The sequence below is a fragment of the [Erwinia] mediterraneensis genome (genome assembly GCF_900604315.1).
In the GTDB taxonomy this organism is placed as follows: domain Bacteria; phylum Pseudomonadota; class Gammaproteobacteria; order Enterobacterales; family Enterobacteriaceae; genus Pantoea; species Pantoea mediterraneensis_A.
The window spans coordinates 114484-164022 of sequence record NZ_LR026979.1; the positions used below are offsets into that span (position 1 = coordinate 114484).

General features: G+C 53.5%; 48 protein-coding genes (1 of these 48 only partly in view). 16 read left to right on the forward strand and 32 right to left on the reverse strand.

Features of this window, described 5'->3' with window-relative positions; genetic code table 11:
- Positions 1–53 carry the 5' end (the start) of a hypothetical protein gene (locus E0E17_RS20280; protein ID WP_165446266.1) on the reverse strand. It extends 85 nt beyond the left edge of the window, so the window shows 53 of its 138 coding nt (coding positions 1–53); the start codon lies at positions 51–53; the stop codon falls past the left edge of the window.
- 223 nt (positions 54–276) lie between these two features.
- Between E0E17_RS20280 and E0E17_RS18795 the strand changes: the two genes are divergently transcribed.
- Complete coding sequence (locus E0E17_RS18795; protein WP_130835694.1) at positions 277–1167, forward strand: F-box protein; 891 nt, start codon at positions 277–279, stop codon at positions 1165–1167.
- A 199-nt stretch (positions 1168–1366) separates the two neighbouring features.
- On the opposite strand, the gene E0E17_RS18800 is transcribed toward E0E17_RS18795, so the two are convergent.
- The 8 genes from E0E17_RS18800 to E0E17_RS18835 form a co-directional block, all read right to left on the reverse strand.
- Entirely contained in the window at positions 1367–1684 is a 318-nt protein-coding gene (locus tag E0E17_RS18800) for an EthD family reductase (protein WP_130835695.1), read from the reverse strand.
- 110 nt (positions 1685–1794) lie between these two features.
- Complete coding sequence (locus E0E17_RS18805; protein WP_130835696.1) at positions 1795–3252, reverse strand: MFS transporter; 1458 nt, start codon at positions 3250–3252, stop codon at positions 1795–1797.
- A gap of 51 nt (positions 3253–3303) precedes the next feature.
- The gene (locus tag E0E17_RS18810; protein WP_130835697.1) at positions 3304–3900 is read right to left on the reverse strand and encodes a TetR/AcrR family transcriptional regulator; all 597 of its coding nucleotides are present in this window, start codon (positions 3898–3900) and stop codon (positions 3304–3306) included.
- A 134-nt stretch (positions 3901–4034) separates the two neighbouring features.
- Positions 4035–4847, reverse strand: a complete 813-nt coding sequence (locus E0E17_RS18815; RefSeq protein ID WP_130835698.1) for an SDR family oxidoreductase — start codon at positions 4845–4847, stop codon at positions 4035–4037.
- A 484-nt stretch (positions 4848–5331) separates the two neighbouring features.
- The gene (locus tag E0E17_RS18820) at positions 5332–5619 is read right to left on the reverse strand and encodes a type II toxin-antitoxin system RelE family toxin (RefSeq protein ID WP_130835699.1); all 288 of its coding nucleotides are present in this window, start codon (positions 5617–5619) and stop codon (positions 5332–5334) included.
- Positions 5616–5867 (reverse strand): type II toxin-antitoxin system Phd/YefM family antitoxin, encoded by a 252-nt coding sequence (locus E0E17_RS18825; RefSeq protein WP_130835700.1) that lies wholly within the window; start codon positions 5865–5867, stop codon positions 5616–5618. Before E0E17_RS18825 ends, E0E17_RS18820 begins: the two co-directional genes overlap by 4 nt.
- 188 nt (positions 5868–6055) lie before the next feature.
- On the reverse strand, positions 6056–6766 hold the full coding sequence (gene bdcA, locus E0E17_RS18830) for an SDR family oxidoreductase (protein ID WP_130835701.1): 711 nt from the start codon (positions 6764–6766) through the stop codon (positions 6056–6058).
- Positions 6767–7240: 474 nt separating this feature from the next.
- A complete protein-coding gene (locus E0E17_RS18835; RefSeq protein WP_130835702.1) occupies positions 7241–8263 on the reverse strand; it encodes a LacI family DNA-binding transcriptional regulator in 1023 nt (340 codons plus the stop codon).
- Positions 8264–8563: 300 nt separating this feature from the next.
- Between E0E17_RS18835 and E0E17_RS18840 the strand changes: the two genes are divergently transcribed.
- The 6 genes from E0E17_RS18840 (at position 8564) to E0E17_RS18865 (ending at position 13998) form a co-directional block, all read left to right on the forward strand.
- Positions 8564–8884: a PTS sugar transporter subunit IIB gene (locus E0E17_RS18840; protein WP_130835703.1), complete on the forward strand. Its 321-nt coding sequence runs from the start codon at positions 8564–8566 to the stop codon at positions 8882–8884.
- Positions 8884–10203 carry a PTS sugar transporter subunit IIC gene (locus E0E17_RS18845; protein WP_130835704.1) on the forward strand — a complete coding sequence of 440 codons (1320 nt, stop codon included), beginning with the start codon at positions 8884–8886 and terminating at the stop codon, positions 10201–10203. The genes E0E17_RS18840 and E0E17_RS18845 overlap by 1 nt, the downstream gene beginning before the upstream one ends.
- Positions 10203–10544: a PTS lactose/cellobiose transporter subunit IIA gene (locus E0E17_RS18850; RefSeq protein WP_237680843.1), complete on the forward strand. Its 342-nt coding sequence runs from the start codon at positions 10203–10205 to the stop codon at positions 10542–10544. The genes E0E17_RS18845 and E0E17_RS18850 overlap by 1 nt, the downstream gene beginning before the upstream one ends.
- A 38-nt stretch (positions 10545–10582) precedes the next feature.
- The gene (locus E0E17_RS18855; RefSeq protein ID WP_130835705.1) at positions 10583–12022 is read left to right on the forward strand and encodes a 6-phospho-beta-glucosidase; all 1440 of its coding nucleotides are present in this window, start codon (positions 10583–10585) and stop codon (positions 12020–12022) included.
- A gap of 157 nt (positions 12023–12179) precedes the next feature.
- Entirely contained in the window at positions 12180–13055 is an 876-nt protein-coding gene (locus tag E0E17_RS18860) for an ROK family protein (protein WP_130835706.1), read from the forward strand.
- Between the two features lie 199 nt (positions 13056–13254).
- Positions 13255–13998: a GntR family transcriptional regulator gene (locus E0E17_RS18865; protein WP_130835707.1), complete on the forward strand. Its 744-nt coding sequence runs from the start codon at positions 13255–13257 to the stop codon at positions 13996–13998.
- Here the strand turns inward: E0E17_RS18865 and E0E17_RS18870 are convergent.
- The 4 genes from E0E17_RS18870 to E0E17_RS18885 all read right to left on the reverse strand — a co-directional run bounded on the left by E0E17_RS18870 (position 13985) and on the right by E0E17_RS18885 (position 17841).
- Positions 13985–14968 (reverse strand): PfkB family carbohydrate kinase, encoded by a 984-nt coding sequence (locus E0E17_RS18870; RefSeq protein WP_130835708.1) that lies wholly within the window; start codon positions 14966–14968, stop codon positions 13985–13987. The two genes, E0E17_RS18865 and E0E17_RS18870, sit on opposite strands and share 14 nt — an antisense overlap.
- Positions 14955–15983 carry an ADP-ribosylglycohydrolase family protein gene (locus E0E17_RS18875; RefSeq protein WP_130835709.1) on the reverse strand — a complete coding sequence of 343 codons (1029 nt, stop codon included), beginning with the start codon at positions 15981–15983 and terminating at the stop codon, positions 14955–14957. The genes E0E17_RS18870 and E0E17_RS18875 overlap by 14 nt, the downstream gene beginning before the upstream one ends.
- 11 nt (positions 15984–15994) lie before the next feature.
- On the reverse strand, positions 15995–17269 hold the full coding sequence (locus E0E17_RS18880; protein ID WP_130835710.1) for a nucleoside permease: 1275 nt from the start codon (positions 17267–17269) through the stop codon (positions 15995–15997).
- A gap of 233 nt (positions 17270–17502) precedes the next feature.
- Entirely contained in the window at positions 17503–17841 is a 339-nt protein-coding gene (locus tag E0E17_RS18885) for a hypothetical protein (protein WP_130835711.1), read from the reverse strand.
- Between the two features lie 278 nt (positions 17842–18119).
- Between E0E17_RS18885 and cybB the strand changes: the two genes are divergently transcribed.
- The gene (cybB, locus tag E0E17_RS18890) at positions 18120–18656 is read left to right on the forward strand and encodes a cytochrome b561 (protein WP_130835712.1); all 537 of its coding nucleotides are present in this window, start codon (positions 18120–18122) and stop codon (positions 18654–18656) included.
- 218 nt (positions 18657–18874) lie between these two features.
- Here the strand turns inward: cybB and E0E17_RS18895 are convergent, their stop codons facing one another.
- Complete coding sequence (locus tag E0E17_RS18895) at positions 18875–19462, reverse strand: hypothetical protein (RefSeq protein WP_130835713.1); 588 nt, start codon at positions 19460–19462, stop codon at positions 18875–18877.
- A 1595-nt stretch (positions 19463–21057) separates the two neighbouring features.
- Here E0E17_RS18895 and E0E17_RS18900 point away from each other — a divergent pair.
- The 3 genes from E0E17_RS18900 to E0E17_RS18910 all read left to right on the forward strand — a co-directional run bounded on the left by E0E17_RS18900 (position 21058) and on the right by E0E17_RS18910 (position 23260).
- Positions 21058–22260, forward strand: coding sequence for an MFS transporter (locus E0E17_RS18900; protein ID WP_130835714.1), 1203 nt, complete (start codon positions 21058–21060; stop codon positions 22258–22260).
- 340 nt (positions 22261–22600) lie between these two features.
- A complete protein-coding gene (locus tag E0E17_RS18905) occupies positions 22601–22936 on the forward strand; it encodes a DMT family transporter (RefSeq protein WP_165446267.1) in 336 nt (111 codons plus the stop codon).
- A gap of 3 nt (positions 22937–22939) precedes the next feature.
- Positions 22940–23260, forward strand: a complete 321-nt coding sequence (locus tag E0E17_RS18910; protein WP_130835716.1) for a DMT family transporter — start codon at positions 22940–22942, stop codon at positions 23258–23260.
- A 68-nt stretch (positions 23261–23328) separates the two neighbouring features.
- Here E0E17_RS18910 and E0E17_RS18915 read toward each other — a convergent pair whose 3' ends face one another.
- The 11 genes from E0E17_RS18915 to E0E17_RS18965 all read right to left on the reverse strand — a co-directional run bounded on the left by E0E17_RS18915 (position 23329) and on the right by E0E17_RS18965 (position 37201).
- Complete coding sequence (locus E0E17_RS18915; RefSeq protein ID WP_130835717.1) at positions 23329–23871, reverse strand: DUF924 family protein; 543 nt, start codon at positions 23869–23871, stop codon at positions 23329–23331.
- Between the two features lie 114 nt (positions 23872–23985).
- Positions 23986–25029 (reverse strand): acyltransferase family protein, encoded by a 1044-nt coding sequence (locus E0E17_RS18920; RefSeq protein ID WP_130835718.1) that lies wholly within the window; start codon positions 25027–25029, stop codon positions 23986–23988.
- 936 nt (positions 25030–25965) lie between these two features.
- Positions 25966–27123, reverse strand: a complete 1158-nt coding sequence (locus tag E0E17_RS18925; protein ID WP_130835719.1) for a CdaR family transcriptional regulator — start codon at positions 27121–27123, stop codon at positions 25966–25968.
- Entirely contained in the window at positions 27098–28294 is a 1197-nt protein-coding gene (locus E0E17_RS18930; RefSeq protein ID WP_130835720.1) for a glycerate kinase, read from the reverse strand. Before E0E17_RS18930 ends, E0E17_RS18925 begins: the two co-directional genes overlap by 26 nt.
- Before the next feature lie 11 nt (positions 28295–28305).
- Positions 28306–29643, reverse strand: coding sequence for an MFS transporter (locus E0E17_RS18935; RefSeq protein WP_130835721.1), 1338 nt, complete (start codon positions 29641–29643; stop codon positions 28306–28308).
- Positions 29644–29750: 107 nt separating this feature from the next.
- Positions 29751–30629 carry an SMP-30/gluconolactonase/LRE family protein gene (locus E0E17_RS18940; protein WP_130835722.1) on the reverse strand — a complete coding sequence of 293 codons (879 nt, stop codon included), beginning with the start codon at positions 30627–30629 and terminating at the stop codon, positions 29751–29753.
- A gap of 13 nt (positions 30630–30642) precedes the next feature.
- Complete coding sequence (locus tag E0E17_RS18945; protein ID WP_130835723.1) at positions 30643–31977, reverse strand: MFS transporter; 1335 nt, start codon at positions 31975–31977, stop codon at positions 30643–30645.
- A gap of 134 nt (positions 31978–32111) precedes the next feature.
- Entirely contained in the window at positions 32112–33302 is a 1191-nt protein-coding gene (locus tag E0E17_RS18950) for a thiolase family protein (protein ID WP_130835724.1), read from the reverse strand.
- A gap of 9 nt (positions 33303–33311) precedes the next feature.
- A complete protein-coding gene (gene fabG, locus E0E17_RS18955; RefSeq protein ID WP_130835725.1) occupies positions 33312–34046 on the reverse strand; it encodes a 3-oxoacyl-ACP reductase FabG in 735 nt (244 codons plus the stop codon).
- Positions 34047–34070: 24 nt separating this feature from the next.
- A complete protein-coding gene (locus E0E17_RS18960) occupies positions 34071–35648 on the reverse strand; it encodes an acyl CoA:acetate/3-ketoacid CoA transferase (protein ID WP_130835726.1) in 1578 nt (525 codons plus the stop codon).
- A complete protein-coding gene (locus tag E0E17_RS18965; protein ID WP_130835727.1) occupies positions 35645–37201 on the reverse strand; it encodes a class I adenylate-forming enzyme family protein in 1557 nt (518 codons plus the stop codon). Before E0E17_RS18965 ends, E0E17_RS18960 begins: the two co-directional genes overlap by 4 nt.
- Before the next feature lie 330 nt (positions 37202–37531).
- Here E0E17_RS18965 and E0E17_RS18970 point away from each other — a divergent pair, with 330 nt between their 5' ends.
- From E0E17_RS18970 to E0E17_RS20285, 3 genes are all read left to right on the forward strand, one after another.
- Complete coding sequence (locus E0E17_RS18970; RefSeq protein ID WP_130835728.1) at positions 37532–38563, forward strand: tyrosine-type recombinase/integrase; 1032 nt, start codon at positions 37532–37534, stop codon at positions 38561–38563.
- Positions 38564–39474: 911 nt separating this feature from the next.
- Positions 39475–39858 (forward strand): hypothetical protein, encoded by a 384-nt coding sequence (locus E0E17_RS18975; protein WP_130835729.1) that lies wholly within the window; start codon positions 39475–39477, stop codon positions 39856–39858.
- A gap of 135 nt (positions 39859–39993) precedes the next feature.
- A complete protein-coding gene (locus tag E0E17_RS20285; protein WP_165446268.1) occupies positions 39994–40164 on the forward strand; it encodes a hypothetical protein in 171 nt (56 codons plus the stop codon).
- 515 nt (positions 40165–40679) lie between these two features.
- Here E0E17_RS20285 and E0E17_RS20355 read toward each other — a convergent pair.
- The 7 genes from E0E17_RS20355 to E0E17_RS19005 all read right to left on the reverse strand — a co-directional run bounded on the left by E0E17_RS20355 (position 40680) and on the right by E0E17_RS19005 (position 47618).
- Complete coding sequence (locus E0E17_RS20355; RefSeq protein WP_272940803.1) at positions 40680–40895, reverse strand: excisionase family DNA-binding protein; 216 nt, start codon at positions 40893–40895, stop codon at positions 40680–40682.
- Positions 40896–41126: a hypothetical protein gene (locus E0E17_RS20360; protein WP_207302104.1), complete on the reverse strand. Its 231-nt coding sequence runs from the start codon at positions 41124–41126 to the stop codon at positions 40896–40898.
- Between the two features lie 125 nt (positions 41127–41251).
- On the reverse strand, positions 41252–42556 hold the full coding sequence (locus E0E17_RS18985) for an MFS transporter (protein WP_130835730.1): 1305 nt from the start codon (positions 42554–42556) through the stop codon (positions 41252–41254).
- 53 nt (positions 42557–42609) lie between these two features.
- The gene (gene tcuB / locus E0E17_RS18990; protein ID WP_130835731.1) at positions 42610–43749 is read right to left on the reverse strand and encodes a tricarballylate utilization 4Fe-4S protein TcuB; all 1140 of its coding nucleotides are present in this window, start codon (positions 43747–43749) and stop codon (positions 42610–42612) included.
- Positions 43736–45139: an FAD-dependent tricarballylate dehydrogenase TcuA gene (tcuA, locus tag E0E17_RS18995; protein ID WP_130835732.1), complete on the reverse strand. Its 1404-nt coding sequence runs from the start codon at positions 45137–45139 to the stop codon at positions 43736–43738. Before tcuA ends, tcuB begins: the two co-directional genes overlap by 14 nt.
- 87 nt (positions 45140–45226) lie before the next feature.
- Complete coding sequence (locus E0E17_RS19000) at positions 45227–46153, reverse strand: LysR family transcriptional regulator (protein ID WP_130835733.1); 927 nt, start codon at positions 46151–46153, stop codon at positions 45227–45229.
- Positions 46154–46238: 85 nt separating this feature from the next.
- On the reverse strand, positions 46239–47618 hold the full coding sequence (locus tag E0E17_RS19005) for an NAD-dependent succinate-semialdehyde dehydrogenase (RefSeq protein WP_130835734.1): 1380 nt from the start codon (positions 47616–47618) through the stop codon (positions 46239–46241).
- Between the two features lie 147 nt (positions 47619–47765).
- Between E0E17_RS19005 and E0E17_RS19010 the strand changes: the two genes are divergently transcribed.
- Both E0E17_RS19010 and E0E17_RS19015 read left to right on the forward strand, forming a co-directional pair.
- Positions 47766–48674, forward strand: coding sequence for a LysR substrate-binding domain-containing protein (locus tag E0E17_RS19010; RefSeq protein WP_237680844.1), 909 nt, complete (start codon positions 47766–47768; stop codon positions 48672–48674).
- Positions 48675–48784: 110 nt separating this feature from the next.
- Positions 48785–49366, forward strand: a complete 582-nt coding sequence (locus tag E0E17_RS19015; RefSeq protein WP_130835736.1) for a TetR/AcrR family transcriptional regulator — start codon at positions 48785–48787, stop codon at positions 49364–49366.
- Positions 49367–49539: the final 173 nt, after the last annotated feature.

Sequence of the window (49539 nt, forward strand, 5' to 3'; positions counted from 1 at the left end):
TGTCCAAAACCAATCAATAATATTGATTGAACAAGGGTTTTTACACTCAACATAAACGATCTCCGAAAAGAAAGCGCATATTAAGCGTTACAGATTTTCCGGGAATCCTCAGGAGCGTGATACGACCTACCAACGGGATGGATAGGTGAAGGAAGCGGTAATTAATTATTTCGCATAAAATTATAATTGAATATTTTTCGCTGCCTGGTGATTATTTGAAATTATTTTACTGTAATACAGAATAACCTGATTAATTTTATTGCAAAGGAGGATATTATGCAGGTTGTTTCTGAAGGATCATCTTTAGCATCTCAGAAAGCAAGTCATCTTACGGAATTGCCTGACGGTGAGTCTGGTGTCAACAGCAACATGGGCTGTCATGTCACAGGAATACAAAATCTCCCTCCGGAGATACTGGAATATATCGCTCTCCATCTTCCTCCCAAGGATTATGGCAAATTTCGACTGACACATCCCTCTATTGCTTCTTCTGTAAGAAGCGTCCAGGAAATTAAAAGCGATTTTTACAATGATACAATCACGGGTAAAATGAAATGTTATCGTAAAAGAGTGTTATTCAGGGCTGTCACAGCTAAAGCATCCGCGCTGACACGAAAAGCTTTATTCAGACGGGAATCGGGATGGCTTGATCATCAACTACCTCGCCTGGTATTAAGTTGTTACTACCATGCCGATTTTACTAAAAATATTCCTGTGCGGGATATTTTTAATGCCATGTCACCTGAACTTAGTGCTGCACACCGGTCGCGTTATCTGCAGGGAGAGCAGCGTTCATCATTAATATTCGATAAATCACAATGGAATCAAAAAGCTGTTGAAGCTATATTCTGTAAAGCCAATATTCTTTTTAAGCGAAATAAATTTGACAGCGGCTTGGTACTGGCCGCGTTAATGAGTGCGTTGCTTGACTATCTTTCAGAAATGAAATCTAAAGAAGGATGCCATATATTCACGCAGGAGTTAATTGAAAAGTATCGGAATACCTGGAGTGACATGTTCTTAGCAGGAGACGTCATTAATCAATTTTCCCCGACTGTAACGAAAAAGTTTACTTCTGACGACATTTATGGAAGAGTTGCGCTGCTCGCAGGCAGTATTAGAAACAGGCAGGAAAGAGAGGTTTTTTATTTAATTTTTGCTGAGTGATGCCAGAAGGAAAATCATATTAACTGCCTGCGTCGTTAAAAAATGATTTAATTTCACGCGTCTAAAGCATCGTATAAATATAAATTATTGTCACTCGACCTTCCTGCTGGCGAGGTGGTTATAACCCTGACTCCTGGGCCAGGCTTGTACGGCGCCAGCCAGCCCGGCGGATGCCGGGCCGGATTAAATCATTGCTGCGTTAAAGTGCGACGGCGCGAACGCGTTGTGGCGTGGCATCGGTATAAAGGGGAACATCCGCCATCACTTTTGGCACTTCCGGAGAATTGAATGAGGCCTCGACAGCGGCTTCATCCCGGAAAACACATTCACAAATGGCGATGGTACCCTCCTGTTGCAGTGCAGGGAAAAACGCGGTGACACTCAGCAGGCCATACTGCTGCCAGGATTCCATACACAGGGGCAGGTGACGCGTGACGAAAAAGTCCCGGTCAAAACGGGTTTCCGCTGTGCCCTGGTAATAGACGAAAACGGTGACCTGAGAATTGTTGGCTTTCATTTCTGATGTAACTCCTGATGTGGCCTGTACAGGCGTGGTTAAAACGATACAGCCTGAAGCTGACGCTGTATCACGCTGGAATAGCGTGACGTAACGGCTCTCCGCCACGTTCATGCGCCGGCGACCCGGCGCTGGCTGGCAGGAACCGCATCGGTGCGACGGGCAAGGGTCATGCCCAGGATTACGCCGACAGCGAGGCAAAATGCAATGCACAGGATCGCGACGATAAAGGCCTGCGTAAGTGTTGCCGGATCTGCGAACACGCCCGCCAGGCTGTAGAAAACCCCGCCGATTACCGCCACGCTGAGCGCCGTACTGACCTGCAGGGTTGAGCTGGCAATACCGGCGATCATGCCCGCATAAGCAGGCGCAACGCGGCCCGTGATCATCCGCATCAGCACCGGCATCGCGAACCCCTGTCCAAAACCAATCACAAAAAGGATGACGGCAAGCGGGGCTGATGCGGGCGTTACGCCGATCGGGGTTGTCGTGATCAACCCGGCCAGACCAGGCAGGCCGATCGCCTCCAGTGCCATACCGACTGGCGTAATCCAGGTGCCGAGGAGACGTTTACAGAGTGGCGTCGCCAGCGGCCCGAGCAAATAACCCGCCCCAAACGGCAGAAACACCAGGCCCGCGTTCAGGGCGTTCACCTGCAGCGCATTCTGCAGATAGATCGAGAACAGCAGAAAGAAGGCCCCGAGGGTATAGAACAACAGGGCGATTAACAGGGCGCGGCCCAGTCCCGGTGCGCGCAGGGCTGCGGGCTCGAGCAGCGGAGCGCCCCCGGTGCGGGCAAGATGACTTTCATAGCGCCAGAAAACCACTGCCATTGCAGGCGCTGCGGCGAGCGACAGCCACGACCACAGCGGCCAACCCACTTCGCGTCCTTCGATCAGCGGCACGACCAGCAACGCCAGGGCCAGCATCGATAATCCCATACCGCCCGGATCCAGTTTGCCTGTCCGTTGTCCGTGTGTTTTCTTCAGGAGGGGAATACCGAACACTATGACCAGTATCGCCACCGGCAGATTGATGAGGAAAACCGTCCGCCATCCCATGCCGAGCGGATCCAGCGAAATCAGAACGCCACCCAATGCCTGGCCGATCACCGCAGCCAGGCCAAACACCGCGCCATAGAGGCTGAGTGCCAGCGGCTTCTCCTTTTCGGGGAAGATCACCTGCACCGAAGCCAGCGCCTGAGGCGCCATGATTGCCGCCGACACCCCCTGCAAGGCGCGTCCGGCGATAAGTGCCCAGGGCGACCATGCGAGGCCGCACAATAGCGAGGCGGCGATAAATCCGAACAAGCCCAGGAAAAACATCCGCCCGCGACCATACAGATCACCCAACCGCCCGCCGGTAATCAGCGTCACGGCATACAGCGCGGCGTAACAGGAAATAATCAGTTGCTCGGCCGAAGACGAGGCGCCCAGCTCTCCTCTGATCGAAGGAAGCGTAACGTTAACAATGAAAAAATCGAGCGGCGGCAAAAAGGATCCCACCAACAGAACGCTAAACATCGCCCAGCGGCGAGGCTCGGGTATAGCCAGATTATTTTGGGACATAACGCCTCACTATGGAACCGATTGGTTCCAAATAAGGTGTAAAAATAAGGATCAGTCGAGAATACGCAGGGTGTGATCCACTATCCTGACCATATCCGCCTCAGATACACCAGTTTTTCCCAGCACACGCATTCCCTGCATCAGGCAGACCAGGGTGCGGGCCATCGCCTGCTCATCGCGATCGGGAATTTCGCCACTTGCCTGGGCACGAACGATAGCCCCGGCAAAAAGTTGCTGCAGACGCCGGAACATGCGTCCTGTTCGCTCTGCAATCTCTGCATCCTGCGCAGCCATTTCCGTTGCCATGGCCACTACGAAGCAGCCGCGCCGCCCCTCCTGATTGGAGGAGAGGGCAGCATAGCGCAGCAGCGACTCACGAATTGCCGTCCGGGCAGAGCCCGGCTGCGACAGGATATCGGCAGTCGCTTTCAGGCCTGCGCTGATGTATTGATCCAGTGCCGCCAGCAGCAGTCCGCGCTTGTCGCCAAAGGCTTTGTAGAGGCTGCCGCGCGACAGCCCGGTGCCTGCGATCAGATCGGGCAGAGAGGCCCCTTCATAACCATGGTCCCAAAAGACGTTCATGGCGTCGCGTGCAGCATCGTTGAGGTCGAATTCGCGCGGACGTCCAGGGCCAGTCTGATTTGCCATCGGTCATCCCGGTTAAAGTAAGGTGATATGTGAACTGATTGGTTCCTATTTTAGTGCTGGTCAGAAGAAGACGCAAGCGCCATGCCGCGGGCAATGAAAACAGCCTGCCGCTGGCAGGCTGATGGGAAGAGAATTCAGAGTGGGGAAGCTGGCAGGGGGGCCTGATCGTAACCCCCCCAGACAGTCTGATCGAAATTAATCACAGAGCCTGTCATCAGGCCGGACTCTTCACTGGCGAGAAACGCCACGGCGCGGGCGACTTCTTCAGGTTGTATCAGGCGGCCAAAAGGTTGTTCAGCAGCGGCCTTTTGCAGCCAGTTATCTTCCGCGCCATGATACTGTTTCATGATGCGGTCTTCGCCTTCAGACGCCATCCAGCCGATATTCAGGCCATTTACACGGATACGGTTGCGTAATAACGCATAGGCGGTATTACGGGTTAAGGTGGCCAGTGCGCCTTTGGATGAGCAGTAAGCCGCAATAAACGACTGCCCGGCCAGCGCTGACATTGAGCAGATGTTCACAATGCTTCCCTGAATGTTTTCACGGCGCATTATCTTGATCGCTTCCTGCATCAGGAAAAACGGGCCGCGAACATTGGTTGCAAAAATCTGATCGAAAAGTTCAGGGTCTGTATCCAGAATGGTGCCGCGATCGGTCATGGCGGCCGCATTAACCAGGATATCCAGCCGACCATATAATTCATCTGTTCTGGCGATTAACTGCCGGCATTCTGCAACGGATGTTAAATCCGTGCGGACAAAATCCACGCGGGTTTCACCTTCGGCGTTCAGTCTTGCCGCAAGGGCTTCACCTTTTTCCTGATTCCTGCCGCATATCACCACACCGGCAGCACCCTGACGGATAAAATGAGAGGCGATCGCGGCACCCAATCCCTGTGTTCCGCCGGTGACCACGGCGACTTTTCCTGCTAACAACATTGTCATCAGATTACTCCCTGAACGAGTGTGTATCCTGCCGCGCTTAGCGCAGGGGTGTCACAGCCAATACGGGTATACTGAAGGGCAAGGTATTTGGTTGGCCTGAACAGCCTCGACAACGAACCAGCCCCGGTAGCCTGCTTCAGCCAGCTTCTTGATATTATTTGAAAATCGACACAGCTTACGCCTGGTATGCGATAAACCCCTTTCAGTCCAGCATCGGGGCGAGGCGTCTTTAAGTGAAAGGCAAGAGGCGCTCTGCGGTTTGTGCAGAATGCCGTAAAGCAGGATAACGATTAAGCCCGGATTTACCAACCCGCCGCTTCGTACGGATACTGAAAGCGTGAGCTCACCGGAATTTTATGGCAGGGCGCTGTTGCATCTGTCAGCTGAAGCGTTAAATGACGTAACCCGCCACTAGTGCGCATAATATTGATTATGTTAAATACACATTCACATCACGCTTTCTGATTACGGTTAAACCCAGTCCCTACCGCATTCTCTCGCTGGCAAGGTTATAAACATTACTGCGCTCACGTTTACCAACAGCCACTACGGCAACGATCAGTTGATCATCTATTACCTGGTAAACCAGTCGAAAACCGGACGCCCGCAGTTTGATTTTGTAGCAGTCCTTGATCCCACGGAGTTTGGCAGATGGAATATGCGGATTCTCACAACACTTCTTCAGCTTTTTAGCAAATTGCTGCTGGAGAGTTTTGTCCAGCTTCTGCCACTCCTTGAAAGCTTCTTCCCTGAATTTGACCGTATAAGTCACAAGAAGGCGTCCAGATTGACATCCAGTAACTGCTGGTTGCTACGCTCATTCACTAATTTAACGAGATCCTGATCGTCCAGCGCATCAAGTATCTGTTCATAAAGTTCAGCAGGAACGCAATAGAATGCGGGCTGGTTGCGGTTGAGAATGGCTACCGGGTAACCATCTCCTGCATTAACAGTGGCCATCGGATTTTTCTTCAGTTCGCTGACGCTGGCACTGGTATCGCTTAAAATAATGTGTGGCATAGGCACTCCATGACTGGTTAACAGGTCTTTATCATAGCAGGATGAAGACCTGTTAACCAGTCATGTCAGGTTCGCAGAAATCTGCGCGGCTTCAGACAGCAACTGGATATTGGCTGACCTTTTTCATGTCAGCATAAGCGCATCAGCGGATTGTCTGGCCTTCTGAATGTCCTTATGCAGATTCCCATTCAGGCACCAAATGCACCATCTATCGTGTGCATAGCTCCCGTCACAAACGAGGCTTCTGGCCCGGCAAGCCATGCGACCATACCAGCCACTTCTTCCGGCCGGCCGTGGCGTTTAATAGCCATAAAACTGTGCATAAGCTCTTTCATCGGTCCTTCTGCCGGATTGGCATCCGTATCGACAGGACCGGGCTGCACCACGTTTATCGTAATTCCGCGCGGCCCCAAATCCCGGGCCAGACCGCGTGCCAGCCCCTGCAGGGCTGATTTGCTGACAGCATAGGATGCCATTCCCGGTACAGGCATCCGGTCTCCATTTACAGAGCCGATTATAATGATACGGCCACCTTCTGGCATCTGACGGGCGGCTTCGACGGCGGCATGATAAGGCGCATGGATATTGATACGGAATAAGCGGTCTGTCGCGTCGCTGTCCTGCTCCAGCGCATCACCAAAGATCGCAATGCCTGCGTTGACTACCAACACATCCAGTGGACCGGCATTACGCACCCGTTCAATCACAGCATCACGATCGGAACTGTCCGTCAGTACGGCTTTACTTCCGGTTTCCTGCGCCAGCTGTAGCGCCGCCTCACGCGACCCGGCATAGCTGAACACCACCAAAGCGCCTTCAGAGGCAAAACGCCGCACGATTGCTGCGCCAATACCCCGGCTCCCGCCCAGCACCAGCACAGAATTGTTTAAAAATCGCATCCTCATTTCCTCAATAATATTGTAGTGATCATTAAAATATTATTCAAAGGATCAGATTGTCAATGATTAATGTAGTGATCACTACAATAAGGTCGTATCCCCTGATACGTCTCTACCGGTTTGATCCGGAACGGTCGCTGGAAATTATGTAACTGTGCGGGGCGTTGATATAGGCGGGCTGCTCAGCAAAGAGACGTCATGGAAAATCCGGGTAAACCAGAGAGGCGGCTATGCGATTGCAACATGCGAGGATCGCCAGATCTGTCCGGAAGCTGCGAAATCTGATCTGGCGGGTCAGCGAGATTGGCTGGGGCATCTGCAATGCGCACAGTTTACCTGTCACCTGATTCGGCCTGTTCCTGAAAAGAGGGTTGAGCCGTGAACTGAGCCTTGCAGGATGCCAGCGGCTATTATCCAGAGGTCTGGCTGCGCAAGCTCAGTGATCACCGTTCAGGACCGGGTTAAATGCTTATTTCAGTCTGCGTGGTAATAGGGCCCGGTACAGACTGACTGACGTACAATCAATTTCCCGCTCATTAAAGGTAACGGTTTAACGTCCTCACCATCCAGCATTCTGGATAACTGCATCAGCGCACTTGAGACCATTTCCTGAACAGGTACATGCACCGTTGTCAGAGCCGGAATAAAACAGGAGGCAACGGGGTTATCATCAAAACTCAATAAGGACACATCCCCGGGCAGCACTTTTCCTGCAGCATTCAGCGAATAAGCCGCCCCCATTGCCATATCGTCATTACTGGCCACTATGGCTGAAAAGGTCGCCTTTCTCTCTAATAATGCCATAGCGGCTCTTTTACCGCTGTCAATGGTCCAGCAGCCATCCAGTATTAATGAATCATTAACCGGAATATGGTTTTCCTTCAACGCCGCTAAATACCCCTTTAAGCGGCTGATACCCGTCCGGGAATTTTCGAGGCCTTTAATGAAGGCAATATCCCTGTGCCCCTGCCGGATAAGGTAATTCACCGCATTGACAGTATCACTTTCATGATCCGCACAGACGGAGTATTGCGGAAATTTTTTCAGGCGGCGGTTAAGGATGATAAGGGGCTTACTGATTGTCGGAATAAGCGCGTCAAGATCCTCCACGCTCAGATATCTGGCATAAATGATGACAGCATCGCAGCGGCTGTCGACGAGGAAGCTGATAGCCTGTCGCTCCTGCCCGGCATTGTGCTTTCCATCGGCGAGCACCAGTTGCGAACCCAACTGTTCGGTCAGGGTTGCCACCTGAAACAGTAACTCACTGAAAAAAGGGCCATGATAAAGGGTGTTCGGCACCATCAGACCGATACTGTGGGAGCGATTGGTTGCCAGATTACGTGCCAGCAGATTTGGGCGATAACCCATCTCCTCTATCGCCAGCATCACTCTGTCACGAACCGTTTTGGAGACATAGTTGTGCCCGGCCAGTACGCGGGATACGGTTGCCTTTGAAACGCCAGCGCGTTTGGCAACATCTAGCATGGTAGTCATTCAGTGTCCTTTTCAGCCCGGGTTTACATTGTAACTAAAAATCCTGCCGGTTAAACCGCCTTTTCTTTCTGCCATCAGCACGCCTGAACAGCATCTCTGTGACAGAGGAACACGAATGCAATTAAATTTCAGGCGTTTATTCATTGCAAATATGAAACCGGTTGCAGATTTATCTTATTTTTTCAGATTAATAATAAAACTCTTGATTGCGTTATGGATCACAAAAACAAAAACACAATCTGAAACCGGTTGCAGATTCTGTTTTCGGTGCGTAAAAATTTAGCAAAAAAGGAGGGTTACATGGTTAAAATATTACTCTGTTGTTCTGCAGGAATGTCCACCAGCATGGTGGTTCAGAGAATGGAAAAGGCAGCAGTTCAGCTTGGTATTGACGCCAGCATTGCAGCAGTCGGAACAGAAGAATTCAGCGAAAAAATTGTTGACTACGACTGCTGCCTGCTTGGGCCACAAATAAAATATAAGCTCACTGATTTCCAGAGCTGTGCGGGTGAATATAATAAACCCGTCGCCGTTATTAATACTATGGATTACGGTATGCTCAACGGTGAAAAAATTCTCAAATCTGCCCTTTCACTCATTGACTCTCACAGGGGGGCCTGATGAGCACACTGGCTGACTCATTGTTTGGGATGATTGAAAATCGCATCAGCCCAATAGCCGCACGTTTGTCGTCGCAAAGGCATGTCGTGGCAATCAAAGATGGTTTTATTGCGTCAATGCCATTTCTGATTGTTGGCTCATTTATGTTGTTGTTTTCTCATCCGCCTTTCAGTGAAAACAGCCAGTGGGGATTTGCCAAATGGTGGCTGGGTATCGTTAAGCAGTACAACGATCAACTGATGATGCCCTATAACATGACCATGGGCATTATGGCTATTTTCATCACCGGTGCCATTGCCTATAACCTGGCGCAAAGTTACAAGCTTAATGGACTGATGGCCGCCCTGCTTTCACTGATGGCTTTTCTGGTGGTCGCTGCGCCGCAAAAAGAGGGTGCTCTCTCCATTTCCTCCCTCGGCGGTGAGGGAATTTTTACAGCCATTCTGATCAGTCTTTACTGTACAGAAGTGATGCATGTTCTGGTGAAATACAACATCGGATTTAAATTGCCGGAACAGGTACCGCCAAAGATCAGGCAATCTTTTGATTTGCTGATTCCCATCATGGTGATCTTTTTAACGCTGTACCCGCTTAATCTGTTTCTGGAAAGTCATCTGGGATTGCTGTTGCCACAGGCCATCATGGCGGTTTTCTCGCCCATTATTTCAGCTGCTGATTCGCTGCCAGCGGTATTAATTGCTGTATTACTTTGTCACCTGCTGTGGTTCGCAGGTATTCATGGTGCGGCTATCGTAGGCGGAATACTGCAGGCTTTCTGGCTGAGCAACCTGGGGTTAAACCAGGAGGCATTAACTGCCGGTGAGGCAATTCCAAAAATCTTTATCGAGCCGTTCTGGCAATTCTTTATTACTGTTGGCGGCTCTGGTGCCACTATGGGGCTGGTACTGCTTTATCTGCGCAGCCGTTCAGCGCATCTGCGTTCCATTGGCCGTCTCGGCCTGGTGCCCGGCATGTTCAATATCAATGAACCAATCATCTTTGGCTCACCGGTTGTGATGAATCCATTGCTGTTTATTCCGTTCATCACCACGCCGTTGATTAATGCCGTGATCGCCTGGACGGCAACCCGTACCAATCTGATTAATCATGTTATATCGCTGGCGCCCTGGACAACGCCAGGCCCCATTGGCGCAGCCTGGTCTACCGGCTGGGACTGGCGGGCAGTGGTACTGGTGATTGTCCTGATCGGAATATCCACCCTGATTTACTACCCGTTCTTCAAAATGTATGAGCGCCAGCTTCTGGCACAGGAAGCGGAAATGGCAACCGGAACGACGCTGGCTGAGGAGATGAAATAATGCAGACTCAGGAAGAGATGGAAAGTACGGTGATGGAACTCATCATCCATGCTGGCGAAGCGCGCTCTTCGGCGATGCAGGCTTTGCAGGAAGCCCGCCAGCATCACTGGCATGAAGCCGACGCCCTGCTGGAGAGTGCCCGCGAAGCGGCGCGGAATGCCCATAAGATCCAGACAGCACTGATCGGGGCGGATGAAGGCTGCGGCAAAATCCCGGTAAATCTGATCATGGTTCATGCACAGGATCACTTAATGAATGCCATGTTGTGCCGTGATTTAGTGGAAGAGTTAATTTATCTGCATCGCGAGATGCACGAACTGGTAAAAAAACATACGCATTAATGCGTTGAGACGTCGTTGATCTGATGAAAGGAAGGATTATGTCTGGCAAGTTACCCGCAGGATTTTTATGGGGCGGCGCCGTTGCTGCCCATCAGGTGGAAGGTGGCTGGAACGAAGATGGCAAAGGCCCCAGCATTGTTGATGTTCTGACCGGTGGTGCCCACGGCGTTGACCGTGAGATCACCGATGGCATCATTGAAGGCAAACACTATCCCAACCATCTGGCGACCGATTTTTATCATCGCTACAAGGAAGATATCGCCCTGTTTGCCGAAATGGGCTTTAAATGTTTTCGCACCTCCATTGCATGGACACGGATTTTCCCAAAAGGGGATGAAGCTGAGCCAAATGAAGCGGGTCTGCGTTTCTATGACGATCTGTTTGATGAGCTGCTGAAAAACGGCATAGAACCGGTTATTACCCTTTCTCACTTTGAAATGCCTCTTCATCTTGTCAGGCAGTATGGCGGCTGGCTTAACCGCGCGTTGATCGATCTCTTTGTCCGTTACAGCGAAGTGGTGCTGGAGCGTTATAAGCACAAAGTGAAATACTGGATGACGTTTAATGAGATCAACAATCAGCGTAACTGGCGTAAACCTCTGTATGGCTACAGTAATTCCGGTGTGATTTTTACCGATCACGAAAATCCGGAAGAAGTGATGTATCAGGTGTTGCACCATCAGTTTGTTGCCAGCGCAAAAGTGGTCAAACTGGGTCATGCCATTAACCCGGACTTCAAAATCGGCTGCATGCTGGCGATGGTCCCGCTCTATCCCTGGTCCTGCCATCCGGATGATGTGATGTATGCGCATCAGGCGATGCGCGAACGCTATCTGTTTGGTGATGTACATATGCGGGGCGCTTACCCCTCTTATATCAAGAAAGAGTGGACATTACGCGGTTTCAACATCCGGATGGAGCCTGAAGATGAGCAGACGCTGCGTGAGGGCTGCACCGACTATCTCGGGTTCAGTTACTACATGAGCAATGCGGTTGAGCACCCCTCCGCCGCGCAGCCTGGGAACACGCCGCTGGAAGCGTTTCCCGGCAGCCGTAAAAATCCGCATGTGCAGGCGTCAGACTGGGGCTGGCAAATTGATCCGGTTGGCCTGCGTTATACCCTCAACCTGCTCTATGAACGTTACCAGAAGCCCCTGTTTATCGTGGAAAATGGCTTCGGCGCTGTAGATAAAGTCGGGGCTGATGGCGAAATCAATGATGATTACCGCATTTCCTATCTGCGTGAGCACATCGAGCAAATGAAGAAAGCAGTGCTGGAAGACGGGGTGGATCTTATGGGCTTTACGCCCTGGGGATGCCTTGACTGCGTGTCATTTGGCACAGGCCAGTACAGCAAGCGTTACGGTTTTATCTATGTGAACCGCAATGATGACGGAACCGGTGATTTCTCCCGCGCCAGAAAGAAAAGCTTTGACTGGTACAAGACAGTCATCGCTACCAATGGTGAAACGCTGTAAATCAAACCCGTCAGGTCTGGCACCCTGACGTCACGACAATGAAGGTTGTGATGGCGTAGCCCGGACCTGACGGATATTTCTGAACACGCCATTTGAATGCAATCCTGAATTCCATCTGTTACAGCCACAACATGCGGGTATCAGCGGAGAATATGATGTGAAAATTGCGGCATTTGATATTGGCGGCACTGCCCTGAAAATGGGGGTAGTTACTGAAAAAGGTGACATTCTTACTAAAGCAAAGCAGGATATCCCTCACTTTTCCGGCGAAAAAATTCTTGCGGGCTTACTGGCCTGGCTGGAAACCCATCCTGATTGCGGCGGTATTGCAGTAAGCGCGCCGGGTTATGTTAATCCGCACACCGGTTTTATTACTATGGGTGGCGCTATCCGCGATTTCGATCATTCCCATTTGCAGGCGTGGCTGAGCCAGAAAACCGCCCTGCCGGTTACGGTGGAAAATGATGCCAATTGCGCCTTACTGGCTGAGCGCTGGTTGGGTAAAGCCCGGAGCATGTCAGATTTTCTGATGATGACTATCGGTACCGGCATCGGTGGTGCCATCTTCTGTAATGGCGCGCTGGTACATGGTCATCGCTTCAGTGCGGGTGAGTTCGGTTATAGGTTGAATGAACGCCCCCGTGCCGATCGGCTGATGAAATACACCCTGCATGAGATCTGCACACTGACGGTGTTGCGCGGACGCTATGCCGCGCATAGCGGTAAAACACTGGAAGAAGTCAGCGGTGAGGAGATTTTTGAAAAATATGATCGCGGTGATTCCGTCTGCACATCGCTGGTCACGCAATTTTTTCAGGATATTTGCGCAGGTATTTTTAACCTCTCACATATCTTCGATCCTGAATGTATTTTCCCTGGTGGCGGAATAACCGAACGCCCGCAGTTTATTGATGAAGTAAAAGAATATCTGGATCGCTATGGTATTCCCGCTGAGGTAACAAAGGCGCAGCACGGCAACAGCGCTGGCCTGCCTGGTGCCGTTTATCATTTTATCTCCAGCCAGCACGAATGATTTAGCAACCGGGCCGCAATGCAAAATCTTGCTCAGATTGAGCAGGACACCATTACTACATGACGTCCGGTGAGCGAGTAGCTATTGCCAGATGGGTCCAGCGCGCTCCTGCCTGAAGCCAGAAATATGCTTCGCGGCAGGGGCATTTCCAGTATCATAGCTCTACCTACAGCTTATGGAATAAGTGTTACCGCCTGATATGACCATTCAACCCAGCGCAATCCTCTCACGGCTTAGCTCTGCTCTGACCGCAGAAAGTCGCACCCCGCTGTATAAACGTTTTGCCACGGCTATTAAAGAGGCGGTGCGCGACGGTACGCTGGTACATGAAGAGATCCTGCCGGGTGAACGCGAATTCAGCCAGTCGCTGAATATTTCGCGCATTACCGTGCGTAAAGCGATGGATGCGCTGGAGAAAGAAGGCGTGGTGTCCCGCTCGCGCGGCTACGGTACGCAGATTTGCAGCCAGTTTGAATATTCGCTGAAAGAGCCGAAAGGTCTGTCGCAGCAGGCGGTATTACGCGGCAAAAAGCCCGATACAGTGTGGATCAACAAGAGCAAAATCCCCTGCAGTGCAGAGATTGGCGAGAAGCTGGGCCTGAATAAAGGCAGCGAGGTCTATCTGCTGAAGCGCATTCGCTATGTAGATCAGCAGGCGGTCTCGGTGGAGGAATCCTGGGTGCCGACACGCTTTATCGCTGACGCCGATGACATCGGCATCTCCCTCTATGACTACTTTCAGCGTCACAATGTGCTGCCGGTGAAATCGCAAAGCAGAGTGAGCGCGCGCATGCCGGATGAGGCTTTGCAGCAGCAGATTGCCCTGCCCGACAATGTGCCGGTGCTGGTGATCAAACAGCTGGCGCTTGACGCGCAAGGCAATCCGCTGGAATACAGTATCAGTTACTGCCGTAGCGATATGTACGTGTTTATTGCTGAGTAAGGCGCTGCTGCCAGTATGTCTTCAGAGCGGCGCGATCGGGCGCACAGTCACCGCCGCGCTGCGCTACCACATAGGATGCCACGGTATTGCCAAGCGTAACGCTATCCGCCAACGACCAGCCTGAAGCGAGTCCGGCCAGCAGCCCGCCTGCATGGCTGTCACCCGCGCCGATGGTATCTACGACGCGGGTGGTCAGCGCCGGGATCCAGCCCTGGGTTTCACTATCGACATACCCCGCCCCTTCACTGTCGAGCCGCACCACCAGCGCCCCTCCACCAAAACGCTGCTGCCAGCGGGACATAAAACCGTCAGCCGTAAAGGGCGCGCTGAGGCCAAGACGTTCCTGCCACAGCAGTTCCGCCTCCTGCCTGTTTACGGTAATCAGCGGTTGCAGCGCCATAATGCGATCAAACTGCGCAGCGCTGATATCAGCCAGGCGCGGTCCAAAGTCTACCAGCAGCTGATAAGGTGACGTTTGCTGTTCAAGCCACGCTGTCAGCACCTCGCCGCTTTTGCTGATGAGCTGATAGCCGGAAAGGTAGATCCAGCGATGATCGGGCTGCGGCAGGGTATTGAGCAGTGCGGTATCCCACTGATTTTCCACACCACTGACTGACAGGAATGTACGCTCGCCATCCGGCTCCACCAGCGCCAGACACCAGCCATTGTCCCCTTGCGCAGTCTCCAGCACGCTGCTGATGCCATATTCCGTCAGCTTCTGCCGCACGATGCTGGCCCAGATGCCCTTGCCGAGCGGCAGCGCGTTGATCGACGGAATACCGAGCCGGTGCAGCGCAATGGCCACATTCAGCGCACAGCCGCCTACACTGACACCCTGCTGATGAAGTTCAATATCGCTGCCGCGGAGCGGCAAAGCATCAGCCTCAGCAATGACATCAACAACCGCTGCCCCTATCACGCACACCGGCAGCTGCCCGTTCAGTTTTGAAAGATCGTCAGGTATCAGCACAGGCGGCCTCGCGCTGCTGGCGGAAACGGATAAATGCGCTGCTGTAACGGGTAAAATCAAGAGCGTTGACCGCGTTCAGTTCATCTTTCAGGTTGGCATCGATGGCATCAATGCCATGTAACGCCCCGCAAATGGCGACTGCCATAGCCCCGATGGTGTCGGTGTCGCCGCCAAGGTTAGCGCAGAGAATCGCACAGCGATTGGGATCGGTGCCGGACAGCTCAACCATGGCAATCGCGGCGGGCACCGATTCAATGGTGCTGGTCCCGGTGCCAACCAGATCGTAAATCTGCTGCATGGTGGATTCTACTCCCCTGCCCTGCGCGACCACGCTCAATGCCAGCTCTGTGCGTGCCGCCATCGAGGCGCTGAAGGTGGTGATGCGTTTTTCCTGCGCGGCGCGCGCAATCGCCGGCAGCTCATCGCGAATCGTCGCCCAGCTGGCGCCCTCAATCGCCCGTGAAACCGCCCAGGCGATCACCGTGGCACCGGCAATCGCCACATCTGATTTATGCGTCGGGCTGGAGGCCAGCGCCACTGCCTCGATAAAGAGATCCGGATGCTTTGCCGGTAGCAGACAACCGAGCGGCGCTATGCGCATCGCCGCGCCGTTAGTTAATCCATTGTTCTCCAGCTGCGCCACCGGCGTACCGCTTTTCAGCGCGTGAAGGGCGATTTTAGAGGTCGGCCCGAGGACATTTTTGTTGAAGGCGTCGAACGCCTCTGCCCAGCGCAGAATGTAGGCACCGATGGTTTCCGGAATAATTGCCCCTTCGTGCGTAATAATGGCATCGGCTAACGCCAGCGCCATTGAGGTATCGTCGGTAAAGGTCGCGCGGCCAAAGTAGCAGGCAGCATTGTTTTCTGCCGGGCCGGGCAGAAAGCGATCGATCCAGCCAAAATGCTGTTTCACACGGCTGCGCGGCCAGAGTTCCGATGGCATTCCCATCGCATCGCCCAGTGCCTGGCCATAAAACGCGCCCAAAATCCGTTTTTCCTGGAGTGTCATCGTCATGGTTATATCTCTTACTTATGGCTGTCAGCCGTTGCTGTTTGTTCGAAGGCGGTTAATTCATCGCTGCGTTTTTTACCGTCCCGGAACAGCACGATAAAGGCAATGGTGATGATCACGATCATGATGCTGCCGAACATCCACATCCCCGCCCAGTTGAAAGTCTGGCCGTTAACCGGCTGATCATGAGCGAACATCTCCTGCATCAGGTAGCCGCCAAGACGATAACCGAGCAGGCTGCCAATTCCCTGACAGGCCAGCGTAATCAGACCCTGAGCAGCATTACGCATCTCCACCGGCGCTTTCTTGTCCACGTAAATGTAGGCGGTGATGAAATAGAAATCGTAGCTCACGCCGTGTAGCAGGATGCCCATAAACAGCAGCCCCATGGTCAGCACGTTTTGATCGCCGCCAAAGACAAAAAACACGTAACGCAGTGCGGCCGTCACCAGGCCAAGCAGCAGCACTTTGCCGATACCGAAGCGTTTGATAAAGAATGGCAGCGCCAGCAGGAAGAAGATTTCGGAAACCTGTCCCAGCGTCATCCAGCCGGTAGCGTGCGGCAGACCCACCTCGGTCAGAAAGCCTTCAGCAAAAATGTAATAGAAGGCCAGCGGCATGCTGAACAGGAACGAACAGACAAAAAAGACGAGGAAGCTGCGATCTTTCAGCAGGTGCAACGCATCAAGACCCAATGCGACGCGCAGGCTGAATTTGCCGGTGCTTTTCGGTTCGGTGGCTGGCAGAGTCAGGGCAAATACCCCCAGCACGAACGAGCTGGCGGCGGTAATCAGCAAAGGAACGTTGCTGGCAGAGATATCGCCAAAGCCAAGCAGTGGCGGCAGGAAGCCACAGACGATGCCCGAGGCGATCCAGCCAATGGTGCCCATCAGGCGGATGCGCGGATAATCGCTTTCCACATCGCCTACGTGAGAGAAGGCAATACTGTTAGTCAGCGCAATCGTGGGCATGTAAGTCAGCGCATACAGCAGCAGCAGCGGAAAGAAGCCGCCAAAATGTGTTTGCTGCGCGGCCAGGTACATCAATATCGACCCGACTATCATCAGTAAGGACAAAACTTTCTGCGCCTGGAAGAAGCGGTCGGCCAGCGAGCCCACCAGGATCGGCGACAGAATAGCGGCAATGGAAGTACAGGCGTAGCACCAGGCAATCTCAACCGGCGTAAAGCCGTTTTTGCTGAGAAACGCCCACAGCGGCACAAACCATGCCCCCCAGATAAACCACTCAAGAAACATCATAAACGACAGCTTTGGAATTTTAGTTTTCATTGATTAAAGCTCCCCGGTGTTGGTAACACCAAACTAACACCATTGAAGATACCTTTGTAATACCAATGACTGATGGTTTGCGCTGCTTCACAGATTTTTACCTTATGGTTAACCTGAGTGGTAAAGCGGAAGCGGGACAGGCGACAGCGAAGGCGTGTGCAGCAGGCCTGCAAGGAGATAACGGATGATTTCTACCTCAGTCACAGGCAGCGTAACTGAGGTACGCGAAAATATTAACGGCTGATACGCTCTCCCATCAGCTGACGACAGCCGTCAGGGGTGCGGAAAACAGCCGCTTTTTCCTCTGGCGCGAGCTGTTCCCAGATGCTGAATACCTTCTCGCCAAGATCCGGCAGGTAGTGGATTTTCTGCAGCGCATAGTCGGAGTTACTCCCTTCGATGACGGCCTGCATATCTGACTGGAAACGCTGACTGTCATCGTGGCGAATGGCGCAAAAAACGGAGACGTAATAGGCCTCTTCTTCATGCGTGTAATGGGGCATCAGCCACCAGGCGAGCAGGCCAGCACAGGCCGCGAGCGGAAGGATAAAAGAGAGTTTGAAAAACGACATGGTATACCAGCATATAAATAAAGGCCGACCCGAGGGAGTCAGCTGAAAATCGGTCGGGTGCATTAAAACACCGGGCGGACATTTATGACAGAACGGCCGCACGCTCTCAAACAAAGCGGCGAGCCTGTCGCCTGTTAAAATTTTAACATTCAATATTTTACAGGAAAATCGAACTTTAATAACCTGTGCTCAGTCGATATAACAGCTGCGCTGACAAAAAACGGATGGATAATGCCCTGAAAGGGCTGTGCTAACGCCAGATCATTACTGAGATAAAAATGCGAAATAACTATGCAGCCCCCCAAATTTTGTTCCACTGGCTGACGGTGCTGTTGCTGGCTGTCGCGTATATGACCATTGAACTGCGCGGTTTCGCCGTGCGCGGCTCCTGGCAGGGTCGTGCGATAATTATCACCCATTTTAGCGCCGGATTCTGTGTATTGCTGGTAATGCTGACGCGTCTCTGTCTGCGTACCCGCTTTACAACGCCTGCCATTACGCCGCCAGCACGTCCCTGGCAGAGCGGCCTGGCTCATCTGGTTCATGCTGCCATTTACGCGCTGTTTATCCTTTTACCTGCCCTGGCCCTCAGTTCGCGCTACCTGAGCGGCAGAGAATGGTGGCTGTTTGGCATAAGCATGCCGGTAGCGCAGCCTCCGGCTCCAGAAGTTGCTGCCGTATTGATTCACTGGCACAAAATCCTGGCCCCGGCAGGCTACTGGCTTATTGGCCTGCATGCGCTGGCCGCGCTGTTTCATCATTATTGCCTGCGCGACAATACGCTGGTGCGAATGTTGCCCCGACGCAGCCGCTGACAGGATACCGGCAGCCTCAGCCTGATTCTGGTTTGCCCGGCTGAGGGGGCAGGTTTGCTGCGCGGTGTGAGGATAAGTATCCGCGAACTGACGAAACGTCTTCTCAGCTTTTTTAACAGCCGGGCCCTGGATTTACCACTATCAAAGCGCTCACTGGCCCCGGTAGCAGAACCGGCCTGTACCTGCGCCGGAAACGGCAATGGCATAATTTTTCCCGATCACCAGATCGTTGTGGATGACAGAACCATCCTCCTGCGCAAACCGGTAACCGGGGTCGCCTCTGCGCCGACATTGATCGTAGCGCTGCCATCAGGATCGAACGAAATGGCAGAGCGAATCGCGGTGCCACGGTTCACGTTGAGCGTGACATTTTGCAGTGAAATTTTGCGGGTTTCGGCGCGATTATTGATTACATTGCCGCCGTCACAGGCGCTAGCGTCACAGCGGTTAATACTGGCATCAGGTGCCGCATTATCATTGCCGATGGCGACATTCAGGGTGCCTTTACTGACGGAAGCTACGCGCGTATTAATATATTGTTTGTCATTTACATCAACGTAATCCGGCACGGCACTGGATAGCGTGACCGGAGGCAGTTCAATAAGCGAATCGTTATAAACCTGATAAAGCTGATAAATACCGGTGTCAGGATTGGGAATCTTAACTGTGAAGTTTTGCGGCCCGATATTAAGAAGGGGCTTACCGGTTAAATTATCGCTGTTAATACGCTCTCTGTTGAGGTGATCGTCCGGCGTGGCACGAATTTCACCGCTGACGCCAGCATCAAATTGCGGCAGACCCTGCAATGTTTGTGTGCTGCCATCGCACAGGCAATAGGCCCCCGCCTTGTTATCGTTGAGTCGGGCGTAAAAGGTTTTAAATCGATCGCTGAGGCATGTATGGCAGGGTAAAGCATCGCTTGCGCGGCTATCAGCTGCATAAGTATGGGATTTAATTTGAACCTACTGTTTCCCTCCAGAGAGGAAACACAATGCCCGCATCACGTTAACCGCCATGTTGAGGAGAATATTTACCGGATAAGGCGGCAATACAGACCTCAGGTCGAGGGAAGATTGATATAAATAGCATCATTCCGTTACGAAAGTGTCCAATACTATTTAATTATTTTCCTACAGATGTTTAAATATAAATCAAGGCACAGCGAAACCTCTGTTATTTAATGGAACTCTTTATTAAAGAATTAAACCTAAATATTAATAGCTTGATTTAATTTTTCTATCCTTAATAAAAAATCAAAATTCATTAGATCAGATAAATAAAGGGAAACGGTAAAGCGGCTTACGCTTAAATTAAATGTGTCATAAACACGCCCCTTGCATTGCCGTATTCTGAAAGCTAAACCGCATGGTGCTGATACTCAGGGGAACATGCTCAATGAGTTCGATGCAGAGGCAGGTTGAAATGTTTAGCCTGACAAGTAACCGGGGTGACAGCGTGAACTCAGCAGGTGCGTTTTTATACTTTTGCGGCGTTATGCCGGTACCCTGCATATGACGTTTTGTCAGATGACAGCAGCTGAACTCTCGTGAAAAAAACGACCTTACCGATCCGCTGTTAACTCTCCTCTCCATCCCTTCGCCCGAATCTCCGTCTTCAATGGTGATAAATAAATATAATGGCACTTATATAAAGTTATGATGATAAACGTGAGGGTATTGTTAGCTGTCTGACGCTGTAAACCGGAATGATAAAATGACAACGCTACGTAAATTCTGACGGGTTGCCCCCCTGTCCTTTTCTCAGAATTCATGTAGCGCTTACAACCGCAGCCTCTCCCGGTATCGCGAGCTGTAACTGACATTAGCAAAAATCCTTCTGTAAACAGGTGACGTTGTCACTTAAACAGCCTGTGCTATCCCGCCTGGAATGTCACAAGTAAGACAGCATCTTCTCGCGCGAACGACAATGCTTCCTCAATCTGGCGGATACAATTATCCACAGAAAATGAGAGCAACCTGTGCAGAAATAAGTATAAATCTGCCCTTCATTCCAGGTTTTTAACTTCAGATCAGTATGTTAATTCAGGAAGGCCCGGATGTTGTTGAACGCAGCGATCCTGCTCTTCAGCCCTCTTGTACCACTACAGTTACAGGCAGAGGTAGAATTATCACTATTTGCTGAGACAGATTTTTGTGCGCCATAACACACCTGCGGCTGGCTGCCAGCGACCAGGTTTGGTTACGGATTACCGGTCTGTAACCGCCAGCAGCCCACAGCGGCTTTTATGATGGCTTACTGTTCTTTACCTGGCTATAACCTTAGGTTACGGTTGATACCCCTGAAAGCATTCATCATCTGTAGCGCGATGACGTGCTTCAGGATTGCCTGCAATGCGTTACGTTAAAAAATAAAAAATCTAACTGGTCATACGGGGATCACTATGGACACTACTGCAGTTATCAGGCGGCCTAAAACCTGGCTGAATGTTTTGCTGATACTGGGCCTCACCCATCTGCTCAACGATCTTATCCAGTCTCTAATACCGGCAGTCTATCCGATATTGAGAGAGAAATATCAGCTCGACTTTGTACATATCGGCATTATCACCCTGACGTTTCAGATTGCGGGATCGCTGCTTCAGCCCGTGGTAGGCGCGGTAACCGACAGACATCCGTTTCCTTATTCTACGGTTATCGGCATGACGTTTACGCTTTCCGGCCTGGTCGGACTCGCCTATGCACCATCCTATCATCTGATATTGTTGTCAGCAGCCAGCATCGGCATTGGATCTTCTATCTTTCATCCGGAAGCCACACGAATGGCCCGCTACGCCTCAGGCGGCCGCCAGGGACTCGCCCAGGGTATTTTTCAGGTTGGCGGACAGGCTGGTGGTGCCCTGGGCCCTCTGTTTGCCGCCATTATTATTGTGCAATACGGACAACAGAGCCTGGCATGGTTTGCTCTGTTAGCCTTACTGGCTGTGGTTCTGATGATCTGGACCGCTGGCCGCCATGATACGATTAAAACCAGTTATATCGAGTCCGTGAAAGAAAAAAACAAAAACGGCAGGCAGGCAAAAACTTATCCGCAGGCGATGGTCACAACAGGCCTGATTGTGCTGACACTGCTGATGTTTTCTAAAAACGCCTATGTCGAAAGTTTCCGCTCGTTCTATACCTTTTATTTAATGGACCATTTCGGCGCCTCCGTTAAAACATCGCAGTTCATGCTGTTTTTATTTCTGTTTTCCTCCGCAGCCGGTGCGTTGCTGGGCGGCATCCTCGGCGATCGCATCGGTCGTTACAAGATCATCTGGATATCGATTCTGGGTCCGTTACCCCTGACGCTGATACTGCCTTATGCTGATTTTTTCTGGACGGTGATACTGACGGTGGCCATCAATCTGATAATGGCAAGCGCCTTCGCTTCCATTCTGATTTATGCCATGGAACTCGCGCCGAACCGGATTGGCCTGGTCGGCGGCCTGTTTTACGGGCTTAATTTCGGCCTGGCTGGCATCGCTGCCGCTGTTCTCGGTACGCTCGCCGACAAAATGGGGATTGAACAGGTTTACTGGTTATGTTCATTCCTTCCGCTGGCAGGATTACTGGCCTGGTTCCTGCCCCGCATCGAAAATGATTAGTTCTGTGTTAGCAGGCTCTTACTTTGAGTGCTGCACCCACACTCGCTGGCTGTGTTTCCCTGGTCAGTGAACAAACAAAGCCGCTTGTCCGGGTAGTTCGCTGTTACCCGGACATTGCCGGACCATCAGGTGTTGCCAGACATTTTTCCCCTGATGTAGCCGAAGTGGTGTGCTATGGGTTTCTTTATAGTGGATGATGTAACTATAAACACTCATTAAAAAATCTTTTCTCTCTCGCCCCTGAAAATCACACCATCCGTTAATAACTCTTGCTTCCCGGACGCCGCTCCCGATGTAAGATACCCGCCCCCGGAAATATCAATCTTAAAATGGAGGTATTGTGACCAGGGCATGGTGTTATCTTTCTCTGGCGATCGTGGCAGAGATAAGCAGTGTGGTGGTGATGAAATTACTCTCCCGGGATGCCAGTCTGGCAGGCATGCTGCTGATGTATTTTACCATCGGGCTGTCGTTTACCTTTATGGCACTGGCACTGAAAAAAATAAGTCTGTCGGTAGCTTATGCAACCTGGGAGTCGCTGGGACTTCTGGCGGTGACCGCCATTGGCAGTATTTTTTTTAAAGAACACCTCAGCGTTATTCAGTATGTCGCCATTCTGCTTCTGCTGGGCGGCGTGTTGCTGGTGAATATGGCCGAAAATGAACACAGTGAGTAAGCAGTGACGTTTGTTTCTTATTTTTACCTTGCTATCGCCATTGTGCTGGAAGTAACAGCAAATGCTTTCCTCAAACGCTCCAGTGGAATGACCCACAAACTTCCGGGCGCGCTGGGGTTGTTATTAATTTTCGCCTCGTTCACCGCCCTCTCCCGGGCTCTGAACGGGATGGATATGGCAACGGCTTATGCTATCTGGGGCGGCTGCGGCATCCTGCTGACCGCGATAACCGGCTGGATTATTTTCCGGCATTCCCCGGACCGTAAAGAGTGTGTCGGGCTGCTCATGATTGCGGCAGGCATGATCCTGCTTGAGCTGGGATAAGCGAAATGCGTCCCGGGTGACGATAATCACCCGGGACTGATGAAGGTCGCCCCAGGGACCGTTTCAGATCAGAAAAAAGGCAAGGCGTGCTCGCTGAGATAAGCGATCTCTTCCGCGGTTGAGGTTCTGCCAAGCCACTGATTGCGGTGCGGGTAGCGGCCAAACCGGGCGATGATATCGCGATGCTGCCGCTCATGGCGGCTGTATTCCGCATCGCCCAGCGAGTCAAACAGTTCAGTGGCTTGCTCATGAATCAGGCGCGACTCGGCATGCATCCATGGCATGAGCAGAAAAGCTTTCTGCGATGTTTCCAGCTGCTGCCATTCCGGCTGACGCAGGGCTTCCTGAGAAAGTACCAGTGCCGTGGTGTCCTGCGCCCATGCTTCCGCCCTGTTTCTGTTCAGGTTGCGGGAAAACTGGTCCAGCACAATGATTTCCGCCAGCCGCCCCTCCAGCGATTCCCGCCAGGTATAGCATTCTCCGCGACAGGCGGCTTGCCAGCAGGTCCGGAAGCGGGTGCTGACGATTTCATCAAACTGCTCATCACGCGTGAACCATTTCTCCTGGCTTGTTTCACAGAACCAGAAATCCAGCACCTTCTGATACTCCATAAGCGTCCCCCTTTATCAGCGCTGCTGGTGCGCTAATGAAGGGCAACAGCATCGTCAACGTTGTCTCTCTGTTCCGGTTGCAAAAACAGGCAATCCGCAGTCATTGAGGCTATATTACGCCAGTCCCATTAAGCGTGACGCTGACTGACTCCTCACTATCAGTGTAGAGAGTAAAAAGCTGAAAAGGATATTCAAAGAAACCGCATAGGAAAGAAAAAGCACAGGATTGCGAGAGATGCCATGCTCCCCCCACAGCCAGCCTAAAAAAATCAAAATGGGAAGATGGATTAAATAAAAAGGCAACGCGAGTTTAGATATCGACAGAATGAACGTGTTCTCTTTGAATTTAACATTTTTAAACAGGTAAAACAGCGCCAGGCATATTGCCACAACCGCAAAAACTTTGCCCAGACTGAGGGCGATTTTCATTTTATCCTCAAACAACACGCTTAATAAATACCAGACAAAGTAGAGCGCCAGTAAAGCGACCGCTGTTTTAGCGTTAATTTCTTTTTCCATAAAGAACAGCAGCATACCCATAATGAAATAGGGTATATACTGAATAAGCTGTCCAAGCTGAAAAAGTTCAACCACTGCATGGGGCAATATAGTGTTCACGACTTTGATCAATACCATTGAAGCACAGATAGCCGCTGCGAAAAGCGCAAAGATACTGACCCAATGCCAGTGGTTGAGCCGTTCAGCGACACGACGGACAGAGCGGTTTATTTTATCAGGCGACAGCATCACTAACAGGCTGATCTGGCAGAGGACAATCAGGAACCATAAATGCTTGTAGCTCAGGTAGTCCCTTAACTGCCGGTCATCCATAAGGAAATACATCTCAAGGGCAATCAGGGGTAACGTAATTAACACGGCCAGCAGCGTCGGCTTAAGCAGCCGCTTTTTGCGGCTCTCGTTAAAATGTTCTGCACCTTTTTTGCTGATAAGCAGGGAAGAAAAGAAGCCCGAGAGGATAAAGAATAAACCTATTCTGAAAGGATGGGTTACATTTAACGCATCCACCAGCCATTCGTTTTTTTGTAACTGATAGTCAAACCCCCACGCGCCGCTATAAAGCATTGCGGCATGAAACGTCGGGCCAAAAATCATAATTACTGAGCGTAGTATATCCAGTCCGATGAGTCTGTTATGCATTTTTTCAATCCATCGCGTGGAAAAATAAAGTTTTTCAGAGCGAGTCAGGATGGTATCTCCGGATATCTGAAATATCCGCTTTTATAAAGTGCGCAAGCCATCCGGGTCTGCATGTTTCTGAAACAGGAAAATCAGGCGGTTTCACAAAAGTATTCCTGCCCCTTCGCTGAACCAGATTAACTGCGCAGAATAACATTTTTATCGCACCCCAATCTCTTACGGGCAACAAAGCAAAACAGCCGTGATGTTTAACCCGGCGAGGTTTCAGCCTTGACTGGCCGCCAAAACTACCACAGGTAAAAGTGAACAGGCAATCCTGTATTACGGTGGAAGCCCGCAGGAACAGCCATGAACCGAAGGGGATGTGAATGAAAACAGCTTATTTCACCGGCGAATAGCGGCATAAAAAAGATCCAATCATAATAATAACTTCAGAAAATAGCTTGTCATAATCGAGTAGCACACCTGAAGTAATATGCGCGATTTTGCCCTGTTTACAACCACAATCAGGTAAGTAAATAGTATTACCCTTCCCCGGCTGATGCTTTTACTGCTTCCGCCGGCTTATTATTTAAAACTACTTGAGTAAGCATCATCACTATTACCGGCATTAAATAACAGCGTCTCCCCTGACCTGGTTTGTTATCCGCGGGTTAATAAGGTTAGAGAGGCACACCTGATATTTTAAGAGTTATCGCATTCACCACAGCACAGCACATGCCTGTTGAAAAGTAAAAACAATTACAGCCCTGAGACGATAGTTGAAATCTCAGCCGCCCCTGTTTGAGAACCTGCGTAGCAATCATTTCAGATTACGTAACCACTATTTGGGTTAACGGATGATGCTGAAGGGTGCGTACGCAGGGTACGCACTATCAGAATGAAAATCCTGTCATGAACCGACAAGATTCACTGGTTCGCATAGCGATATGGTCCTCAGCTCAGCGTATCAATCCACTCACTCTGCCGCGGATGACGTCGCTGGTAGCAGTGTACCGAGACGGACAACTGCACCAAATCGGTAAACACCATAGGGTCCAGTTGAATCTGCTTTTTAATTTGCTGCAGCCGGTATGTCAGGGTATTGCGATGAATACCCAACTGCGTTGAGGTTTTTCCCGGTTCGGCATTGTGATGAATAAAGCAGGCGAGTGTATTCAGCAGCACTTCACCAGAGTCATGTTCCAGAAGTTGCTGAACAATATTGTTGAAAAAATTCAACATATAGCTGTCTTCCAGTACCCGAAACAGACACAGCATGGCCATCTCGCGGAAATAGTAAATCTGCCGCTGCGGCTGTACTTTACTGCCCACCTCGATCACCGTGCGGGCAAGTAAAATCGCTTCACGGATATCCGGCGCACTGGCGGCACGTAAACCAATCCCGATGTAGTAATGGCTGATCTGATTGCTGAGGATAAATTCAATCCCGCTCAACAGGGTTTTCTGGGGTACGTTATCCATACCCAGCACCAGAATCTCCTGGCTGCCCAGCAAAATAACTTCTTTCACCCCGGCCAGCTGCGAAAACTCACGCAACAGCGTCCCCAGAATTTCACTCAGATGACGCTGTTCCACCTGGACGGTAACCACCACCGGCACCAGCGGCACGTTCAGAGAAAAACCGAGCTCTTCAAGGCGCTGCAGCGCTTCCTGTCCTGACACCGTCATGCCCTGATCGAGATACTGACAGAACAAGGTATCACGCAGGCGTTGTCGCCAGTTGGTTTCGCGCATCTCCACAGATTGCCGTACCAGCAGCTCTGCGGTCAGCACCGCCAGCTCGGCATAACGGCTTATCACTGCTGGATCGCCACTGACGCCCACGACCATAACCACCTGATCATCAATAATAATCGGATGATTAATCCCGGGCTGGACATTCCTGAACTGCGCCGCTTCTGTCGCATTGTGAATACAGATGCGTTTTCCAGTACGGATCACATCAAGGGCGATTTCATGTTGCGTGTCGATGCGATGCCGCTCGCCCGAGGCGATAATCATACCGTTGTTGTCAATCACGTTGACATTGTGATGAATGATGGCCATCGCCCGGACAACAATTTCGTTAGCCAGCGCTGCTGTAATGATCATACTGATATCCGCTTGTTTTTTGCTGCTGACGTCCGGCGAGAAAAGTGCGTAATGCGTTCTCCGCCGCGTCCGCGAGAAGTTGTTCGCTCGCGGCCATCGCTTCTGAGAGTGAAATGGGACGCGGACATATCGACCAGAAGGCGTCAATATGGTGTTGATAAAGCTCGCGACTGCTCTCATCGCGCCCCCCACATAACGCAATTACCGGTATCTGATAATGCGCAGCGGCGTGCGCCACGCCAACTGGTGCTTTGCCAAAGGCGCTTTGGCGATCCAGCCAGCCCTCTCCGACAAAAACCAGACTCGCGTCGCGCAGGTGTTCGGCGGCATTGAGCAGTTCTAAAACCAGCTCAATGCCGGGACGCAGCGTTGCGCCCGTGAAGGCGATAAGCGCCGCGCCCATGCCTCCCGCCGCGCCGGTGCCAGGCAGAGTGCTGATATCCCGACCCAGCGCCCCGGTAAGATGGTGGTTGTAGTTTTGCATACCTGCTTCCATCTCAACCAGCGCAGCATGATCCGCTCCTTTTTGCGCCCCATAGATCCAGGTTGCGCCCTGCTCGCCCAGCAACGGATTCGTGACATCACAGGAAGCCTGCACCTCGACCTGACGCAGGCGCGCATCCAGCGCGCTGAGATCAACCCGGGCAATTTGTGCCAGATCCTGCGCGGTGGCAGGCTGCGGCAACAAAGTGCCATCAGCCCGCCAGAAGCGCGCGCCCAGCGCCTGAGCAAAACCTGTGCCGCCATCGTTGGTGGCGCTGCCGCCCAGGCCGATAATCAGCCGGCGACAGCCCAGGTCGAGCGCGCTTCTGACCTGTTCGCCCAGGCCATAGCTACTGGCCCGGCGCACATCCCGCTGCGACGCAGGCGTCAGCTCCAGGCCACAGCTCTGCGCCATTTCGATAATCGCCGTGCCATCATCCAGTGTCAGAAAGGCACCCTGTACCGGTTGTCCATAAGGGCCGGTGCACTGCTGATAATGCCAGCGTACTCCGCTGAGTTGTGGACTTTCCGCCAGTGTGACCAGCAACCCTTCGCCGCCGTCCGCCACGGGCATTTCAGTCAGGGTCAGATCGGCACGAACACGGCGCAACCCTGTCGCTACCGCAGCGCAGGCGGCCTGCGCGCTACAGCTGCCTTTAAATGAATCCAGTGCGATGACGATTTTCATCTTGTCTCCGGTCAGTGAGCATGGCGTGGCGTTTTATCCACGGTCATCAGTTGCAGCAGTACACCCAACAGCGCACAGCCCGCCATGGTAAAGAAGGCGTAGATATAGCCGGTTGCACTCTCCCAGCCGCCGCCGAGCTGAATCAACCAGCCCATCAGCAAGGGTGATAACCCGCCGCCAATAAACATCGCGGTGGTAATAATACCGTTAGCGGTAGAAGTGGCGCTCTCTTCGGCAGAATCAGACGCCATGGCGTAGTAGATGGGCCAGACGGCATTGGCGACCAGACCAAAAAAGAGCTGAATGGCGATCAGGCGCGGCATATCAGTGGCGAAATAGAACAGGGCAATGCCAATGCTCATCCACAGGCCACAGAGGATCAGCGTGCGTTTACGTCCCAGACTGTCTGACAGCCAGGGCCAGATGATCTGCCCCAGGGTACCGGTCAGGGTAAAAATAATACTCAGCCCTGCAGACGCAGCCAGCGACAGGCCTGAGACATGATAAAGATAGGAGGGCAGCACAACGTTAATGCCCATATAGACGATCTGTGTCAGCAGAGTATTTCCTGCGGTTAACGAGATATTGCGATTACGCAGGGTACGCAAAAAGGTGCGCATGCCATCGCCTTTTTCGACTTTATTGCTCTCCTCTTCAGCCGGGCGTGTCTGTCCCTGCTCATCAATATGCTGATAAAGGGTTTTGATGCGCGCGGCAGTAGAATATTTCGCCCAGAAAATCATCAGTGGAACGGCAACAAGCAGTGCCAGCAGGAAGCAGTAACGCCAGTTACCTTCGCCAAAGATACTGATCACCAGACTGGCGACCACGCCGCTCAGCAGCGCGCCAATGGGATAACCGGTGTGATGTATCCCCAGCGCGAATCCGCGCTTCTCCTTTGGCCACCATTCTGCGGTATTGCTCACGCCGACCGGTTCTCCCCAGCCTGCGCCCAGGTTCACCCCGATACGCAGCAAGACGAAGGTGGTCAGGCTGTGGCTGATCGCTTTAATCCCGGAGATAAAGGAGAGGGCGGTATAGCCAATCACCAGCGGCACCTGAAAACGGGCGCGTTTCCAGCCGGAACCATAGCGATCGCTCCAGACCGAGCCAGGAATATCCAGGATCGCCAGCGCCACCATGATCATCGCCACGACGTTACCCCACTGTTCAGGCGATAAAGAGAACTCCTTTGAAATTACCGGGCCAAGACGCAGGATCATTTCGCGATCGTAGGCGTTCAGCACCCAGATAAGCCAGCACACCAGCAGTGAAACCCACGAGAAGCGATGTATTACCTGCCGCTTTGCTTTTTTTTCCCCGGCGGGAGCATTGTTGATCATCGTCATTGTCTTTACTCCATGGCTTCACGACGGCACAACGTGAAGCCATTGATGGTCAGGGTTAGAGGAAAGTATCTGGAAATTTATTTTTTTTATGGGTTGCGCACAGGGTATCAGCCGGCGAAGCGCCGCTCCGGCACCCCGGTTACGCCAAGGTCATAAATGGCAAACAGGCTACCGCGTAGCTGGTTATCCTCAGGGAAACGCGGCAGCGGCGGCTGCGCCATGGAGGTCACATACAGCACATCGAGATTTTCCCCGCCGAACATCACGCTGGTCACCTTTTTCACCGGCATCTCAATGATGCGATCCACTTTGCCGCACGGCGTGTAGCGCACCAGCTTGCCGGCATAGACCAGCGCATTCCACAGGCACCCTTCGCTGTCCACGGTGGCGCCATCCGCCGCACCGCCTTCGCTGCGGTCCACCTCACAGAACACCCGTTCGTGCGACAGGCTGCCACTGCGGGTGTCATAATCCCAGGCGTGGATTTTGCCTGTCCAGGTGTCGGCAAAATAGAAAGTCTCGCCGCACGGGCTCCAGCAAGGGGCATTGGAGACGATAATGTTCTCTTTCAGGGTATGCAGCGACAGATCAGGATCGAGGCGGTACAGTGCACCACTCGGCTCCTCTTCGCGCATATCCATTGAGCCAAAAAGAAAGCGTCCCTGGCGGTCTACCTTGCCGTCATTCAGACGGTTAAAAGGACGATCCGCTTCCGGATGATGCAGCAGTTGCAAATCACCGCTGGCAAAATCGAGCAGATGGACGCCATGCTGCAGTGCTACCACCGCCCCTTCGCCATTTTCACGCAGGGCAAAAGAGCCAATTTTCTGGCGCACATCCCAGCTTTTAATCTCGCTGCCCTGTGCGTTACAGGCAAACAGCCGACCATCCTGACTGTCTACCCACCATAAGCGCTGCTGTTCCACATCCCAGACCGGACTCTCACCCAGCCGGGTTTTTAAATCGAGTAAGACTTCAATACGCATTGTCATCTCCTGTTCAGACTTTTTCGCCACGCGCTGCGGTGTCTGGCACCATTGTGTCCGGCTGGCTGCGAATGAAACGGCTCACCAGCGCGCCCGCCAGTAGCAGTACAACGGCAAACCACAGGCCGGAGGTGGCTGTACCGGTACGATCTTCAAAGGCGCCCAGAATAAAGGGGCCAAGGAAACCGCCGCATAATCCCAGGCAGTTCAGCAAGCCAAAGCTGCCCGCCAGCATGCTGCCGCTCATCAGTGAAGGCAGCCAGCTGAAGATGATGGATTGCATGGCAAAGAACATAAAGGCAGCCAGCGAGAAGCCGAGCATTGCCAGACCAGGGCCGCCCGTCGCGCCGATCACCATGCCTGCGGCCATGATCAGATAACCCAGCGTCAGCATGCTGCGTGAACGGGTTTCGTTTCGGGCAAAACGCGGCAGCAGTACCCCGCCGCAGGCGGCAGCGATCCAGGGGATGGCGGTCAGCAGGCCGATCTGGATGGAAGAGAGCGTGCCCCAGCTGCCGATAATGCCGGGCAGAAAGTAGCTCAGGCCATAAACCGAAAACTGATGAGTGAAGTAAATCAGCACCAGCAGCAGAAACATGCGCGTGCTCAGCGCGGCCTTCAGCGAAAAGCGGGAAGGCGCATGACGGACTTCCTGCGCCTCACGGGCGAGGGTCGCAGCAATAAACTGCTTGTCATCTTCATCAAGCCAGCTGGCGTCAGCCGGTTTGTCCGGCAGCTTGCGCCATACCACAAAGGCGAGTGCGATAGCCGGCAGACCCTCGATAAAGAACATCCACTGCCAGCCATGCCAGCCCGCCATGCCGTCGAGGTTCAGTAACGCGCCTCCCAGCGGAGCACCAATAATATTGGCGAAACAGACGCCGAGCAGGAACAGGCCGGTGGCTTTCGCGCGCTCTTCACGACCAAACCACAGGGTCATGTAATAGATAATGCCGGGGTAGAGTCCCGCTTCGGCGGCCCCGAGCAGCAGACGCATCAGATAAAAAGAGACGGGACCGCTGACAAAGGCCATCGCGCAGGAGATGATGCCCCAGGTGATCATAATGCGGGTAATCCAGCGACGCGCCCCAATCTTCGCCAGAAACAGGTTGCTCGGGATCTCCAGAATCGAATAGGTCAAAAAGAACAGGCCTGCACCCAGTCCGAACGCAGTGGCAGAGAGACCGATATCCACCGACATGCTGGCTTTCGCCATACCAATATTGGTGCGATCAATAAAGCTAATGATGTAGGCGATGATGAGTAGTGGCATCAGATGACGATAAATCTTTTTGTGCGCGCGTTGTCCCCGCGCGTCACTTGCCGTCTTTTCATTTATTGCGGACATGGTTACTCTTCTCCCGTTGTCACGGTCAGTCGCCTGACCGGCATCAGACTGATGCCGGCAGGACAGCTCTCAGGTTGCCGCCGGGTGCTGACCCGTACGACGCCCGGCCCGAAGCCCCACTTCGGGCCGTTCTTCTATGCGCCTTCGCGCTCAAACAGCATCGAGATACCTTGCCCACCACCGATACACATGGTCACCAGACCAGTGCGTGCCCCGCTGCGTGCCATCTCATACATCAGCTTCACCGGCAGGATCGCGCCGCTGGCCCCGACCGGGTGCCCGAGAGCAATCGCCCCGCCATTGACATTTACCCGCGTCGGATCGAGATGGAGGTCGTTCATCACCGCCAGCGCCTGCGCGGCAAAGGCTTCGTTCAGCTCGATAAGATCGATGGACTGCACATCCATATTCAGGCGATCCATCAGGCGTCGGGTGGCGGGTGCCGGACCAAAGCCCATAATCTCTGCGCCACAGCCCGCTACGTCCCAGCCACGGATGCGCATCAGAGGCGTCAGGCCACGCTGCTCAGCCTGCTGACGCGTCATCATTACCAGCGCCGCAGCACCGTCATTAATGCCGGAGGCGTTAGCGGCCGTCACCACGCCATCGGCTTTAAAAGCGGGTCGCAGGGTGGCGAGTTTTTCACGTGGCGTATCGCGCGGATGTTCATCGGTATCGAAGGTGCGGGTGCCTTTTTTGCCGTCCGGCACCTGCAGCGCCAGGATCTGATCGCGGAAATGTCCGGCGGCAATGGCTTTTAACGCTTTTTGCTGGCTGGACCAGGCAAAATCATCCATCTGGTCGCGGGAAATATTAAAGCGCTCCGCTACGTTCTCGGCGGTGATACCGTTGTGATAGGGGCCTTCCGGCCAGGTGAGGATAGAGATCAGGCCATCTTCCAGTACGCCATTGCCCATGCGATAGCCGTCGCGCGCCTGACGCAGATAGTAAGGCAGCTGCGTCATATTTTCGGTGCCACAGGCGACTACAACATCGGCCTGACCGCTCTGAATCGCCATCATGCCGTTAGCCAGCGCCTGCAGGCCGGAGCCACACTGCCGGTTTACGGAATAGGCCGTGGTTTCATTGGGCAAACCGGCGCGCAGCTGGCAGACGCGGGCGATAAAACCGCTTTCCGCCACCTGCCCGACGTTGCCGACAATCACTTCGTCCACATCCTGTGGGCTAATCCCGGCCCGGGCAACCGCTTCGCGGATCACCGCAGCGCCCAGGTCATGCTGGTGGGTGTGCTTCAGGCTGCCATTAAAACCGCCTATCGCGGTGCGCACACCGCTGACAATCACAATATCGTTGGCCTGTGTCATTGTTCCTCCTTACAGTACCATGCCGCCGCCGACGTTAATCACTTCGCCGTTGATGTAACGCGCGCCCTCAGAGGCGAGAAAAGCCACGCACTCGCCCACGTCCTGCGCGTCTCCGGCATAGCCCGCCGGGATCTTATTCACCATCATCTGCCAGACATTTTCCGGCACGCCGCGCGTCATATCGGTATCGATAAAGCCGGGGCAGATGGCATTTACCGTGACGCCTTTTTTTGCCAGCTCGCGACAGGCGGTTTTCGTCATCCCAACCACGCCCGCTTTGGAGGCGGCATAATTGGTCTGGCCGATGTTGCCCAGCCAGCTGGCGGAGGCGATGTTGATAATGCGACCCGCGCCACGCTCCCGCATGCGAATGGCCGCCTGTTGCAGACAGAAAAAAGTGCCCTTCAGGTTGACGTCAATCACCACATCCCAGTCGGCTTCGCTCAGTTTGTGCAGCATGGCGTCACGGTTGATGCCCGCGTTGTTCACCAGAATATCGACCTGGCCATAAGCCTCCTCGGCCCGGGCAAACAGCGCCTCGACCTGCGTTTTTTCACAGATGTTGCAACTGATAAACAGCGCTTCGGCGCCGGTATCGCGCAGCGCGGCCGCGGCGGCCTCCCCATGGGCGTCACGATCGGCAATCACAATGTTCGCTCCTTCACGGGCCAGTACCTGCGCGATGCCAAAACCAATGCCGCGCGCAGCGCCGGTGACAATGGCAGTTTTACCGATAAGATTCATGCGTATTTCCTTGAAGCTTGAGGGTTAAGAGCGGGACACGCGCGCCGCCAGCCCACAGGGCTGCGGCTGAAACAGGGCGCTGTCCATCACGGAAAGTTCGGGCGCAATCAACGGACGGAAATCCATCTGCGCCAGGATATCGCGCTCCAGGTCGATGCCGGGCGCGATTTCGACCAGCACGGGGCCTTCCGGGCGAAGTTCGAACACCGCGCGTTCGGTGACGTAATGCATGGTTTGCCCTTTTGCCCGCGCCAGTTCGCCGTTGTAGGAGATTTGATTCACCTGCGGCACCAGCTTGCGCACTTCGCCTTCATGCACAATGCGCAGCTCTCCCTGCTCACAGGCGATTTCCAGCCCTTTGGCGGTGAAGGAGGAGCAGAACACCACATGACGCGCATTCTGAGTGATATCGATAAAGCCGCCCGCACCCGGACAGGACGCGCCGAGACGGGTTGCGTTTACATGGCCGTGCGGATCCATTTCGCCCGCGCCCATAAAGGTGATATCCACCCCGGCGCCGTTGTAATAGAGCATCTGATCCTGATGGCTGATCATCGCGCTCAGGTTGCGGCCAATGCCAAAGTCGGTACCGCCAGTCTGTTGACCGCCGTAAATGCCCGATTCCACGGTAATAGTCACCTGATCGCCCAGCTGCTCCTCGTGGATAATGGCGCCAATCACATCATTGGGGATGCCGGTGCCGAGGTTGATCACACAGCCCGGCGTCAGGTAGCGGCAGGCGATACGGCCAATCAGCTTGCGCAGATCCAGCGGCAGCGGCGCGCTTTCGCTGGCTGGCAGGCGGATATCGCCGCACAGCGCGGGGTCAAAGGCCCAGCTGGAGGTCTGTCGATGATCCTCTTCCGGGTCATCGCATACCACGATGGCGTCAATCAGGGTGCCGGGAACAGTGACCTTTTTAGGATGCAGCGAGCCGCTGGCCACGCGGTATTTCACCTGTGCCAGTACCTTCGCGCCGTAGCGTTTGGCGGCGAGCACCGCGTGCAGCACTTCCAGTTTCATCGCTTCTTCATCGGTGGTGAGGTTGCCCGCCTCATCGGCGTGCGTACCGCGCACAATCACCACATCCAGCGGAATCGCCGGATAGAACAACATCTCTTCGCCGCGAAAAGTGACATGCTCGATCAGGTTCGGCTGTTCGCGCGTGCGGGCATTCATACGCCCGCCTTCAATACGCGGATCCACAAAGGTGCCGAGTCCAACCGGAGACAGTCTGCCCGGCAGCCCCGCCGCCATCGCACCATACAAATGCACCATCTGTCCCTGCGGCAGACACCAGGCTTCGACTTCGTTATTGTTAATCATCGCCATCCAGCGGGGTGCCAGCCCCCAGTGCGAGCCGATAATGCGCGTGGTCATGCCCGGGTGGGCGAAATGCTGATTGCCGCGCTGGCGGTCACACTGACCGGCTGCATGCACCAGCGTGAGATCGCGTGGCGCGCCCTCCTGCAGAAAACGCGCTTCGAGAGCTTTCAGGATCGATTCTGCTGCGCTGATCAGCGTCATGCCGACAGTGCAGACGGTATCGCCGTTTTTGATCAGGTTGGCCGCCGCATGGGCGCTGATAAAGCGGTTATTCACTGCTTCTCCTCCGTAGACAGACTGGGGATCGATTCCGCAAGACGGGTTTTCAGCTGACGCTTATTCACTTTGCCGTTATGGGTACGCGGCAGGATGCGGGTAAAAATGATGCGGGCAGGCAGCTTGAAGCGGGCAATGCGTCCTTTCAGCCAGTCGAGAATCGCCTCGCTGATCAGGTGGCACTGTTCGTCCGGAACGATAAAGGCGACCGGCTCTTCGCCATAAACCGGGCTGGGTGCCGGGATCACTGCCACTTCACGCACCCCCGGATAGGTTGACAGGATATTCTCCAGCTCCAGCGAATAAATTTTCTCGCCGCCGCGATTGATCATATCTTTGCTGCGATCTTTGACGTACAGCCAGCCTTCTTCGTCGAGATAACCGAGATCGCCGGTGCAGAACCAGCCTTCCGCATCACAACTGGCGCGCCGTTGGTTGCACTGCCAGTATTCGCGGATTACCACTTCGCCTTTCAACCAGATATGGCCTATCTGCCCTGCGGCCAGCGGCTGCTGCTGGTCATCGCGAATCTGAATCGATAAGCCCGCAATCGGTCGCCCGGAACTGCCGCATTTTGGGCTGCCCCAGACATCGACCGGAAAAATAGTGGCAGGAGAAGTGGTTTCCGTCAGACCATAAATGGGATGAATGGTGGTGCAGGGAAACAGCGCTTTCAGTTCCCGGATCAGCCCTTCGTTCAGATGTCCGGCACCGCAGGCAATGGCACGCAGAGAGGGATAGACCTGTGGCTGATCCGCGCTCCGGGCGCGTACCGCCTGGCACAGCAGAATAAAGACCGTGGGCGAACCATGCAGGAAAGTGATGTTCTGCTCACGCAGGGTGGTGAACACCTCGCCAGCATTAAAGCGTTGCTGCAACCAGATGGTTGCGCCGAGGGTAATAAACAGCGCCAGTAAGGCGGAGAGGCCGGTAATATGATAAATCGGCACCGCCAGGATGGTGCTGTCCGCTTCGCTGAGGTTGAGATTATGCGCATAGGCGTCCACGGCAGCGAGTAAGTTGCCGTGGGTGATCACGGCCCCTTTGGGCTCACCGGTGGTGCCGGACGTAAACATGATCACCGCCGTATCGTGACGGGAAACCCGGTTGGGTACCTCAGGCAGCGCTGCGGGCAGCGTGATCGTCTTCCATTCCGTCAGCGCCACGCAGCGTGCGTCAGGCGTATTTCCCAGCCAGTCCTGTAAGCTGGCATCAAATAACACTACCTGCGGCGCAATATGCCGAACCAGCGCTTCACTTTCGCACTCTTTGAGCTTGGTGCTGAAGGGCACCACTTCAATACCCAGTCCGAGGGCGGCAAAAAAGACTTCACAAAATTCGGGGCGATTTCCCCACGCGAGCAGGATACGGTCTCCCTTGCGCAAGGACCATACGCGCTCAAGTTGCGCCATCACCTGCTGTACCCGCTGGTGAAAATCGGCGTAGCGATAGCGTTGGTCCTCAAAAGCTAACGCCAGGTTATCCGGGCGACGTAAGGCACTGTGGCTTAGCGCCTGGTACAGGTTCTGGCAGTGGGCGGAGGTGCTGCTCATCTCTCTCTCCTGGTATGGCATGATGGCTTGCAGCAGTCTGGGGGATTTCAGGCGGGGAAGGTGTGTAATAAGTCACAGCAAAATATCAACAAAAATGACACATCATTGTAACCTTGCACAAAGGTGACGACGTCCCAGGGCGACCGGGCGCTTTTACCGCGTCAGCAACCAGACCGTTTTTCCGCACCGCTGATTACTACAGCATCATGACTTCGCCCATTATATAAAGTCATGACAGCATCTGACGGAACCGCTATGATGTCCCTCCGGCGCGACGGGATGAACCTGCGCGCGCTGATAACGCGTTGAAAACTTAATGATGAGTACACCATGGCCGAGATAATCAGCCCCGGGCGCCTGCTACCTGCAATAACAGCGGATGAAGACCTTACGGCCCAGTTACGGGCGTTTGTTCAGGACAGAGACGCTTTCTCGCCCAACACCTGGCGGCAGCTGCTCAGTGTAATGCGTATCTGTCAGCGCTGGGCCAGCGAGCACGGGCGGTGTTTTCTGCCGCTCTCCTCTGACGACTTACGGGATTATCTGACCTGGCTGCAAAGCGCCGGGCGGGCTTCGTCCACCATTGCTACCCATGCCTCGCTGATTTCCATGCTACACCGTAACGCCGGACTGCTGCCGCCGAATACCGCCCCGACGGTGTTCCGCGCCATCAAGAAGATTAATCGTGTCGCGGTCGTGACGGGCGAGCGTACCGGTCAGGCGGTGCCGTTCCGGCTGATCGATTTGATGACGCTGGACAGCCGTTGGGCAAACTCACCGCACTTAAAAGAGGTGCGCAACCTCGCCTTCCTGCATGTGGCCTACAGCACGTTGTTGCGTGTCAGTGAACTGGCGCGCCTGCGGGTACGGGACGTTACCCGCGCGGAGGATGGCCGTATTATTCTGGATGTCGCCTGGACCAAAACCATCGTACAGACTGGCGGCCTGATTAAAGCGCTGAGTACCCTTTCCACCCGGCGCCTGACCGAGTGGATAGCCATTTCCGGCCTGGCAGGCGAGCCAGACGCCTTCCTGTTTTGTCCGATACATCGCACCAACAAAGCGACCCTGATCACAGAAAAACCCCTGACTACCCCGTCACTGGAAGCAATTTTTGCACAAGCCTGGCGCGAAGCGGGTCAGGGACAGCCAAAGACCAACAAGAACCGTTACAGCGGCTGGAGCGGCCACAGTGCCCGTGTGGGGGCGGCGCAGGATATGGCAAAACAGGGCTACGCCGTGGCGCAGATTATGCAGGAAGGCACCTGGAAAAAACCGGAAACGCTGATGCGGTATATCCGTAATGTGGATGCGCACGCGGGCGCGATGATTGATTTGATGGAGAAAATTTATCCTGATTAGGGCTGCAAACCAAATAAAAGAAAGCCGCTCTGCGTCTTTCTTTTATTACCCTTGATGTCTTGGTAATTTTTTCTGATCCCAAAAAGTTATCAACTTTTTCAGCTTCCTGATCTCTGATAGCATTTTTATATACCTTATTAGTTGAGTTAGTACAATAATTCTGTAGATATATTGTCTTCTTGAAATTTTGCATGGCTTTTGGCTATTGTTATCTGTTCAGGTAAAATACCGGCACTAGTGATGACCACATCAAGCGTTATCGATTTATCTTTTTTATCTTTAACGGGTAATTATATAGCCAGGTTAGTTAAGGTTTATCTGACCGAGGAATTCCGTCGTTAATAATATATTTGTCATCTGCTGACCACTTTTCAGTCAGGATTTTTTTACAGCGCGCTGCATTCAGTTCATTTTTATATGGGCAGGAATTTTTACTGACAAGTGCGCATCAGGAAAAACGCCGCAGAGAGGAAAATCTTCCGATTTCAATTAAGCTTGCCATCTTTTTTTCCGATATAAGTATGCATGACCGTTTTTTTATAGCAACCTCCTCTTTCGATCCATTAAAATGGAAGCTCATTATTAAACAGGATACTATGTATCTGCAAATGGAATTGATAGTAAATTTCAAAAGTGCAGGGCCGCTCCTGCCAATGCCCGCACTCAGACCCATTCATTGTCGGAGTTCGTCATGCAGTCGCGGTAAAGTACAGGAGGCAGCATACGGATTTAGCAGAGGTCATCAGCGTCAAAATGCAGCGGATTACCGAACAGGAAAATTCATTATTTCAATAATTTTTGGCAATCCCATCCCTCGTTCTACTACCACTCAGATAGATAAACCTGGAAGCGGAACGAGGATAAAAATATAAAAATCAATAAATAATATTACTAAGCATAAGGATTACACCATGCAGATAGTAAAATATTTTCAGGCAAAAGTTTTACACAGCAGCCGTGCTGCATTCAATCTGGCAATGGAAAATAACAAATACCTTTCATTTGCAGAAAAAATTATCTCAGTTAAAAATGAAAACGCGCACCATAGTCTTATTAAAACACACACTGATTTGAAGAAAGGAATCTTGCCTTATAGTAAAATTGTTAAGTATGATATTTATTTGGGATGCATTTCGAAAGTTAAGCATCAGGACTGCCAAAGGAATGAACTTTTAGGATATAGCAACCTTCTTCCCAGACTGGAAGTAATCAAAAATAACGGAAACGATCACGTGTATTTCCTTCCATACAATAATAAACCAAAAAATATAACTATTACTGCTTTTAAAGAGTAATAACCTGAGGTTCACGAGATTAGCACGCCTGTGGCATGAGCGGCACTGCTGCGTAGCTGCGTTTTTATACCATTTTTTTGATAGAACTTCCATCATACTACAGGGAGTATGTATTTTTACCGCAGGAGTATCACCATGCCATTTTATACAAACCATATCCCACAGCATTGCGAAAAAACAGGCACCAGAACGAAAATCACTGCTACCATCCCGAAAGATGGTAGCACCGTCAAAACGCTTGTGGGTAGTTTAAAAGGTGACTTTAATTGCGAATTTGGTGATGTTTTTTATGTGGCGATATTTTAAAATTTCAATCACAGGCGAATAACCTTGTTGAAATTACCATCCCTGATAAAGTCAATCCAAAAGAATTACAGAGGTATGCGCGAGCAACTAAACAGATCTTTAAAGAGGCCTGTCTACGTGCCCTTAAAAATCAAATAACTACTAATGGTAGAAACCATTCTGATGCTGTCGCAGACAGGCCGATTAGGATTGCCTGTACGGCTTACCGAATAGCAAAAGCAGTTCAACATAATGAATCGGCACTATTGCAACCTAAATCAAGGGTAAGCAATAATAAATAGAAAAAATAAAAAAGCCATTTCCCAACAATGTCACTTTATCTTTCCTGTATGAAATCAGATAAAATGCATTAGTGATACTACACGACTCACTCCTGGTAGCACCTTTTATCCCTTCAAGAGATGACATTGTTCCTGAAACTTTATGGCTGCCGTTTTGGGTTCGATACAGGGATATGCCAGGACATATCAGGAAACTGCGCAGTGGTGCCGGGTATAACACGCATGCATCAAGGATCACAGTGTAATGTGAACGCATGCGTAACCCTGTCCCAGTTCCTGATCCAGCGTCATCAGACGATCAGCATGTAGTCGACTACGGTACGCCAGCACATCGGCAAAACGGATTTTACGCCGGTTCCCTGTCCGGTGATAAGGTAGCCCTCCCTTATCCAGTAGACGAATCAGGTTTGGACGGGAAATATTCAGCATATCGGCCGCTTCCTGAGGCACCTACAGATACCAGGCGCACGGCATTTCTTCACCCAGTTCTGTTAGCACATCAACCAGCATACGAAGCGTACTGACCAGAATGCTGGCATTATGGATAGCCCCATGTCTGTCGGTAACAGAAACCTGCTGAGTTTCAGCCCGCGCTTCAGGCACAGCAGAGAGCTCACGGCTGCACAGGCGGGCCAGTTCCGCCTCATGAACCGAGGGCAACCTGTTCTGCAAATTTGTCATATCACTCTCCCCTTATTACTACACCATAATTATTTGCAATATCTGAAAGAGTCAGTGCTACGCAGAATGTTGCCCGGGTTGGAAGGCAATGGTTCATGGGGCGAACCCGACCGGCTACGCTCTCCTCAGGTTTTCTGCTCTACCGTCTGATAACCCCGGCTCAGTCGCAAAAACAGCATTGCCGTGGCCGCCAGGCCGCAGAGCGCCGCGCACATCAGCCACCAGCCGGGCGCGCTTTTGCTGCCGGTGAGCTGTACCAGCGCGGTGGAAATCGCCGGCGTCAGGCCGCCGAAAATCGCGGTCGCCAGACTAAAGGCGAGGGAAAAACCCACGGTACGCACATAGACCGGCATCACTTCGGTGAGCGCGGCCACCATCGCGCCGTTATACATACCAAAGAAGAACGAGAACCACAGCAGCACCAGCGTCATGCGAGTAAAGTCCGGTGCCGATGTCAGCCAGGTCATGGCAGGCCAGGTGGTCGCCAGCGCCAGCAGGGTGATGCCCATTAATACCGCGCGACGGCCGATACGATCGGAAAGCGCCCCGCCGATCGGCAACCAGATAAAATTCGAGATGCCCACCAGCATGGTGACAATCAAACTGTCGCGCGCCGTCAGGTTAAGAACGCTTTTGCCGTAGGTCGGGGTATAGACGGTAATAAAGTAGAACGTGGTGGTGGTCATGGCGACCAGCAGCGTTCCGGCGATAATCAGCCGCCAGTTCTGCATGATAGTGGCGAAGATCTCCCGTGTATCAGGGCGGTGCGTGCGTTGTAAAAACGCCTCGGTTTCCTGCAGCGAGCGGCGCAGCACAAAGATCAGCGGAATAATCATACAGCCGATAAAGAACGGAATACGCCAGCCCCACTGCGCAATCTGATCGTGTCCCAGCAGTACGTTCAGGCTGTAACCGATCAGCGCCGCCACCACGATCGCAATCTGCTGACTGGCGGATTGCCAGCTGGTGTAGAACCCTTTATTGCCAGGCGTAGCGATCTCCGAGAGATAGACAGAGACGCCCCCCAGCTCAACGCCGGCAGAGAAGCCCTGCAGCAACCGCCCCAGCAGCACCAGCGCCGGTGCCAGGATGCCGATGGTTTCATACCCCGGCACCAGCGCAATCAGCAGCGTGCCGCATCCCATAATAGCCAGCGTTACCATCAGCCCTTTGCGCCGTCCGATGCGATCGATATAGGCGCCGAGGATGATCGCCCCCACCGGTCGCATCAGAAAACCGGAGCCAAACACCGCGAAGGTGAGCATCAGCGAAGCGAATTCGCTGTCGGCAGGAAAAAAGGTGTGGGCGATATAGGTGGCATAAAAGCCAAACAGAAAAAAGTCGAACTGCTCAAGAAAATTACCGCTGGTAACACGGAGTATTGCGCCGAACGTGCCGGCGCGGGATAAGGGGGTTGTACGTTGATTCATAGGGCAGATCTCCACAACAGCTCACTTGCTTGTTATCGGTAAGTGTTCCGGGCTTAGTCGCCAGCGACACCCGTGTTTTTTCCACGTCGTTTTTCTATTGCCCACTTCAGCAATGCCGCGCTGCGGTAAAAGCCGTGGGCAAACTTGCCATAAGGGATGGTAAGAAACAGGGCCATCACTACGCCCAGGTGCAGCGCCAGCAATATTCCCATCCAGCCCGTGTCACGCCCGGCGAGCAGGCCCAGGCCGCTCAGGCTGGTCAGCAACAGCAGCAGAATAAAGCCGCGATCCATCGGTTTCTGGCGCGCGTCCCCCTGTTGCGGCGCGCGGCGCAGGTTCAGCCACAGCAGCCCTGCCGGGCCGACAATCAGCCCCACCCCGCCCAGGGTGCCCAGGATGACCGGCAGACTCCAGAAGGGATAAGGCGCTTCCACGCCAGCGATATAGTGATAGCCGGTCGCCACCAGCGTGGCGGCAAAGCAGAGCAGAAAACCATAAAAGGTCAGATGATGAAAACGCCGCCGCTGCAGGGTAAAGGCGTCATTTTCTTCGTTACACCCCTTGCCGTGGCCGCCGTCGAGGTACTTCAGGGTGAGCGCGTTTTTCGACGCCTCCAGCCATTCAGGCGTCTGCGGCGTGCCGGGGGTAATTTCGCGCCAGAAGCGCATCACTCCCGCCATCAGCGCCACTATCGCCAGGGTAAATACCCCGCCAAACATCAGCGCCAGCAGGTTATGGGGGAAGATCTGGTAGAAATCCCCCGCCAGCGGCGGATGGATCAGCGATCCGGTTAACGCCAGCGCCAGCAACAAAAACAGCGACAAGCCAAAGGCCAGCGCCAGCGTGACCGTTGTTCCGGCGCGACGATACAGCGCGCCCAGCGCGGCGGGTTGAGCATAATACTGATAGGTTTCCAGCCGTACCTGCGCCATCGCCTGCGGTACATTGATGGCAAACTCATGGGGCGGCGCATACTGACAGGCATGCAGGCAGGCGCCGCAGTTATGACAGAGGTTCGCCAGGTAGTTAATATCCGCTTTGCCAAAGGTCAGGCGCTGCGTCATGGCCGGAAAGACCGCACAAAAACCTTCGCAATAGCGGCAGGCGTTACAGACCTGCATCACCCGCTCGACTTCCGCTTCCGGTTCGCTCAGGATTTTTGCTTCAATAATCAGCTTCTCAAGCTGCTTCATCGCTCACCTCCCATCCCGCAGCCCGTGCGGCTTCTTTTCCTGCAATACGACCAAAGGTGGTGCCGATGGACATGCCCACCCCGGCGGTATAGCCTTTGCCAAGAACATTTCCGGCCATCATTTCGCCGGCGACAAACAGATTACGGCTGGGTTGTCCGGCAAAATGCACCGCGGCGTGCTCATTCACTTTCAGGCCCAGGTAGGTAAAGGTGATGCCGGGACGCAGCGCGTAGCCGTAGTAGGGTGGTGTATCGATGGGTCGTGCCCAGTGCGTTTTTGGTGGTGTCAGCCCTGCGGTGGCGCAGTCATCCAGCCTGGTGTGATCGAAGTGGCCGGGCTGACAGGCCCGGTTATAGCGCGTTACGGTCTCGGTGAACTGCTGCGGATCCAGCCCCAGCTGGCGCGCCAGCCCCGGCAACGTGCCTGCCCGGCTGCCGGGGAAAACCGGCGGCATAAACTGCCCCAGCGCTTTGCTGTCGATAATGGAAAAACCGATCTGATCGGGCTGCTGTGCCACCAGCCGTCCCCAGATGGCGTAGCGTTTCGGCCAGAAATCTTCTCCTTCATCATAGAAGCGTTGGGCATCACGATTGACCACGATGCCTAATGAGACACAGTCGACTCGGGTGCAGATGCCGCCGTCATAAAGCGGCGCGCGCGCATCAATCGCGACACAATGCGACTGTGACGGATCGCCGATAATATCGGCGCCTGCGTCCATCATAAATTTGAGCAGCACGCCCTGATTGAAGCGCGTGCCGCGAATAAGAAAGTTATCGGCGGGCCACTCGCCCCTTTCATTCTGCCCCCAGGCTTCACGCAGCCAGGCGCGGTTGGATTCAAAACCACCTGCCGCCAGCACACAGCTTTTCGCCGTGATGCGCTCCTCGCCAGCCAGGGCAGCGACAAATTCCCCGTTTTGCAGCTCCAGCGCCTGTACCGGGGTGTTGTAGCGTATCTTCACGCCAAGCGTCTCTGCACTTCGGTAGTAAGCATTTACTAACGCCTTGCCGCCGCCCATAAAGAAAGCGTTGGTACGGGCGACGTGCAGCGCACCGGAGAGCGGCGGCTGAAAATTAACCCCGTGGCGGCGCATCCAGTCACGACAGGTTGAAGAGGTGCGGATCACCAGCCGCGCCAGCGCTTCGTTCGTCTGTCCGCCCGTCACGCGCCACAGATCCTGCCAGAACTCCTCTTCCGGATAGCTCTCCACCAGCACATCCTGTGGCGCGTCATGCATACAACGCAGATTGCGCGTGTGCTGCGAGTTACCGCCGCGCCATTCCCGGGGAGCCGCCTCCAGCATCAGCACGGAGGCCCCCGCTTCTCTGGCCGTCAGCGCCGCGCATAATGCGGCATTTCCCCCGCCAATCACCAGTACATCGACCATTCATCTCTCCATTACAACCTGCTATTTGTTATGGAGAGTTAGACATACTGCCGGTACGGTCGCTATTGGGGATAACTTAACGGGGGTTCAGGATGTGTAAAGGGTCGCGCCTGGCCATACGCCCTGCTCGACCAGCTGCTGCATCACCCGGTTAAGCACTACCCGCGCCGCCAGTCCGGCGGGCGAGAGTTCATCATCTGAGAGGCTGACAAGAAAATTGGGGCGACTGAGCACCGGATTATGAATGCCGATCACCCGCAGGCCTTCATCGTGCACCCGGGAGAGCGCCGCGCCGGGTTGCAGGGTGGCCCCCAGCCCATGGCGCACTGCATCCATCAGCAGCGATAGTCCATCAATTTCTGTCACCATTTCCAGTTGAAGCGCATTTTCGTGACAGATCTCTTCCAGGCGATCGCGCAGGCCGTGGCCCTGGCTGGGCATAATCAGCGGAATAGCCGCAAGGGCGGTGGGCTCTGCCAGGTCGCCAGGCAGAGAAGCTAACAACGTGTGGGTGCCAATCAGGAACAGCCGCTCTTCCAGCACCGCTCTGGCGCTCCAGCGCGTAATTTTGTCCTGCTGGAACACCACGGCCAGATCCAGCTGACGTGTGGTGATCATACGCGCCAGGTTGCCGGAGAGCGTTTCGATGATATGTAGCCGCACATCGGCATAGCTTTCACGCATCGCTTTAATAAAGGGCAGTCCCAGCACCGAGGCGGTACTGGGGGCCATCCCGACACTGACGTGGCCGGAGAGTCTTGCCTGACGCGCCGCCAGTACCGCATCATCAGCATGACGCAGCGCCAGTTGCGCCTGAGAATAGAATGCCAGTCCGGCATCGGTTGGAGTGACACCCCGTGAAGTGCGTTGCAGCAAACGGATCGCCAGTTCATTTTCCAGACGACTGATTTGCTGACTGAGCGCCGAAACACCCATATCGAGATCGAGCGCGGCGCGCCCCATACTGCCGGTTTCCACAATACGCACAAAATAGCGTAACTGGCGAAGCTCCATCCTGTCCTCCTGTTATCCGGAGCTTCAGCCAATACAGTTATTTTTACATTAATGCAACATTATACTGCGCGGTTCGCCCTGTTGCTTAGCGGTTCTGCCCGGCCATCAGCACATATTTCACCTGTACATACTCTTCAATACCGTAATAACTGCCTTCGCGCCCGTAGCCGGAAGCTTTGATGCCGCCAAAGGGCACCGATGCCGTCCCGACAGAACCGGAATTCAGGATCACCATCCCCGACTCCAGTTTTCTGGAAAGGCGGAATGCCCGGCCCACATCCCGGGTCCAGGCATAAGAGACCAGACCATATTCAGTATTGTTGGCGCAGCGGATCACTTCTTCCTCAGACGAGAAACGATAGATCGGGAACACCGGCCCGAAAATTTCGGTGTTGTGGATCGCAAAGCTATCGTCCAGATCGCACAGAATAGTAGGCTGATAAAAGAGTCCGCCTTTGACATCCGGCTTGCCGCCCAGCTTCACCGTTGCGCCACGCGCCACCGCCTCATCGACCAGAGACGTGACTTTATCCAGCGCCATCTGATTGATCAGCGGCCCTACAACAAACTCATCCTGCATCCCCTGATCGACGCGGATTTTGCTCACTGCCGCCGTCAGACGCTCCACAAAGGTGTTATAGATGCCATCCTGAACAAACACACGGTTCGGTGAGATGCAGACCTGGCCTGAGTTACGCAGTTTCGCGTTCACCAGACCGGTTACCGCATCGTCCAGAGAGGCGTCGTCAAACACCAGGAAAGGCGCATTACCGCCCAGTTCCAGCGTCATTTTTTTCAGCGTTTCACCGCAGCGGCTGGCCAGCAGTTTGCCCACCCGGGTAGAACCGGTGAACGAAACTTTATGAATACGCGTATCGCTGGTAAACGCTTCGCCTATCGCTTTCGGATCCCCGGTGACCATCTCAAACACACCTGAGGGAATGCCGGCTTCCCGCGCATACTCCAGCAGTTTCCAGGCCGTCAGCGGCGTCTCTTCTGCGGGTTTGATGATCATGGTGCAGCCAGCCGCCAGCGCGGTAGCGATCTTGCGAGTGATCATCATAAAAGGAAAGTTCCACGGCGTGATGGCGGCTGTCGGCCCTACCGGCTCTTTCATCACCAGCACGCTGGCGTTAGGGTCGTGAGAAGGAATGGTGTCGCCATAAACGCGTTTTGCCTCTTCCGCATACCATTCAATAAAACCGAGCCCATACTCGATTTCTCCCAGCGCTTCACTCAGGCACTTGCCGTTTTCTCTGACCATAATTTCAGCAAAAACACGTTTGTCGGCGCGCACCAGATCGTACCAGCGACGCAGAATCGTGCTGCGTTCGGTAGCCGTTTTTTGTGCCCAGGCAGGAAAGGCGGCACAGGTACGATCGATAGCCGCCGCCACTTCGGCTGCGCTCATCATCGGGGTTTGCCCAACGACTGATCCATCCGCAGGATTGATTACATCTATCATTTCTCACCTCATACAGTTTGTATTTCCCTGGAGACGCCCCTAAAGGGGGGGACGTCGTGTTGACGGGAATGATTGTCCTGCGTTGGCATAATGACGACAATCGATTAAAATTCCTCAAACGTTGAGAAAAACTCAAGGATAATGACTGTGACGCGTGAGCTGCCGCCGTTGAATGCGCTGCTGGCTTTTGAATCTGTCGCCCGTACCGGCAGCGTACGCGCCGCCGCCGGGCATCTTTCTGTGACCCCCGGTGCGGTCAGCCGCCAGTTGCGCCTGCTGGAAGAGCATTTTGGTACGCAGCTGTTTCAGCGCCAGGGGCGCGGTCTGCTGCTTACCCATGCCGGCAGCGCTTACTTCCATCAAATCAGTATGCATTTCGACGGGCTGCGCCAGGCCGGGCAGATCTTGCACCGCAGCGCAGGGCGTACCGTTATCCGGCTGCACTCTTTTACCACCTTCGCCACCCGCTGGCTGGTTCCCCGTCTGACCGCCTTTCAGCTGGCGCACCCCGCTATTGATGTGCGGCTCACCACTGCCTCTGACTGGGATGACGCGGCGGATTTTGACGCGGCGATCCGCCTGGGAAACGGCGACTGGCCCCAGATGCATGCCACCCCGCTGGTGGAAAATCAGCTGGTGCCGGTCTGCCGCCCTACGCCAGGCCGCAAGGCAACGTTGAATCCTGAACAGCTGGCACAGCACACGCTGCTCAGGGTGCGCGGCCGTCCCGATGACTGGCAACGCTGGAGCGAGGCCTTTGGCGTTGATCTTAATCGCCTTACGCAGTGGCGTGAACTGGAAAGCTCAGCGCTGGCCTATCAGGCCGCTATGGAAGGCCAGGGGGTAGCGCTGGCGCAACGGGTACTGGTGGAAAATGAGCTTAAAGAAGGCACCCTGATTGCTATGGAAGGATGCCAGCTTGACTGCGGAAAACTGACCTATTATCTGGTGTGGAATCATGACTGCCCGAAAGCAGCTAACCTGCACCTGCTGGAACATTGGCTTACCCGGCAGGCCTCATCCCCGGCGATAAGCTGTTATCCTGAACCCGGCTGACCTTAGCCCGACTTGACAACACAGCTACCTATTAGTAGGTTGGTAAAATATTGGCGCGGTCAGCCCGCGCTCATACGACTCCCTAATCATCATGGCCAGGAAGGATGGGTATGACCACAGAGCTTTCACAGAAAGCCAGCGAAATCGTTGCTTACACCCGACGGCTTCTGGCGTCAGGTGGCTATAAAAGTTTCAGCTACGCTGATATCGCTGAACAGGTACAAATTCGCAAGGCCAGTATTCACCACCACTTTCCCAGTAAAGCGGAGCTGGTGCGCACGGTGGTGACACAATATCGTGCAGAAGCGCGTGAAGGGATGCGTATGCTGGATGAGAAGTTGAACGATCCTCTGGCTGAACTCAACGCTTATGTCGATTACTGGTTCAACTGCATCAAAGACGGTTCTGCGCCCTTCTGTATCTGTGTCATGCTGGCCGTTGAGTTACCGGTCCTGCCGCCGGAAGTGGCGGCGGAAGTCACCGGGCATTTTCACGACCTTTCCGACTGGCTGACCTCGTTGTTAAGCAGAGGCGAGCGCAGCGGCATTTTCCAGCTGAAAGAGACGCCCGCTGTTGAGGGCAAGGCCCTGATGGCGACAGTGCATGGTGCGATGCTGGCCGCGCGTGCCTATGATAATCCTGAGGTCTTCCGTCAGATTGTCCGTCCGGTCATTGAAAACATGACCCGCTAACCTGACAGCGATCTGCCGGATCGCTGTCATAATTTTTTACCTGATTAACCTACCAACTAATAGGTAGATATGCCAGGATACAAAAACGTGCTGAAAAGATGAGCTGTTTTTCAGCCATAGCGAGATTGAGCCTGGGGATTTCCGGGGCAGCACTGTCCGGAAAACTCACTGAC

Excerpts from the sequence above, each read along its gene's own strand:
- E0E17_RS20360 (WP_207302104.1), bottom strand. The coding sequence starts at position 41,126 with ATGACAAATTTGCAGAACAGGTTGCCCTCGGTTCATGAGGCGGAACTG.
- fabG (WP_130835725.1), bottom strand. The coding sequence starts at position 34,046 with ATGAATCTTATCGGTAAAACTGCCATTGTCACCGGCGCTGCGCGCGGC.
- E0E17_RS18930 (WP_130835720.1), bottom strand. The coding sequence starts at position 28,294 with ATGAAAATCGTCATCGCACTGGATTCATTTAAAGGCAGCTGTAGCGCG.
- E0E17_RS18850 (WP_237680843.1), top strand. The coding sequence starts at position 10,203 with ATGCAGACTCAGGAAGAGATGGAAAGTACGGTGATGGAACTCATCATC.
- E0E17_RS18835 (WP_130835702.1), bottom strand. The coding sequence starts at position 8,263 with ATGACTACCATGCTAGATGTTGCCAAACGCGCTGGCGTTTCAAAGGCA.
- E0E17_RS18950 (WP_130835724.1), bottom strand. The coding sequence starts at position 33,302 with ATGACACAGGCCAACGATATTGTGATTGTCAGCGGTGTGCGCACCGCG.
- E0E17_RS18810 (WP_130835697.1), bottom strand. The coding sequence starts at position 3,900 with ATGGCAAATCAGACTGGCCCTGGACGTCCGCGCGAATTCGACCTCAAC.
- E0E17_RS18825 (WP_130835700.1), bottom strand. The coding sequence starts at position 5,867 with ATGCCACACATTATTTTAAGCGATACCAGTGCCAGCGTCAGCGAACTG.
- E0E17_RS18965 (WP_130835727.1), bottom strand. The coding sequence starts at position 37,201 with ATGAGCAGCACCTCCGCCCACTGCCAGAACCTGTACCAGGCGCTAAGC.
- E0E17_RS18885 (WP_130835711.1), bottom strand. The coding sequence starts at position 17,841 with ATGTCGTTTTTCAAACTCTCTTTTATCCTTCCGCTCGCGGCCTGTGCT.
- E0E17_RS18920 (WP_130835718.1), bottom strand. The coding sequence starts at position 25,029 with ATGCATAACAGACTCATCGGACTGGATATACTACGCTCAGTAATTATG.
- tcuA (WP_130835732.1), bottom strand. The coding sequence starts at position 45,139 with ATGGTCGATGTACTGGTGATTGGCGGGGGAAATGCCGCATTATGCGCG.
- E0E17_RS18985 (WP_130835730.1), bottom strand. The coding sequence starts at position 42,556 with ATGAATCAACGTACAACCCCCTTATCCCGCGCCGGCACGTTCGGCGCA.
- E0E17_RS18970 (WP_130835728.1), top strand. The coding sequence starts at position 37,532 with ATGGCCGAGATAATCAGCCCCGGGCGCCTGCTACCTGCAATAACAGCG.
- cybB (WP_130835712.1), top strand. The coding sequence starts at position 18,120 with ATGCGAAATAACTATGCAGCCCCCCAAATTTTGTTCCACTGGCTGACG.
- E0E17_RS18865 (WP_130835707.1), top strand. The coding sequence starts at position 13,255 with ATGACCATTCAACCCAGCGCAATCCTCTCACGGCTTAGCTCTGCTCTG.
- E0E17_RS19005 (WP_130835734.1), bottom strand. The coding sequence starts at position 47,618 with ATGATAGATGTAATCAATCCTGCGGATGGATCAGTCGTTGGGCAAACC.
- E0E17_RS18875 (WP_130835709.1), bottom strand. The coding sequence starts at position 15,983 with ATGACGATGACACTCCAGGAAAAACGGATTTTGGGCGCGTTTTATGGC.
- E0E17_RS18975 (WP_130835729.1), top strand. The coding sequence starts at position 39,475 with ATGCAGATAGTAAAATATTTTCAGGCAAAAGTTTTACACAGCAGCCGT.
- E0E17_RS18795 (WP_130835694.1), top strand. The coding sequence starts at position 277 with ATGCAGGTTGTTTCTGAAGGATCATCTTTAGCATCTCAGAAAGCAAGT.
- E0E17_RS18900 (WP_130835714.1), top strand. The coding sequence starts at position 21,058 with ATGGACACTACTGCAGTTATCAGGCGGCCTAAAACCTGGCTGAATGTT.
- E0E17_RS18805 (WP_130835696.1), bottom strand. The coding sequence starts at position 3,252 with ATGTCCCAAAATAATCTGGCTATACCCGAGCCTCGCCGCTGGGCGATG.
- E0E17_RS20285 (WP_165446268.1), top strand. The coding sequence starts at position 39,994 with ATGCCATTTTATACAAACCATATCCCACAGCATTGCGAAAAAACAGGC.
- E0E17_RS18845 (WP_130835704.1), top strand. The coding sequence starts at position 8,884 with ATGAGCACACTGGCTGACTCATTGTTTGGGATGATTGAAAATCGCATC.
- E0E17_RS19015 (WP_130835736.1), top strand. The coding sequence starts at position 48,785 with ATGACCACAGAGCTTTCACAGAAAGCCAGCGAAATCGTTGCTTACACC.
- E0E17_RS19000 (WP_130835733.1), bottom strand. The coding sequence starts at position 46,153 with ATGGAGCTTCGCCAGTTACGCTATTTTGTGCGTATTGTGGAAACCGGC.
- E0E17_RS18945 (WP_130835723.1), bottom strand. The coding sequence starts at position 31,977 with ATGTCCGCAATAAATGAAAAGACGGCAAGTGACGCGCGGGGACAACGC.
- tcuB (WP_130835731.1), bottom strand. The coding sequence starts at position 43,749 with ATGAAGCAGCTTGAGAAGCTGATTATTGAAGCAAAAATCCTGAGCGAA.
- E0E17_RS18880 (WP_130835710.1), bottom strand. The coding sequence starts at position 17,269 with ATGAAAACTAAAATTCCAAAGCTGTCGTTTATGATGTTTCTTGAGTGG.
- E0E17_RS18800 (WP_130835695.1), bottom strand. The coding sequence starts at position 1,684 with ATGAAAGCCAACAATTCTCAGGTCACCGTTTTCGTCTATTACCAGGGC.
- E0E17_RS18940 (WP_130835722.1), bottom strand. The coding sequence starts at position 30,629 with ATGCGTATTGAAGTCTTACTCGATTTAAAAACCCGGCTGGGTGAGAGT.
- E0E17_RS18840 (WP_130835703.1), top strand. The coding sequence starts at position 8,564 with ATGGTTAAAATATTACTCTGTTGTTCTGCAGGAATGTCCACCAGCATG.
- E0E17_RS18815 (WP_130835698.1), bottom strand. The coding sequence starts at position 4,847 with ATGACAATGTTGTTAGCAGGAAAAGTCGCCGTGGTCACCGGCGGAACA.
- E0E17_RS18855 (WP_130835705.1), top strand. The coding sequence starts at position 10,583 with ATGTCTGGCAAGTTACCCGCAGGATTTTTATGGGGCGGCGCCGTTGCT.
- E0E17_RS18915 (WP_130835717.1), bottom strand. The coding sequence starts at position 23,871 with ATGGAGTATCAGAAGGTGCTGGATTTCTGGTTCTGTGAAACAAGCCAG.
- E0E17_RS18925 (WP_130835719.1), bottom strand. The coding sequence starts at position 27,123 with ATGATCATTACAGCAGCGCTGGCTAACGAAATTGTTGTCCGGGCGATG.
- bdcA (WP_130835701.1), bottom strand. The coding sequence starts at position 6,766 with ATGCGATTTTTAAACAATTCTGTGCTGGTGCTGGGCGGGAGCCGGGGT.
- E0E17_RS18935 (WP_130835721.1), bottom strand. The coding sequence starts at position 29,643 with ATGACGATGATCAACAATGCTCCCGCCGGGGAAAAAAAAGCAAAGCGG.